Genomic DNA, 56,981 nt, shown 5'->3' on the forward strand with positions numbered 1-56,981 from the left:
GTATGTCGACGTCACGCAGTCAAGCAACGATTTCCTGCGTCTGAAACAGGAGCTGGCCAACGGCACCCTGAAACAGGAAAACGGCAAGGCAAAAGTCAAGCTGCTGCTGGAAAACGGTCAAGAATACGCACAGGAAGGTTCCCTGGAGTTCTCCGACGTCACCGTCGATGAAACCACCGGTTCCATCACCATCCGCGCGGTATTCCCTAACCCGAACGACCAGCTGCTGCCCGGCATGTTCGTGCGCGCCCGTCTGGATGAAGGCGTACGCAGCAACGCGCTGTTGGTGCCACAGCAGGGCGTGACGCGCAACCCGCGCGGTCAGGCTACCGCTTTGGTGGTCGGTGCCGACAACAAGGTTGAAATGCGTACCCTGCAGGCTGACCAGGCCATCGGCGACAAATGGCTGGTTACCGACGGTCTGAAATCTGGCGACCGCGTGATCGTCACCGGTCTGATGACGACCAAGCCAGGCATGCAGGTAAAAGCACAAGAAGTTGACACTCAGGCGCAAAAACAGCCGCAGGCTGACGCGCAGAAGTCATAAAAAGGAGCCGGTAATACATGGCTAAGTTCTTTATAGATCGCCCCATTTTCGCCTGGGTAATCGCCATCATCGTGATGTTGGCAGGGGTGCTTGCGATAATGAAACTGCCTATTGCGCAGTATCCGACTATCGCACCGCCGGCGGTGACCATCTCCGCCACCTACCCTGGCGCGGATGCCACCACGGTGCAGGACACCGTTACGCAGATTATCGAACAGAATATGAACGGTATCGATAATCTGATGTACATGTCCTCCTCCAGTGACTCCTCCGGCAGCGTGCAAATCACGCTGACGTTTGATTCCGGCACCGATCCTGACATCGCGCAGGTACAGGTTCAGAACAAACTGTCGCTGGCAACCCCGCTGTTGCCGCAGGAAGTACAGCAACAAGGTCTGAAAGTAGAGAAATCCAGCAGTAGCTTCCTGATGGTGGCCGGCTTCGTTTCCGACGATCCGAATATGACGCAGGATGACATTGCCGACTACGTGGCCTCCAACATCAAAGACCCGATCAGCCGTTCTTCCGGCGTGGGTGAAGTGCAGCTGTTCGGCGCCCAGTACGCAATGCGCGTCTGGCTGGATCCGAACAAACTGAACAACTTCCAGCTGACGACCACCGATGTCACCAGCGCCATCACTGAGCAGAACAACCAGATCGCTGCCGGTCAGCTGGGCGGCATGCCGCCGGTAGAAGGCCAGCAGCTTAACGCCTCCATCATCGCGCAGACCCGTCTGAAAACACCGGAGGAGTTTGGCAAGATTCTGCTGAAGGTGAACAGCGACGGTTCACAGGTGCGCCTGCGGGACGTGGCGCGCATCGAACGTGGTGCTGAAAGCTACGCCGTGACCGCACGCTACAACGGCAAACCGGCCGCCGGCCTGGGTATCAAACTGGCAACCGGCGCCAATGCGCTGAACACCGCCGCGGCGGTCAAAGCCGAGCTGGGCAAACTGCAGCCGTTCTTCCCGCAGGGGATGAAAGTGGTCTATCCGTACGACACCACGCCGTTCGTTAAGATTTCCATTAACGAAGTGGTGAAAACGCTGTTTGAAGCGATCGTACTGGTGTTCCTGGTCATGTACCTGTTCCTGCAAAACTTCCGCGCTACGCTGATTCCAACCATCGCGGTGCCGGTCGTCTTGCTGGGTACGTTCGCCATCCTGGCGGCGTTCGGCTTCTCGATAAACACCCTGACGATGTTCGGTATGGTGCTGGCGATAGGCCTGTTGGTGGATGACGCCATCGTGGTGGTGGAAAACGTCGAGCGAGTGATGTCCGAGGAGGGACTACCGCCGAAAGAAGCCACCAAGAAGTCGATGGGGCAGATTCAGGGCGCTCTGGTCGGTATCGCCATGGTGCTGTCTGCGGTATTTATTCCGATGGCCTTCTTCGGCGGTTCTACCGGCGCCATCTACCGTCAGTTCTCGATCACCATCGTTTCCGCAATGGCCCTGTCGGTGCTGGTGGCGATGATCCTGACGCCAGCGCTGTGCGCCACCATGCTCAAACCGATCCCGAAAGGCGATCACGGGGTGAAGACCGGCTTCTTCGGCTGGTTCAACCGCATGTTCGAAAAGAGCACGCACCACTACACCGACAGTGTCGCCAACATTCTGCGCAGCACCGGTCGTTATCTGCTGATCTACCTGCTGATCGTCGTGGGTATGGCGTTCCTGTTCCTGCGTCTGCCGTCTTCATTCCTGCCAGAGGAAGACCAGGGCATTCTGCTGACCATGGTGCAGCTGCCTGCCGGCGCGACGGAAGCACGTACGTCGAAAGTGCTGGAAGAAGTGACCGACCACTTCCTGACCAAAGAAAAAGATAACGTGGTGTCAGTGTTTACCGTTGCCGGCTTCGGCTTTAACGGTAACGGCCAGAACAACGGCCTGTCGTTTGTCAGCCTGAAAGACTGGAACGAGCGTCCAGGCAGTGAGAACAAGGTCGAGGCAATTGCCGGCCGTGCGATGGCCGCCTTCTCCAAAATCAAAGACGGGATGGTGATTCCATTCAACCTGCCGGCGATTATCGAGCTGGGCACCGCGACCGGTTTCGACTTCGAACTGATTGACCAGGGCGGTCTGGGCCACGAAAAACTGACCGAAGCGCGTAACCAGCTGCTGGGCATGGCCGCACAGCACTCGGATATGCTGGTCGGTATGCGTCCTAACGGCCTGGAAGATACGCCGCAGTTCAAACTGACCGTCGACCAGGAGAAAGCCAAGGCGCTGGGCGTCAGCCTGACCACCATCAACAGTACGCTGACCACCGCGCTGGGCGGCTCATACGTCAACGACTTCATCGACCGCGGTCGTGTGAAGAAAGTGTACGTACAGTCTGATGCGCCATACCGTATGCTGCCGGAAGATATCAATAAATGGTATGTCCGCGGCGAATCCGGCCAGATGGTGCCGTTCTCCGCCTTCTCCAGCGCCAAGTGGGAATACGGTTCACCACGTCTGGAGCGTTATAATGGCCTGCCGTCCATGGAGATCCTCGGCCAGGCAGCGCCAGGCAAGAGTACCGGTGAAGCCATGAACCTGATGGAAGAGCTGGCGTCGAAACTGCCAAGCGGCGTGGGTTATGACTGGACCGGCATGTCCTATCAGGAACGTCTGTCCGGTAACCAGGCGCCGTCACTGTACGCGATCTCGATTCTGGTGGTGTTCCTGTGTCTGGCAGCGCTGTATGAGAGCTGGTCGATTCCGTTCTCGGTCATGTTGGTTCTGCCACTCGGGGTTATCGGCGCGCTGCTGGCCGCCACGATGCGCGGCATGAACAACGACGTTTACTTCCAGGTGGGCCTGCTGACAACCATTGGGCTATCGGCGAAGAACGCGATATTAATCGTCGAATTCGCCAAAGATCTGATGGAAAAAGAAGGTAAGGGTCTGATTGAGGCGACGCTGGATGCGGTACGTATGCGTCTGCGCCCAATCCTGATGACCTCACTGGCGTTTATCCTCGGGGTGCTGCCGCTGGTTATCAGCTCCGGCGCCGGCTCCGGCGCTCAGAACGCGGTAGGTACCGGCGTAATGGGCGGGATGATTACCGCCACCGTACTGGCTATCTTCTTTGTTCCGGTCTTCTTCGTGGTGGTACGCCGCCGCTTCACCAAGAAGTCTGAAGATATCGAGCACAGCCATCCGGTTGAGCATCGTTAATCGCACTCAGTTAACACCAAGGCCGCGCAAGCGGCCTTTTTTTCGCCTGACGTTTCCTTCCCTTTTCCTTCACCTACTTTGCACTTGATCGTAATCGGCAAGCGGCGCATAATATTGTTATGATATAACATATCAAATGGAGTCTATCATGAAACCCGACATTCATCCGCAATACCGCCCGGTGGTCTTCCACGATCTGAGCGCCAACAGCTACTTCAAAATAGGGTCGACCATCAAAACCGATCGCACCGTGGAGTTCGAGGGTGAAACGCTGCCCTACGTCACCATTGACGTCTCTTCTGCCTCTCACCCGTATTACACCGGCAAGCAGAAAGAGTTCTCAAAAGAAGGCAGCACCGCCCGTTTCCAACAGCGCTTCGGCCGTTTTATCGGCAGTAAATAAGGGATCAACATGCAGGTTTTAAGTTCGTTGCGTTCGGCGAAGAATCGCCACCCGGATTGCAAAGTTGTGCGCCGCCGTGGCCGCATCTATGTGATCTGTAAGTCCAATCCGCGTTTTAAAGCGGTACAGGGACGTAAGAAAAAACGTTAACTGAAGTGCCTCGTCTGTCGTCAAAGCCCCGCTGCCGTTTGCGGGGCTTTTTTATGCCGGCAGGCTCCGGCCTCGTTTCGCACCGGGCGCGGAAAGGTTATTTCATACCGGCAACCATCACACTGACATTGTGTTTAAACGCTTTCACATAGGAAGACGCCGGCCCCCGCGCATCGGATAACGCCTCAGGATACAGCTCGCCGCCGGCCTTGGCGCCGGTGGCCGCCGCAATTTGCTTCACCAGTCGGGGATCGGCCTGATTCTCAATGAAGTAGCTGTGTACGCCCTCATGTTTGATTTGTTCGATTAAGCCGGCAACCTTGCTGGCACTGGCTTCCGATTCGGTTGAAAAACCCACTGGTGCAAGGAAGGTCACGCCATATTCCTGGCCAAAATAGCCAAAGGCATCATGGCTGGTCAGTACCTTACGCCGCTGAGGCGCAACTGTCGCAAACTCACTCTTGGCCCAGTTGTCCAACTGTTGCAGTTGCTGTACGTAGGCTTTGCCACGCTGACGAAAATAGTCGGCGTCCTGCGGGTCGGCAACCACCAGCGCATTCATCACATTGGTGGCGTACCGTATGCCATTCTTCATGCTGTTCCAGGCGTGCGGGTCGGTAACCTGCTTCCCCTCTTCCTCCATGTGGCGCGTATCGATCCCCTCTGAGGCGATAACCATCGGCCCCTGGTAGCCCGATGCGCTAACCAGCCGGTCCAGCCAACCTTCCAGCCCCAGCCCGCTGACAAACACCACGTCGGCCTGCTTCAGAGCCTTGCTGTCCCGTGGCGACGGCTGAAACGCGTGCGGGTCGCCATTCGGCCCGACCAACGACACCACGTTAACGTGCTCGCCGCCTACCTGTTTTACGATATCCGCCAGAACGGAAAAACTGGCGACGGCCTCTACGGTTTTCGCCATTGCCACCGGACTGGCCAATAACGATGCCACCAAAACGATTGATAAAGGTTTCATATTTTCTCCTTGCCATTACGCCAAACGACGTCGCACTACGGGAAATATCCCGCCGTGCGCGCCAAACAATACTGAAATGAAAAAGACAACACTGGCGCTCAACACAATCGACGGCCCGGCCGGCAGCGACGCATAATAGGAGCCGATCAGCCCGACCAGACAGGCAAACATCGCCAGTCCCATAGAAACCAGCAGCGTTTGTGGCAAGTCACGTGCCCAAAAACGCGCACTGGCGGCAGGCAGCATCATCACCCCCACCGACATCAATGTGCCGAGGATCTGAAAGCCCGCCACCAGATTAAGTACCACCAACGCCAAAAATACGCCGTGGATCAGCGCCTGCCGGCGCGGCGTGCTGACGCGCAGAAAGGTTACGTCAAAGGCCTCAATCACCAGCGCGCGGTACAGCGCCGCCAACATCAGCAGCGACAGCGTGGCGATCGCCCCCACCATGACCATTGCCTGAGCGTCGATTGCCAAAATCGAGCCGAACAGCACGTGTAACAGATCCACGCTGGAGCCACGCAGCGAAACCAGGGTGACGCCCAACGCCAGCGAACCTAGATAAAACCCGGCAAAGCTGGCATCTTCCTTTAATGGCGTACGTCGGCTAACCACGCCGGACAGCATCGCCACCGCCAGCCCGGCGACAAACCCGCCGGCCCCCATCGCCACCAGCGACATACCGGAGATCAGATAGCCGATGGCCGCCCCCGGCAGCACCGCATGCGACAACGCATCACCCACCAGGCTCATACGCCGCAGCAGCAGTAATACCCCCAACGGCGCGCTGCTCAGTGACAACGCCAGGCAGGCGACCAACGCACGGCGCATAAAACCAAACGAAGTAAAGGGATCCGTCAGCAGGTGAAGCAGCATCATGGCGCGACCGCCTGCCGATATGTCGCCGTATTGCCCGCATAGCCTTGCGTCAGCACCTCGTCTGCGGCTCCCCATCGGCAGTGCTGCGTGCTCAGCAGCAACGCCTGTGGAAAATGGTCGGCCACCATCGCCATATCATGCAGTACGGCGATCAGCGTTTTCCCCTGCCGGTGTAATTGTTCAATCACCCGCAGCAGTAGCCCGGTCGTCGCAGTATCAATGCCGGTAAAAGGCTCATCGAGCAGAATCAGCGGCGTTTGCTGTACCAGCAGGCGGGCGAACAGCGCCCGCTGCAGCTGTCCGCCCGATAACGCGTTAAGCGGCCTGTGCGCCAACGGCGACATGCCGACCGTTTCCAACGCCTCAGTAATACATTGTCGCTGCGACCGCGTAACTGCACCGAAGATGCCGCTTCGTCGCCAGCAGCCCATCGCCACCAGATCGCCCACCGTAATGGGAAACAGGCGGTCGAGCTCAAGCTGCTGCGGCAAATAGGCAACCGCCGGCGGCGGATAGGTGCTGAATTGCAGCGAGCCGCCCTGCAGCGGCAGAAGTCCGGCGATGGTTTTCAGCAGCGTGGATTTGCCGGCACCGTTAACGCCAATCACCGCCGTCAGTGAGCCTGTAGCAAAATGTCCGCTTAACGGAGGGAACAGCGACGCGCCCCCATAGCCGACGGTGAGCTGATGCAGCGCGATCATGGCAGTGATACCGCCCAGGCGATGGCCAGCCACAAGAGCGCCAGCAGCAAGACTACCGCCAGGCAACGACGAGCGGCCGAGACGGTGAACACGCTGACATTCACCTCCGGTTTCAGATTACGTTCAGGAGAGCGCGGGGACATAATGTGTTACCTCATGCGATTGTTATAATATAACATCACACACATCAGGATAACTCAAGTCATCCTGATCCGGCCCCGCACCGTGGATAAAGAGCACACAAAGAGTGCCAACGCCGTATTAGAAATGGCGTAAAATAGAAAAAGATCGGAGTAAAACGGTAAAATTTTATGCATATCACCCTGGCGTGTCCCTTGGAAACGGCGTCGGCCTCGACAGACCAATTAAAAAGCGTCATTAATGAGAAACGTACAGACCTGGCTCCCTTACTCACCAGCGAGCTGCGCTATTATTCTGAAAATGCACGTTATGTGGACGGTTCATTAGAAATACTTGATATTCAAAATTTGTCTGGTCCAGACTATTCAATGAGTTATCGTTATCAGTGGCACATTTTTAATGCGTGTCTGGATATCAATACACAAGAAACCGTCAATGGCAGTGTGAGATTCACCCAATTTCCACAGGGATTAATTTTTGATATAATCGATAACACGCCTCCGTCACCTGCCGATGAATTGTAAGTTTACGTAATAATGACAGGCCGAACGCGGCGAAATGTTTTATATTAAAAATATCCGGAATAATTGCCACAGCCACGAGGAAATCATCCCGTCGCGGGGTTAAGCCGGAGTTTCATGTCAGGCAACGGCGTTACGCTTTCAAGTATAAATGGGTTATACGGAAAGTTTATAAACTGTATCCGTTAATGACATCAATCCATCTACTCACCCAGTGCGGTCACCAGAAATTAAGATTTGCGGAGGAGATGATATGGATGAGTACTCGCCGAAACGGCATGATATTGCTCAACTCAAATTCTTGTGTGAGAATCTGTACGATGAAGGCATTGCGACGTTGGGCGACAGCCACCACGGCTGGGTCAACGATCCGACATCGGCCGTCAATCTGCAGCTGAATGAGCTGATCGAACATATTGCTTCGTTTGTGATGAGTTATAAAATAAAATACATGGACGAAAGTGACTTTTCAGAATTAGTCGAAGAGTATCTCGACGATACCTACACGTTATTTAGTAACTACGGTATTAACGATTCCGATCTGCGCCGTTGGCAAAAAACCAAACTGCGATTATTCAGAATGTTCTCAGGAGAGGTTTGCTGTACGAAAATGAAAACTTAGGGGATAATTACCCCAAACTATTTAACACTTTAAATAAGATTAGTGACCATAAGGCTATCATGACAAAAACCGACTACCTGATGCGTTTACGTAAATGCACCACTATCGATACGCTTGAAAGAGTGATTGAAAAAAACAAATATGCGCTTTCTGATGATGAGCTCGAACTGTTTTACTCGGCAGCCGACCACCGTCTGGCGGAACTCACCATGAATAAACTGTACGACAAAATTCCAACATCTGTTTGGAAATATGTAAGATAATCAGTCGTTCAACTGCGTTGAGCCGATGCCGCTATCGGCTTCAATGATAAATCCCCTTTGGCTATTTTCTTATTTTAACCATCTCGGCTCTGACATTGAAAGTTCTGCAGGATTAATTGGAAGCACTCGTCAATTAACGGTGAGCGTATTCCCTGCCTGGCGCGCATCAGTGCGACGCTGCGGCTCAGCAGCGGTTGTTGTAAATGGACCAGCGCTAATTCATCATCATGCAAATGCCTAGTATACAACTGCGGCAAAATGGCTACCGCTAATTGCGAACGCACCAGCCCATATAAGGTCTCCAGAAAATCGACCTGATAACGGGGAGCGAAATTAAGCCGATGGGTTTCCGCCAGCGCCGTCACCAACCGGCTGACGTTCCCTTTGGAAAAGAGCGCAATATCCCGGCCGATTAACTGTCGCCAGGGCACATGATGAGATTCCGCCAGGGGATCGTCGCGGTGCGCCACCACGATAAACGGGTCTTCCAGCAACGGGTGAATTTCCAGCGTCGCCGGTACCGAACGGTCAAGTGCGCCGATGCCGAAGTCAATCTGCCCGTTGTCCAACTGCGTCAATAAAGAATCATTGGTCTGATCGTGATATTCCACGCGCAAACGGGGAAAATACTGCATCAATAATTGCGGCACCGCGGGAAACAAAAGGCTGCCCACCGACGGCACCAGGCCGATACGCAGCGTACCGTCGCCCCCGTCCAGCATAATTTTCTGCATATCATCAAACGACGCCTGCGCCACATTCAGCAATCGTTCGGCATGCGGCAAAATCGCCGCCCCCAGCTCGGTTAATGTCACCGCCGACGCGGCGCGATTGACCAGCCGTCCGCCCAGCACCGATTCTATCTGTCGTAACGCACTGCTCAGAGCCGGCTGGCTGATCGCCAGGCGGTGCGCGGTATCGGTAAAATGCCGCAGCCTGGCCAACGTGACAAAATACTGAATCTGTTTCAGGGAAAGCGCGGGAAGCCGGCGCCAAGGTTCAAACATCGCAACTGTCCGCCACATTACGGGGTAAACGTTTGCTACAGCATAAACGTTTCTTATCGCGCGATAAAATAAATCATCTGTGCAAACTCCGCGCGCGCCCCTAGAGTAACAACCCTGTCATTTTTCAGGGTAATTATCATGACCGCCTCCTCCGCCAGCCTCCACGAACGTCAACGCGCCATTGCCGCCGCGCTGGGGAAGACGCCGTTCGATCTGTTGCTGACCAACGCCCGCATCGTCGATATGGCTACCGGCGAAATTCGCCCGGCCGATGTCGGCATCGTCGGCGTGCTGATTGCCAGCGTACACCCCTGCGGCGCCTTCTCCGCCGCACACGATACGCATGATTTAAACGGCGCCTATCTCAGTCCGGGGTTGATCGATACCCATGTGCACGTTGAAAGCTCCCATTTACCGCCGGCGCGCTACGCGGAAATCGTTGTCGCACAAGGCACCACCACCATCTTCTGGGACCCGCATGAGCTGGCCAACGTACTCGGCGTCGCCGGCGTACGTTACGCCATTGACGCCAGCCGCGATCTGCCGCTGCGGGTCATTTGCGCCGCACCGTCCAGCGTGCCGTCAACCCCCGGGCTGGAGATGTCCGGGGCGGATTTTGCCGGGCAGGAAATGGAAACCATGCTGGACTGGCCAGAGGTGGCCGGCGTCGCCGAAGTGATGGATATGCACGGCGTGCTCAACGGCAGCGAACGGATGATGGAGATCTTAAGCGCCGGCCTCAACAGCGGCAAACTGATTGAAGGCCATGCCCGCGGCCTGAGCGGTGCTGAGCTGCAGGCGTACCTCGCTGCCGGCGTCACCTCCGACCATGAGCTGACCTCGGCTGATGACGCACTGGAAAAACTGCGCGCCGGCCTGACGCTGGAAATTCGCGGCTCTCACCCTTATCTGCTGCCGGATATCGTCGCAGCGCTGAAAACCCTGCCGCACCTGTCGTCCCAGATCACCGTCTGCACCGATGACGTTCCGCCGGATACGCTGCTGGAAAAAGGCGGCATTATCGCCCTGCTGAATATGCTGATCGAGCACGGCCTGCCGGCGACTGACGCCCTGAGGATGGCAACGCTTAACGCCGCCATCCGCCTGCAACGCAACGATCTGGGGCTGATCGCCGCCGGGCGACGCGCCGATCTGGTGGTATTTGACACTCTGGAACAACTTTGCGCCCGCCGGGTATACGTTTCCGGGCGCTGCAGCGCCCAGCACGGCAAAATGCTGACGCCGGTGGCCGACAATCCGCAGCTCAGCGTACCGCGCGATACCCTGCGCCTGGCGCCGCCGGCGGCACAGGCGTTTGTCCTGAAGGTGCCAAACATCAGACACGGGCAGGCCACGCTGCGCCATATCAAAGGCGCGCGCTTTACCCAGTGGGGTGAAACCACGGTGGAGGTGCGTGACGGCCAGGTACAGCTGCCGGCCGGCTTCAGCCTGATCTGGGTGCAGCACCGTCACGGTCGCCATCAGGCGATACCGCAGCTGGCGCTGCTGGAAGACTGGGGAGAGCTGCGCGGCGCCATCGCCACCAGCTACTCTCACGACTCGCATAACCTGGTGGTGCTGGGGCGCGATCCGCAGGATATGGCGGTTGCGGCCAACGCGCTGATCGCCAGCGGCGGCGGCATGGCGCTCAGCCAGAACGGCGAAATACTGGCGCAGGTCGCCATGCCCATCGCCGGTATGCTGTCGGATCTGCCGCCCGCCGAGCTGGCACAGCAGTTCAAAAACCTGCGCGACCTTAGCGCCAAAATCGCCGACTGGGAACCGCCCTACCGGGTCTTCAAGGCCATCGAGGGCACCTGTCTGGCCTGTAACGCCGGGCCGCACCTGACCGATCTTGGCCTGACCGACGGCACCACGCGTCAGATTGTCGATCCGCTGGTCGCCTGCTGGGAAACGCCGGCCTGAAGATAAACATAATAATGATGATGCCTACCCGGCCGTCGTGGTTCGGGTTACAAAACAGGAGAGCCTTAAATGGCCGATAATTCAGTGAATGCTCCAGCACCGGGGAGCTGGTTACAACGACGTTTTCAACTGCACGCCCGGCGCAGTACGGTTAAAAACGAGTGCCTGGCGGGCGTCACCGGTTTTCTGGCGGCCGCCTACCTGCTGGTGGTGATCCCCGGCCTGCTGGCGGTTGGCGGCATGGATAAAGGCGCGGCAACCACCGGTACGATTTTGGTCTTTGTCGCCGGTACGCTGCTGATGGCGTTTTACGGCAACCTGCCGTTTATCGTCGGGCCGGGCATCGGCGGTTCGGTCCTGGTCGGCGTGACGCTGGCCGGCAGTGAGGGCATCAGCTGGCAGATCGGGCTGGGGATCGCCTGCTGGTCAGGTATCCTGTTTTTTGCGCTGACCCTGTTCGGGCTGCGGGAAGTGGTGACCCGTTCCGTACCGCAGTCGATAAAGCTAGGTCTGACCGCGTCGATTGGCCTGTTCGTCGCCGTGCTGGGCTTTCGTAACGCCGGGCTGGTGCTGGCCAACGCCAAATCCAACGCCCTGATGCTGGGGGATTTCACCGCGCCGGGAGCGCTGGTGGCGCTGGCCGGGCTGTTTTTAGCCATCGCCCTGCAGGCAAGAAAAATTCCCGGCGCTATCCTGTGGGCGATACTGTTCGCCACGCTGATCGGCATTCCGTTCGGCGTCACCCAGTTGCCCGCCCGTTTTATCGCCGCGCCGCACGCGCTGACGCCGGTTTGGGCGCAGGTGGATATGCTGGGGGCGCTGAATATCGCCTTCCTGCCGTTCCTGTTCGTCTTTTTCGCCTCCGAGTTCTTCTCCACCATGGGCACCACGCTGGCGGTCGGCGGCGAAGCCGGTCTGCTGGACGAACACGGCAATATGCCGCAGATCAACCGCCCCTTTATGGTGGACTCCATCGCCGCCGCGCTGGGTCCCTGGGTCGGTATTCCGGCGGCAACGGCGCTGATCGAATCTTCCGCCGCCGCTGAAGCCGGCGGTAAGACCGGGCTGACCTCGCTCGCCGCCGCCGTCATGTTCCTGCTGATGCTGCTCTTTACCCCGGTAGCGTTGATGATCCCCAAAGAGGCGACCGCCCCGGCGCTGATTTTGATCGGGTTGAATATGTTCAGCGGGCTGCGCAAGGTCGATTTAGCCAACTTTACCGACGGCCTGCCGGTGCTGATGATGGTGATGATCACGCTGATCGCCAACAGCTTCGGCACCGGAATCGCCGGCGGGCTGCTGTTTTATATCATTATCAAGGCGATCGCCGGGAAATGGCGCGAGGTGCCGGCAGGCCTGTATCTGCTGGCAATCCCGCTGGTCTACTACTTCGCTACGCTGGTCAGGCATTAATCTCAGCGGCATCGGCGCAGGCCGATGCCGTGGTTTATGGCGATAAAAGGGCCGGTAGGCCCTCTAATTCCAAGCGGGGTTATAGACTGCGCTCTAAGGCAACATAGCGCGCTTCTTTCTTCTGTTTCATACGCCAGAACAGCCACAGCATAATAAACCACGCCGGCGTGGCGATAAGCGCCTTGCGGGTATCCGGATCAAACAGCATGATGAAGATGGTAAAGGCGAAGAACAGCAGCGTCACCCAGCTCATCAACACGCCCGCCGGCATTTTAAACATCGACCGCTCATGCAGTTCGGGGGACTTTTTGCGGTATGCCAGATAGGCGATCAGGATCATCATCCAGCTGTACACCACCATAATCGCGGCCAGCGTCGAGACGATGGTAAACAGCGTCATCACGTTGGGCACCAGGAACAGCAACAGCGTGCCGCTTAACATACAAAAACAGGAGAACAGCAGGCTGCGCACCGGGATGCGCGTGGTGCGCGACAGGATGCGAAACTGCCCGTGGGCATGCTTTTCCACCGACAGGCCGTACAGCATACGCGTACTGGAATAGACGCCGCTGTTCGCCGACGACATTGCCGACGTCAACGCGACAAAATTAATCATCGCCGCCGCCGCGGGCAAACCGGCCTTGTCAAACAGCGTCACAAAAGGGCTGCTATCCGGCGAGATCCCCGGCCATGAGGTCACGCCGATAATCACAATCATCGACAGCAGATAAAAAATAATAATCCGCAGCGGCAGCGAGTTAATGGCGCGCGGCAGGATCTTCTGCGGATCTTTGGTTTCCGCGGTCATCGTCCCCAGCAGTTCAATACCGGTGCAGGAGAAGATCGCAATCTGAAAGCCCGCCAGAAAACCGGTGATGCCATGCGGCATAAACACCTGCGGATCGGTGATATGCGTCAGCGAGGCCTGCACGCCGTCCGGCGATGTCCAGCCGGAGGCAATCATCCAGCCGCCGGTCAGGATCAGCGCGATAATGGTGATAACCTTGATCAAGGCGAACCAGAACTCCGCCTCGCCAAACATTTTCACCGACAGCAGGTTAAACAGGCACAGCAGGCCAAGAGTGAATAACGCCGGGATCCAGGCCGACATTTCCGGAAACCAATACTGCATATAGCTGCCGCACACTACCACGTCGGCAATGCAGGTCACCACCCAGCTCAGCCAGTAGGTCCAGCCTAAAAAGAAGCTGGCCCGCGGGCCGAGGTAATCACCGACAAAATCGGCAAACGAGCGGTAGTCCAGCTTTGACAGCAGCACCTCCCCCATCGCCCGCATCACCATATAGGTAAAAAAACCGACCAGTACATAGATAAGCAGGATCGACGTGCCGGAGATGGCGATATTTCTGCCCGCCCCCATAAACAGGCCGGTGCCAATCGCGCCGCCAAGCGCGATCATCTGGATATGACGCTCACCGAGGCCGCGCGTCAGTTTCTGCGGGGCAGACGTCGTCCGCCCTTCAGGTTTATGGTGTGTCATGGCTATTCCTTCATCAATCTGGCAAAGCGAGATGCGGCGCGGCAGGGCGCAGCTGCAAACAGGTTGGTGATAGCGCAGTCAGCCAGGCGTATCGTCGCCGACCGCGTGATTCATTTCCGGCACCCTAGCGCTGGAAATCATAGATTGAGCCAAGGCGTAAAATTTGCGTGAGCTCGTCAAGCGCCTGCCGCACCTCATACAGCAGGTGGGGATCGGCCAGGTCGCGGGCGTGCAGCCGGTCGCGATAATGTTTTTCGACCCACTGCGTCAGGCGGTGATAGCGTTCATCATTCATCAGACTGGCGGCGTTGACGGCGGACAGTTCGGCATCGTTCAACGCCACCCGCAGGCGCAGGCACGCCGGCCCACCGCCGTTGCGCATGCTCTCACGCAGATCGAATACCGCAACTTCATCAATGGGCGAGCGTCCGTCGCGTGTCAGATCGCTGAGGTATTCCCAGACGTTGGCGCGCTGGCGACACTCTTCCGGCACCACGATCAGCATTTTTCCGTCCGGCTTGCTGAGCAACTGGCTATTGAACAGGTATGAGGCCACCGCATCCTCCAGGCTGACCCGCTCCTGCGGCACCTCGACGTTGATAAACGGCAGTTCCAGCGCGTCGGCTTTTTCGCGCAGCGCCGCCAGCACCTCTTGCTGGTTCAGAAACGCATGCTGATGATGGAACAATACGTTACGGTTACTGACCGCAATCACATCGTTATGGAATACCCCGCTGTCGATGGCCGCCGGGTTCTGCTGCGCATAGAGCGTGTATTCCGGCTTCAGTTGATGCAGCCGCGCCACCGCCTGACAAGCCTCCAGCGTTTGACGGGCCGGATACCTGACCGGTGCCGGCCCGCCGCCAAAGGCGCGCCGGCCGTAAACGAACAGCTGCAGCCCCTGCTGGTTATAGTTCTGACACAGCCGGTTATGGTTGGCCGCGCCTTCATCGCCGAAGTCGCTCTGCTGCGGCAGGGCCGCGTGATGGCAGAAGTAACGCTCATCGGCGAAGGTGGCGCGCAGAATCGCCGAGGTGACCGGCGCTTCCTGCGCACGGTGCAGTTTGTTATTCAGGTTGGCGACGGTGAAGTGCAGTTTGCCGTCCGCGCTGTCGGCCGACGGGGAAACCGTGGCGGCATTGGCGGTCCACATCGATGAGGCCGAACCGTAGGCCGACAGCAGCTGCGGCGCGTCAGCAGCGGCGCGCTGCACAATCTGCGCATCCGTCCCCTGAAAGCCCAGCGCGCGCAACGCGGCAACATTGGGCCGCGGCTGCGGCGGCAGAATGCCCTGAATATATCCCCGGTCTGCCAGCGCTTTCATTTTATGCAGCCCCTGCAGCGCCGCCTGACGGGGGTTGGACAGCCCGTCGCGGTTGTTCTGCGAGGCTTCATTACCGACGGAAAGCCCGGCATAGTGATGCGTAGGCCCGACCAGGCCGTCAAAGTTGGCTTCAGCGCCCGACATCCACTGCGTTTTTACGGTCATAAGCGTCTCTTTCCTAAGGGTTAAGTGTGAGCACGTGGAGCGGGTCCCGTTCGCCGCTTTGCAGCGCATCCAGCAACGGCTGGCCAAGCGTCTGCGCTTCTTCCGCCGCGATCAACAGCGCGCGGAAATGGGCAAACTGGTTATTAGCGACAATCACCGGCGATGTCGGATCGAGCGTCAGCTGATGCGCCGACGTACGTTGCACGCGGCGAATCGCCTTGAGCTTATCGGTTTCAGCCTCCAGCACCGGGCCGGCATCAAAAATATCGACCGACCCCTGCCAACTGAATCCCTCTTTTTCCAGGATCGCCCTGGCCGGCGTCGTTTGCGTGTGCACCTGCCCGATGGCTTGCTTGGCGCTGTCCGGCAGCAGAGAGACGTAAATCGGGTAGGACGGCATCAGTTCGGCAATGAAGGTTTTCATACCGCTGCCGCTGAGGCGGTCTGCTTCGGCAAAAGAAATAGCAAAAAAATGGTGGCCCAGCGCATCCCAGAAAGGCGAATGGCCGTTGTCATCAAGCAGCCCGCGCAGTTCGGCAAAAATATGGGAGGAGAACCAGCTTCTGAAGGCTGAAATAAACAGGAAGCGCGCCTTGGACAGCAGCAGCCCGTTACGATTTTTTTGATATTCCGGATCGAGGAACAGGGTGCAGAGTTCGCTGTGGCCGGTATGGTCATAGCTCAGATTGAGGAGTTCAAGGTCCTTATACACGCCCAGTTCTTTCGAGGCACGCACCGTACGCTGCAGGCGGAAGTTATAGAACGGCTCATCCAGCCCTACCGCAACTTCAATCGCGCTGACGCCCGCCACGCACGCGCTCTCGGTGTCTTCCAGCACGAACAGAAACCCTTGCTGAGCGCGCGGTAACTTGCCGGCGAAGGTATCGATACTGCGGCGAATGCGTGCTTCCAGCCGCGCCCTGTCATTGGGCAACGACGTCAGCCCGACGCCCGCGCGTGATGCCAGCCGCATGATGCCATTCAGATCGTCTTCCCGAACGGGTCGAAAAATAATCACTACTGCGCTCCCTAACCAAGCTGACGGAACGTGGCAACACGTCCGGCAGGAATAAAAAAAGCGGGTAAAAAGCACCAACCGCGTCTTCGTTCCCCCCTATTGCATCGCGCTCCTTTCCATGATGAATGCCCACAGTCAACCCGCCGGCGGCCCGGGTAAACGGGACGCTGCATACGTTTTTTAATGCACGCCTACCCGTTGCGCTGAGAGAAGAATTCATCGCGACTGAGAGGGAACAGGAAAAACCAGACGGTTAGCAGGTCATTACCAATACCTTTTTGGTTGCGTACCTTAATGCTGTGTCTGCTAACGAAATAAAGTCAATACGAAATAACATCAATTTATTCACTTTTTGATAACCTTCAATATTCTGAAAAATAGACATAATCTCACGACATATTCACTAAATAGCGCACAAAGTGAATAAATATGCGATGTATGTGGGCGATAGAAATGACTTTTTATTCATTTAATCATGCTGCCAGGCGGCTTAAATACAGTTATTTCCTCTGCCGGGAGATAGCATATTTTTAAAATAGTGTTAACGTTAAGCGCGTACCGTTCATTGCACTAACTTTCCACGTCTACACAACATAATTTTTGGTAAAACAGGCCTATTATGGAAAAGTTATCTTACGCTTCCGAAAGCTCCACCTCTCCTTGGGTAACCTATCTGCGCCAAATCGACCGCGTCGCGCCCCATCTGGGTGACCTGGCCCATTGGATCGAAACGCTGCGCCACCCTAAGCGCGCGCTGATCGTCGATATTCCGCTGCAAATGGATGACGGCACCATCCGCCATTTCGAGGGCTATCGCGTACAGCACAACCTGTCGCGCGGCCCGGGCAAAGGCGGCGTGCGTTATCACCCCGATGTGGATCTCAATGAAGTGATGGCGCTTTCAGCCTGGATGACCATCAAGTGCGCAGCCTTGAACCTGCCGTACGGCGGCGCCAAAGGTGGTATCCGCGTCGATCCTTTCTCCCTGTCTGAAGGGGAACTGGAGCGGCTGACCCGCCGTTATACCAGCGAGATCGGCCTGATTATCGGCCCGCAGAAAGATATTCCCGCACCGGATGTCGGCACCAACGGCAAAGTGATGGCCTGGATGATGGATACCTACTCCATGAACCACGGCACCACAATCACCGGCGTGGTGACAGGTAAACCGATCCACCTGGGCGGCTCTCTCGGCCGTGAAAAAGCCACCGGCCGCGGCGTATTTATTACCGGCTGCGAAGTCGCCAAACGTTCCGGCATTGAGATTGAAGGCGCCAAAATCGCGCTGCAGGGCTTCGGCAACGTGGGCAGCGAAGCGGCTCGCCTGTTTGAGAAAGCGGGCGCACGCATTGTGGCCGTACAGGACCACTCGGCAACGCTGTACAACGAAGCCGGCATCGATTTAACCGAGCTGACCGTCTGGCAAGCCGAAAGCAAACAGATTGCCGGCTTCCCTGGCGCGCAGGAAATTGCCAAAGAGGAGTTCTGGACGCTGCAGATGGATATTCTGATCCCGGCGGCGCTGGAAGGACAAATCACCCGCGAACGCGCGGAGAACCTCAGCTGCAAACTGGTTCTGGAAGGCGCCAACGGCCCAACCTACCCGGAAGCGGATGACGTACTGGCCGAGCGCGGGATCCTGGTAGTGCCTGACGTAATCTGTAACGCCGGCGGGGTAACGGTCAGTTACTTCGAATGGGTACAGGATATGGCCAGCTTCTTCTGGAGCGAAGAGGAAATCAACCAGCGCATGGACAAAATCATAACCGACGCTATCGCCCACGTGTGCGATAAAGCCGAAGAAAAGAACTGTTCACTGCGTACCAGCGCCTATATCGTCGCCTGCGAACGAATCCTGCTGGCCCGTAAGGACCGCGGTATTTATCCGGGCTGATCGGCAGCGCGCCGTCAGACTGCCAGCAAGGGCGCGGACCGCGCCCTTTTCATTGCCTGCCAGTCAGCCATTATTCCTGATCACGGCTTGTTGATAGGCCTCCCGCGTCTGACAACGCAGCAGATACTCCTCAAACACGGTCGGCAGAGGAATCCCGCACGTTTTTGCCCACATCAGGTTTTGGGCGACAAAGATATCGGCAATCGTGAATGTGTCCCCCGTAATCCACGATGCAATAGACTGATGTTCAAGACACTTAATGGCACTCTCCGCCTCCCGCCGGGCCACTTCTTCCACCGCAGCAACCTTGAGCGCATCGGGAAGTAATGCCACATGCTTCAACAAAGACCAGAGCGGCGGCTCCAGTTCGGTCAGTGCAAAGCTCATCCATTGCTCAACGCGGGCATTAGCGCGGAGTTCGGCAGGATATAAACACTGCCCTGCCGTCTTGGCGCACACATACTTACAGATAGCCGCGCTTTCAAAAATGAGGAATCCCTTATCGTCCAGCACCGGCACCTTATTCTGCGGATGGGGTGAACGGATTTCCGGGGTGGCAGACAGCAGATCGACGCGTACCGTCTCATAATCCAGATGTAACTCTTCAAGCGACCACAGCACGCGTAACGAGCGGCTTTTTGGGAAAGTATAAACTTTCATCCGTCATCCTTTTTTCCAGCGTTCTAATGATGAAGCAGGCTGCCCAGGGAGAAAAACACCAGCAGCATGCCTCCACCGATATTGATGTACTTTTTCAGCGTCAGGGGATCGGCTTTTCTGGCGGAGAACACCAGCGCATAGCTGACCGCAATCAGCCAGACGCTCATTACCGCAATATGTACCGAAGCCAGCAGCAAATAGTTGCCAAGCTCCCCGTGCCGCCCGGCAAACTGCGACACCACCGTCAGATAGAACATAATGGCTTTTGGGTTCAGCACGTTGAGCAACCACGCGCTCTTCAACGTGACGCTCCCCCGACCGCGATTCAGCGCCAACCGCCGTGCGGAAACGCCGCTGCGGATCAGTTGAATCCCCAGCCAGAGCAGGTACAGGTTGCCGGCTATTTTCAGCACGCCGAACGCCGCCGGCGATGCCGCCAACACGGCGGTAACGCCAAGGCCAATCAGGAGTGCATGGGTGTAGATGCCCAGCGCCGTACCGAGCAGCGTTTTGAGCAATCCCTGGCGGCCGTCCGCCAGCGCGCCGTTCATCGCCAGCGTGAAACTCGCGCCGGGAGAAAGCGCGACGGGCAACAGTGCGGGGATAAAACCAGGCAGGTTAATGTCCATAGACGAAGAATAATAGGTAACCGCTTTCGGCTTGGCAAGCGTATGGGGAACGTTGCGGGATGTGCGTTCGCGCGCCGGGAAGAACGGGAAAACCCGCGGCACCAGGCTAAAAAATAGGGGGGAAAGCAATCGGATGGCAGAAATGGTGGAGGCCCTGCCAGCTACATCCCGGCACACACGTCACCTGCTGCGGCTGCTTCCTTCCGGACCTGACCGAGTTCACAAGTTAGTGTTGCGGGAGAACCAACAGGGCCCCCATTGACGGCTTCCATACTGCGAAGCGGTGGGCATTATCGGTGATGGCATCTGAAATAGCAAGCCGACCGGGACCAACCGCTGTTTTCTTACCCAGCCGGCCTGTGGCACACTGCCAGTCCGACAGCAATACGGCGTATTTATCTCTATGGAATCCACAGACCCGACTTTCCGCCAGCGCGTCTTTCACGTCGTCGCCGCCATTCCCTGCGGCAAGGTGATTGCCTATGGCGACGTGGCCCAGTTAGCCGGCTCACCGCGGGCGGCGCGCCAGGTTGGCGGCGTTCTGAAGAAACTGCCGGCGGGCAGCACCCTGCCCTGGCACCGGGTGATCAACCGGCACGGCAAGATCTCATTGCGCGGCGAGGATTTTCAGCGGCAGCGGCAGGCGCTGCTGGCGGAAGGCATTATGTTCGATGCCGAAGGCGCGGTGGACTTTGCCCGTTTCGGCTGGCGGCCATAATAACGCTGCCTTTAGCCCGTAAGCCAAAGGCAGCGGAAAACACCATCGGGTAACGCCGTTACGGCATCGCGGTTGATGCCGCCTGTACCGGCACGTTCTGCACCGGCACCAGTTGCAGGTCGGCGCGCGTACCGTTGCGGTTGACGACTTCCTGAATCGTGTCGGTGATAAAACTCAGTTGCCCGTTAACGGTTACCGCCGCGCTCAGAATAATACGGGCATGCGGCTGAATGTCCGCCGGGTTATAAGGCACGGCAAAGGTAAACGGCGCCTGCTGGCCTTCAGTGCGGATCACCCGCTGAGCGATCACCTTGGACGGTGCGTCCGCCAGCGAGGCATCGGACAGCGTGACCGTCAGCACAGCATGCGGCGGCAAGGCAATACGCTGGGCGATATTGACCGTCCCCGTCACCGCAGGGCCGGTCACCTGCATTTGTTGTGCGGTCGCCGGGCTTCCTGCTGCCGATGTCGGGGCATCTGCGCCATTCTGGGCACAGCCGGCCAGCGTCACGGCGGCGGCCCCAGCAAGGATTTGCCAGAATTTCATCGAGCGGTCTCCTTCTTTATTATCAACAAATTGGCGGCTTACGCCGTCTTACCCCTTAAACCTAGCACAAAACTCTGAGACATTCCCATCCGCCTGCCGATTAATCAGCCAGCGGGCGTCCGCATGTTTCATACCGTAACCGTTTGACCATCGCTGCAACGCGCCGCCAGAAAGCCATCCGTCAGCGACTACCGGTAATCACTTTGCGCCCCGTTGTGTGAGGTTCATACTATGGCAACAGTAGTCGGATTTAGCCGGTTGACGGCTTACCGTGATCTTCCGCACACTACACAAAACAATTATTAGAAGGATGACCTTTTATGAGCCAGGCATTGCAAAACCTTCTTGAGCTGCTCAAGTTGGAAAAAATCGAAGAGGGCCTGTTCCGCGGGCAAAGCGAGGATCTGGGCTTACGCCAGGTGTTCGGCGGCCAGGTGGTCGGCCAGGCGCTCTATGCAGCCAAAGATACGGTACCGGCCGAGCGCAGCGTGCACTCGTTCCACAGCTACTTCCTGCGCCCGGGCGACAGCAGCAAAGCTATCGTCTACGACGTCGAAACGCTGCGCGATGGCAACAGTTTCAGCGCCCGCCGGGTCAGCGCCGTTCAGAACGGCAAACCCATTTTCTATATGACGGCCTCGTTCCAAAGCCCGGAAAGCGGCTTCGAACACCAGAACACCATGCCTGACGTGCCGCAGCCGGAAGGCCTGATGTCCGAATCAGAAATCGCGCAGCAGCTGGCGCATATGCTGCCGGAAAAGGTGCGCGATAAGTTTACCAGCCAGAAACCGCTGGAAGTGCGCCCGGTAAAATTCCATAACCCGCTGCAGGGCAAGGTGGACGAGCCGTACCGCTACGTCTGGCTGCGCGCGAACGGCGCCATGCCGGATGATGCGCGTATTCACCAGTATCTGCTGGGCTATGCCTCCGATCTGAACTTCCTGCCGACGGCGCTGCAGCCGCACGGCGTCGGCTTCCTGGAGCCGGGGATGCAGGTAGCGACCATCGACCACTCCATGTGGTTCCACCGACCGTTCCGCATGGATGACTGGCTGCTCTACGCGGTGGAAAGCACCTCGGCATCCAGCGCACGCGGTTTTGTTCGCGGGCAGTTCTATACCCGCGACGGCGTGCTGGTCGCCAGCACGGTGCAGGAAGGGGTGATGCGCCGCCATACGGCATAACGCCGGCCAAGAAAAAAGGCGATGTTGCCATCGCCTTTGTTGCTTCATCATTATTTTATTATCGATTTACTGGTTGTAGGCGCTTTCGCCGTGGCTGTTGATATCCAGCCCTTCGCGCTCCTGCTCTTCCGGCACGCGCAGCCCCACCAGCACGCCGGCAATCTTGAAGGCGATAAACGCGGCAACGCTGGACCAGATCAGCGTAATGATCACGCTGAGCAGCTGGATCCACACCTGATGCCCCATGGTGACGCCTTCCGCATAGCCGGTGCCTCCCAGTGAAGAGGCGGTGAATACCCCGGTCAGCAGACAGCCGACGATGCCGCACACGCCGTGTACGCCAAAGACGTCACAGGTATCATCCACATTCAGCCATTTCTTCAGCGTCACCACGCCCCACAGGCCGGCGGCCCCGCCGACCAGGCCGATAATCAGCGCGCCGCCAACGCCGACGGTGCCCGCCGCCGGCGTAACGGCAACCAGCCCGGCGATACAACCGGAACAGGCGCCCAGCAGCGACGGTTTGCCGCGCACCAGCCATTCGGCAAACACCCAGGAAAGGATGGCGCCGGCGGTGGCGACCACCGTGTTCAGGAAGGCTAATGCCGCAACGCCATTGGCCTCGCCGGCGGAACCGGCGTTAAAGCCGAACCAGCCGATATACAGAATCGAAGTGCCGGTAAAAACCATCGGCAGGTTGTGCGGTTTGAACGCCTCTTTGCCGAAGCCCGCGCGTTTGCCCAACAGGTAAGCGCCAATCAGGCCGGCGCTGGCGGCGTTGATATGCACCACCGTGCCGCCGGCAAAATCCAGCGCGCCATCGGCCGCCAGGAAACCGCCGCCCCATACCATATGGGCAATCGGCAGGTAGGAGATGGTGAACCAGATCGCCGCGAAGATAATCACCGCGGAAAAGCGGATACGCTCGGCAAACCCGCCCACCACCAGCGCCACGGTAATGCAGGCAAAGGAGCATTGGAATGCCACGTGCACCAGTTGGCTATAAGAGCCGGTAATGCTGTCAATGCCGATGCCTTTCAACATTGCGGTGTCGAAACCGCCGTAAAACGCATTGCCCTCGCTGAAGGCCAGGCTGTAGCCATACAGCACCCACAGCACGCACACCAGCGCAAAGGTCACCATCACCTGAGTGAGCATCGACAGCACATTCTTGCCGCGCAGCAAGCCGCCATAGAATAATGCGATACCTGGTAGAGTCATAAACAGCACCAGTGCGGTGCAAATCATCATAAAGGCGTTATCGGCCTTATCGATGGCCGCCGGAGCAGCCTGAGCCAGAGAAGGCGCCAGGGCTGCCGCACTCAGGCCCAACATGGATAAACGTTTTTTCATTATTGTCTGATCCCCATTTCAGTCGCTGAGTCGGTATTTACAGCGCGGCTTCATCGGTTTCGCCGGTACGTATGCGAATCACGCGCTGCAGTTCGGCCACAAAAATCTTGCCGTCGCCAATTTTGCCGGTGTAGGCGGCTTTGCTAATCACATCAACCACTTCGTCTAATTGATCGTCGGCAATGGCAATATCGATTTTGACTTTGGGTAAAAAGTTGACGCTGTATTCGGCGCCGCGGTACAGCTCGGCGTGCCCCTTCTGACGGCCAAACCCTTTTACTTCAGTGACGGTCAGCCCCTGAATGCCGACTGAGGATAGGGCTTCACGCACGTCCTCCAACTTGAATGGTTTGATCACCACGGTAACCAGCTTCATATTGCCCCTCCACAATTAAACCCAAACTCACCCCTGGTATAAGTCTGAATAAAGCAAAGGCTGTGCCATAAATTGTTTTAGGAGAAAACTCAGCGGATTATCCGTCTGCCGACGGCGGGAGCCTGCAGAAGCGGGCGGGGAAGAGATTGCTGGTTGTTTTTTGTGCACCACGATGGTGCGCGTCGTGTCATTGCAGTGCAAAGCAAGAAATTTACCGGCCAACGTGCCTGATTATGGTGCGTTCTCCCGGCCGCAGCCGGGAGAACGCCGTGATGGGTTTAGGCCGGTTGGCTGTCTTCGCGGGTCGCTGCCGCCAGCTCTTCGCCCGCCAGCTGCAACTGATACATCTGGTAATAACGCCCCCGCTGCGCCAGCAGCTGCTGATGGTTGCCCTGCTCCACCGCGTGGCCGCGATGCAGCACTAAAATGGCGTCGGCATCAACGATGGTCGATAAACGGTGGGCAATCACCACCAGCGTGGTGTGTTCGCGAATCGCCCGTAATGCCCGCTGAATCGCCTGTTCAGTGCCGGAATCAATATTGGCGGTCGCTTCATCCAGGATCAGAATCTGCGGCGCCTGCACCAGTACGCGCGCCATCGCCAGCAACTGCTTCTGGCCGACCGACAGATTATTGCCCTGTTCGCCCAGCCGGGTGTGAATGCCCTGCGGCAAGCCGCGCACCAGCTCCGCCAGCTGCACCGTCTCCAGCGCCTGCCACACCGCCTCTTCGCTGATATTCCGCCCCAGCGTCACGTTCGTCAGCACCGACTCGGCGATCACCACCGGATCCTGCTGCACCATGGCGATCCCCTGGCGCAGCGTACGGTGCGACAGGTTTGACAGCGGCCGGCCATCCAGACGAATTTCGCCTTCGCTCACCGGGTAGTAGCCCATCAACAGGTTAGCCAGGGTGCTCTTGCCGCTGCCGGTATGGCCGACCAGCGCCACAAAACCGCGCGACGGCACGTTGAGCTGAATATGTTGCAGTACCTTCTTGTCAGAACGGTAAGCAAAACTCAGGTTGTCGATATCGATACGGCCGCTCTGCAGCGGGCGCTCATCGGCGCCATACTGCTGCTGACTGCGATCCATCAGTTCGAAAATACGCTCGCCGGCCACCACCGCCTGCTGCAAAATCGACTGTTGCGAGGTCAGCTCAATCAGCGGCTCATTCAGCCGTCCCAGATAGTTGATAAAGGCGTACAACACCCCGACGCCGATAGAGCCCTCGGCGCTAAAGCCAAACAGCATCAGCAGGCCGCACAGCACCAGGGCAGAGAACAGGCTCAGCAGCGGCCGCAGCAAAAAACCATCCAGCCGCAGCGTCTGCATACGGGCGGTATAGTGCGACCAGCTGGCGTTGCTCATCCGCTCGCCAAAACGCACCTGCTGGCGGAACTGCTGGATCACCCCCATACCGTTGATCACTTCGTTAAAGCCGTCGTTGATATCCGCCAGATAGCTGCGCACCCGCCGTACGATCGGCGTGCTGTAATACTGATAAATCGCCATCACCAGCAATACCGCCGGGAAGATGCAGATCGCCACCAGCGCCATGCGCCAGTCGAGGCTGAACATCGCCACCAGCATGGCGCCGATCAGCGCCGCGCTTTTCAGCACGGTGGACACCACCATCACATACAGATCTTTGATCACCTCGGTGTCATTGGTGACGCGGGAGATCAGCTGGCCGACCGGCTGGGTATCGAACGCGCTGAGCGGCTGGCGCAGCGCGGCATCCATCACATCGGTGCGCAGACGCTGCACCACGCCGACCGCCGCCCGGTTAAACAGTATCGCCTGAAAATAGTGCAGCGCCGCCGCCAGCATCTCCAGCAGGATGTAAGCGCCCGCCAACCCGCAGATAATCATCAGCGGCAGCTGCCCTTTGGCGACATAGTTGTCAATAAAATAGCTGATGAGGATCGGGCCGGCCACTTCCGCCGCCGCCGCCACCCACAGCATCAGCACCGCCAGTCCCAGCGGTTTACGATACGGTGAGCCATAAGCCAGCAGCCGCTTCAGCGTCGGCCACAGCTTCTGAACTTTATTCATTGGTTAACATCTCCGCGCCGATTTCCGGCGCCTCATCCAGCGCGGCCTCCAACTGCTGATAGCGATACATATCGCGGTACCAGCCCGGCTGCGACGCCAAAACGGCGTGCAGGCCGCGCTGCGCCACGCTGCCGTGCTGCAGGACCAGAATTTCGCTGGCTTCGGTCAATGCCGAGAGCCGGTGCGCGCTGATGATCACCGTCCGGTTCTGCCCCCAGCTGCGCAGGTTATGCAAAATCTGGTGCTCGGTACGGCCATCCACCGCAGACAGCGCATCGTCGAGGATCAAAATCTCCGCATCCAGCAGCAGCGCGCGCGCAATGGAGATACGCTGTTTCTGCCCGCCGGACAGCATCACGCCGCGCTCGCCCACTTCGGTTTCATACCCCTGCGGCAGGCGCAGAATATCGTCATGCACGCTGGCCAACCGCGCCGCCAGCTCAATCTCTTCCTGCGTCGCATCCGGCTTGCCGAGCGCAATGTTGTTCGCCACGCTGTCGGAAAACAGGAACGGCGTCTGGCTCACCACCGACAGGCGGGCGCGCCAGGCGTCCAGCTTCAGCGTCGTCAGCGGCATGCCGTGGTAGCAGATCTGCCCGTCATCAATATCGAACTGGCGCTGGATCAGGGAAAGCAGCGTGGTCTTCCCGGCGCCGGTCGGGCCGCACAGGCCGAGCATCTGCCCCGGCTTCAGTCGCAGAGCGACGTCATGCAGCGCCGCGTGCTGATTCTCCGGGTAATGGAAACGGCGGATATCCACCGCCAGCTCACCGCGCCCGGCCGGCAAATCACCTTCGCCGTCCACCACCGCCGGCGCCTCATCCAGCAGGCTGCGCAGGCGGCTGTAGGCGGCGCTGCCGCGTTCGACGATATTAAACATCCACGCCAGCGCCAGCATCGGCCAAATCATCAGCCCCAAATACATCACAAAGCTGGTCAGTTGCCCCAGGGTCAGCGTCCCGTTCACCACCATCCAGCTGCCGCCGCCGATAGCCAGCAGGTTGGCGGCGCCGATGGCCAGATAGATGGTCGGATCAAAGCGCGCGTCGATGCGCGCCACATGCATATTTTTCGCGCCGGTACGCGCCGCCACCTCGGCAAACTGGTTGGACTGGTGATCCTCCAGCCCGAAGGCTTTGATCATACGGATGCTGGTCATGCTTTCCTGCGCCTGGTCGTTCAGGCTGGAAAACGCCGCCTGCGCCGACTTAAAGCGCTGGTGCAGCTGGTCGCCGTAATACTTGATCACAATCGCCATAATCGGCATCGGGATCAGCGACAGCAGCGTCAGTTGCCAGCTGATTTGGGTACTCATCACGATCAGCACCACCAGCCCCATCACCAGCGAATCCACCAGCGTCAGCACGCCTTCGCCGGCCGCGAACACCACCCGATCGACATCGTTGGTGGCTCGCGCCATCAGATCGCCGGTGCGGTGCCGCAGATAAAACGCCGGGTTTTGCCGGCTCAGCTGGCGGTAGAAGTTCTCCCGCAGCTCAACCGCCAGCTGATAAGAGGCGCCGAACAGCAGGACGCGCCAGACATAGCGCAGCAGGTACACCAGGATGGCGGTGGCGATCATCAGCCCCAGCCATGCCAACAGCACGCCGGTAGACATATGCTCTTTGGTTACGCCGTCCACAATCACGCCGACCAGCTTCGGCGGCAGCAGTTGCAGAATGGCGATAATGATCAGCAGCGCCACCGCACCCAGATAGCGGCGCCATTCGCGGCGGAAATACCAGCCGATTTGAGCAAATAATCTCACGCAGTGTTATTCCAGATATTTTGGTGTTGTTAACTCTTGTTGTGCTCGTGCGCCACGCATTACGTAACGGTTAGCCGCGTAGGATACCACCGTTTCTTGGCCGATTTGGTGAACTTTTCACTCCGGTAGCGGCAATGCGGTAGTATATTTGATTTTCTCCATGGCAAAACTCGAAGTAACGTCAATCAATCCCGGTATGCCATTCACCAGACGCTTATAAAAGCGGTCAAAGCTTTTCATATCCGCCACCTGCACCTGCATCAGGTAATCAAACTCCCCGGCCATACGATAAAACGCCAGCACTTCCGGCATCTGGGCGGTAAGGTCGACAAACTGCTGATACCACTCGCGGCTGTGCTGCTGGGTTTTCAGCATCACAAACGCCGTCAGCCCCAGCCCCAGTTTCTCATTATCCAGCAGCGCGACCCGCCCGCGAATATAGCCCTCATCCTCCAGCCGCTTGACCCGTTTCCAGCACGGCGTCGAGGTCAGATTTACCGCTTCGGCCAACGCCTGCAGCGATAAGGTGCAGTCCTGCTGCAGCATACTCAGCAATTTACGATCCGTTCTATCTAACATTCAGCCACCCTGGAGAAATATTTTCCCTCATTTGGCCGACAGACAGGAAAAATAGCAATCTTTTTCTCTGGCTATCCACGTAATGTATCTGATGCCACGATACTTGCCGACAGGACGCTGAGATGGATAACACGCTGAGAAATACCGGAATCATTATTATCCTGTTTACCCTGGTCGCCCTGACCTGGGGCACCACCTGGATGGCGATGAAGATCGCCGTCGCCACCGTTCCGCCTATTTACGCGACCGGGCTGCGTTTCCTTGCCGCGTCGCCGCTGTTGCTGCTACTGGCTTACTTTACCCGTACGCCGCTGCTGTTTCCCAAAGGCAGCCGCGGATTCCAGCTATTGGTCTGCCTGGCTTACTTCGCTATTCCCTTTACGCTCATGATTTACGGCGAGCGCTACGTCAGTTCTGCGCTGGCCTCCATCATCTTTGCCAATATGCCCGTCGTTGTGTTGATGGCTTCGGTGCTGCTGCTGGGAGAGCGCGTGAGCATCGCGCAGCTGATCGGTCTGATCGTCGGCGTGGCCAGTCTGTCCGGTATTCTGTGGCAAGAATCCACCGCCAGCGGCGAAACCCGCTGGCCCGGCGTGGTCGCCCTGCTGGGGGCGGTGCTGATCCACGCGGTGATGTACGTGCTGAGTAAAAAGCGCGGCGAAAAAATCTCGGTGCTGACCTTTAACGCGTTGCCCTGCCTGGGCGCCGGCATTCTGCTGTTTATCGTCGGCTATGTCACCGAAAAACCGGACAGCGCCGCGTTTACCAGCGCCTCACTGCTATCCGTGGCCTATCTCGGCGTGGTGGCCGGCGTCTTCGGCATCATGGCCTACTTTGCCCTACAGCAAAAAGCCACGGCGTTCCAGGCCTCTTTGGTGTTCCTGGTGTTTCCGCTGATTGCCATCGCCGTCGAGAAAGCGGTCGATCACACCACCATCAGCACCACCTCTCTCTGGCTGCTGGCGCCGCTGCTGGCCGGCATCCTGCTGACGCTCTACAGCGCCAAAAGTGCAAAACCGGTCAGCAGCCTGCGCAAACTGGAAGCGTCATCGCAACAATAAAAAAAGCCGGGTAGCGAACTACCCGGCCGGCTGCAAGGGGAACGTCCGCTATACGGGGGTATAAGGAACGTGTGGTGAACGCAGCCAATGTGCCAAATAGTGGGCCACCGCCTGGGTTTCGCAGTGGCCGATAACCGGTAACTGGGGCAATAGCGCCTTAAGCTGCGGCAGCGCATTGCCCATCACTACGCCATGTCCGACCGACGCCAGCATCTCCTTGTCATTCATCGCATCGCCGAACGCCATACACTCATCCAGCGTTACGTTCAGGTGCCCGCTCAGCAGCGCCAGCGCGCTGCCCTTGTTGCAGCCAGCCGGCAGCACCTCCAGACAGTCATAAGCGGAAAAACACAAATCGACCTGCTCGCCAAAATAGACCCGCAGTCGCCCCAGCAGCGACTGCAGCTCTTCGTGCTCGCCGACAAAACAGATTTTGCTGTTGCCAAACGCCGGCAGGCGCCGCGGGTCAGTCAGCTGATAACCGAAACCGCTCAGATGGTGCGCCTGCAGCATCGCCGGGGTTGCCGATTCGGTCAGCCAGCCTTCATCGCGAAAAACATGCATCCCGGCGGATGTCTGCCAGTGGCTGTGGATAACCGCTTCGGCAATGTCCGGCGGCAGATCGGTAGCCTGTAAACATTGACCGTGCCGATCGTAGATGCGGGTGCCGTTGCCGGTGATCAGAAAGCCCTGCAGACCCAGCTGCGCCATGATGGGTTGCGCATCAAGATAGTGGCGGCCGGTGGCAAAGGTCACGGTTATCTGCCGCGCCACCAGCTGGTTCAGCACCGCCAGCGTTTCCGGGCCGACCCGGTGCTCCGGCGTCAGCAGCGTACCATCCATATCGAAAGCAGCCAGGCGATACATAACAACCTCGATCATATGCAGAGAATGACAATGCCTGCAGTATGTGATGGTATTTACGGAAGTAATAGTGAACAATTTATCAAAACCGTTCCGGATTTATCGCCATGCGTCTGATTCATCGCCTCAGTCAGTATCAACGCCTGTACCAACAGCTGGGCAGTGAGCCGGCGGCCGTCACCATGGCGCAGCTGGCGGCGCTGTTTTACTGCAGCGAGCGCCACGCCCGCACCCTGGTGCAGCAGTTTCAGGAGCAGGGCTGGCTCAGCTGGCACTCACAGGCCGGCCGCGGCAAGCGGGCACGGCTGCACTGCCTGAAAACGCCGGACGAACTGCGCGCCGCCTTGTTACAGCAACTGCTGCAGCAGGGCGATCACCAAAACGCGCTGGAGCTGGCCCGTTTAGATCCGCAGCGCCTGCAACAGTTGCTTGCGCCGCATTTGGGCGGCCAGTGGCAGGCGGGCAGCCCCACGCTGCGCATCCCCTACTATCGTCAGCTGGAATCCCTGGATCCGCTGGCGCTCAGCGGCCGCGCCGAACAGCATCTGGCCTCAACGCTGCATGCCGGCCTGACCCGCTTTATCACCGGCAATCCACAGCCCCAGCCGGATCTGGCTCACCATTGGCAGGTTGAGGGCGACGGCCTGCGCTGGCGTTTCTTCCTGCGCAGCCAACTACGCTGGCATAACGGCGAACCCATCACCGGCCAGCAACTGCTGCAGACGTTGGAAAAGCAGCGCCGGCACCCGCGCGGCCAGGCCAGCCTGGCGAATGTCGCCGCCGTCAGCCTGCCGCACGCGCTGTGTCTGCAGTTCGATCTGCATAGCGCCGATTACTGGCTGCCCTACCGCCTGGCGGAGCTGACCTGTCTGATGACCCACCCGGACGATACCGCCATCGGCGCCGGCCCGTTCAAACTGGTATTGAATGAAACGCCGCTGGTACGTCTGGAACAGCACCCGTTCTACCACCTGCAACATCCCTATCTGGACAGCATTGAATACTGGATCACCCCAGAACTGCAGGCCGACGACAATGGCAACACCACCAGCTGTCAACATCCGGTGCGCATCACCATCGGACAGCAGGAAGATCTGGCGCTGGCGCGCCCGGTGCAGCGCAGTATGAGCCTGGGCTGGTGCTATCTGGCGCTAAACCTGCGCCGCGGCGTACTGAGCGAAGCGCAGGGGCAAAAGCTGCTGATGCTGATCCAGCGCTCAGGGCTGCTGGCCGATCTGCCGTTGCCGAACGGCGTTATCATTCCCAGCCAGGAGATGCTGCCCGGCTGGGGGATCCCGACCCATCAGGCCAGCGCCGATATCCCGCTGCCGGCCAAGCTGACGCTGCTGTACCACCCGCCGGTTGAACTGGTCACGGTCACCGAAGCGCTGCAGGCGTTGCTGGCGGAACAGGGCTGCGAACTGGAGGTGCGTTATTTCTCCGGCAAGCGCTGGCAGAGCAGCGAACAAATTGCCCAGGCCGATCTGCTGCTGGCGGATAACCTGATCGGCGAAGCGCCGGAATCGACGCTGGAAAGTTGGCTGCGGCAGGATGTATTGTGGCAGGGGATTTTACCGCCCCATCTCTGGCGGCATCAGCAACAAACGCTGCTGCGGATCCAGCAATATCCGGACGAGCAGAAGCGCATCAGCGAACTCAAAAGCTACTACCAGCAGCTGATGACCGCCGCCATCATCACCCCGCTGTTTCACTACCAATATCAGATCAGCGCGCCGCCGCGCATGCAGGGCGTGACGCTCACCGCGCATGGCTGGTTTGATTTCGGCCAGGCGTGGCTGCCGCCGCCGTTGATCTAGCCCCGCCTCTACGCTGTTTTCCACACATCTGTTACCATGACGTTTCATCTTTTTGACTCCCCGAGTGCGTATCGGCGGGCTATGGCAATGGAAGGTTTATTCTATGAAACGCGCAGTCGTTGTTTTTAGTGGCGGGCAAGACTCCACGACCTGCTTAATTCAAGCCTTACAGCAGTATGATGAAGTTCACTGCGTCACGTTCGATTACGGCCAGCGTCACCGCGCGGAAATCGATATCGCCCGCGAACTGTCGCAGTCATTGGGCGCCAAGGCGCATAAAGTGCTGGATGTCGGTCTGCTGAACGAACTGGCCATCAGCAGCCTGACGCGCGACGATATCCCGGTGCCGGCGTTTAGCGCCGAGCAGGACGGGCTGCCCAGCACCTTTGTGCCAGGGCGTAATATCCTGTTCCTGACGCTGGCGGCGATCTACGCCTACCAGGTCGAAGCCGAAGCGGTAATCACCGGCGTGTGTGAAACCGATTTTTCCGGCTACCCGGACTGCCGCGACGAGTTTGTCAAAGCGCTGAATCAGGCGGTAGTGCTTGGCATCGCCCGCGATATCCGTTTTGAAACGCCGCTGATGTGGCTGAACAAGGCTGAAACCTGGGCGCTGGCCGACTATTATCAGCAGCTGGACCTGGTGCGTCAGCACACGCTGACCTGCTATAACGGCATCAAGGGCGACGGCTGCGGCGAATGCGCCGCCTGTCACCTGCGCGGCAACGGACTGCAGCAGTATCAGGATAACCGTACGGCGGTGATGGCCGAGCTGAAGCGTAAAACCGGCCTGGCCTGAGCAATAGCGACGGGCGGCGCCGCTGCCGCCCTCTTTCGCGTTTACAACGTCTGCAGTTTTTCCCGCAGCTCACCTTCTATCGGCAACGCACGCTGAGTGGTCAAATCCACGCAGACAAACGTCACCAGCGCGTCCGCCACCTGGGCGCCATCGGCATCCCGGGTAATTGTCTGGCTCAACACGCCGCTCTTGCCGTTCAACTGTTCCAGCCGGCCTTCTACGCACAGCTTATCGCCCAATACCGCCGGCGTACGGTAATTAATATTGATATTCACCACGATGAACGCGATATTGTTGGCCACCATCCAGCGGAACTCTTCACGGTGATCCAGCCAGTTCCAGCGCGCCTCCTCCAGAAATTCCAGATAACGGGCGTTATTAACGTGCTGATAAACATCGATGTGAAAGCCGCGAACGTTGATATAGGTTTGCATAGTGAGAATGTGCTCCAGCCTGGTAATCGCCAAACGGGACGGGCACCTTATCGACCCCTGCCGTTATTATTATAGGTCGCGCCAACTGGTACGACCTGTAAAATGTAGCAGAGGAAAACGGCCGCCGAGCTTTTTTGCCTTGCGACCGCGATCGGGATCACATTCTCAACCGCTCCCGATTTCTCTCCAACAGCGCCAGACCGATGCCCGGCACCTCCTGCAGCTGCTCAATATCGGTAAACGGCCCGTTTTGCTCACGATAACGGACGATCGCCTCGGCCTTCTTCAGGCCAACGCCGTTCAGCGTATCGGCAAGCTGCTCCGCGCTGGCCTGATTGATACTGACCGTCGCCTCCTGCCCGGCAGCCGTATTGGTCGCAGCCTGCGGCTGGGCGCGCGCCGCCGCCGAGGTCTGAACCACACCCGGTTTCTCGGCCGCGGTTGCCGTCAGTGAAGGGATAAAACACAGCGCAGCGCTCAGCAGCGCGCCGGCGAGGGCTTGATGGCGCGCAAGCGCCAGCTTTAAGGTTAATGACATAGCTGTATCCTCCTTGTGTTGTACAGCCCGCCCACCTTGCGGCAAACCCCAAACGACGGCAAACGGCAAACCGCAGATATGGAAAAGGCCGCGAAAGCGGCCTTTGTCAGTTACATCAGTTTGCAAAGAAATGCGGGACTTATTGCGGCTGTTGCTCCGCTGCGCCCATTTTGATCTTGGCATCCTTACGCAGATTCGCCAGCAGGGAATCGAAGGTTACGCCGACCGAACCTTCCTGCATTTTATCGCCGAAGGTCTTCATTTCCTCCGCCGACAGCGAACCAGGCTTGACCGTATCCAGCGCGATCAGCACCACGTTGTCCTGGCGGTCCTGCGACATGCCGTACACCGGCTTGCCCTGCTGCGGATGCGGCAGCGCAAAGACGCTCTCTTCCAGCGGTGCACCCTGCCCGGAACGGGTCATCTTTTGCGCCGCGCCAAAGCTCAGACCGGCCGCTTTCAACGCCTCGTCGCCTTTACCCTGTTTCAGCTCGGTCAACAGTTTCTCGCCCTGCAGTTTGGCCGCCTGCTGTGCCTTGTTGCGCTTCACCAGCTCGGCAACGCGCTCTTTCACCTTGTCAAACGGCTCAACGCCTTCCGCTTTATGGCCGGTGACGCGCACCACGAAGGCGCGGTCGCCCTCAACGGTGATCACATCGGAGTTGCTGCCCGGCGTGCCATTCTCGCCAATCAGCGAACCGTCGAAGACCGCCTGCACGACAGGTTTGAAGTTCAGCTCTGCCGGGATGTTATCGCGGGTAAACCAACCGGTTTGCGCCGCTTTAACGCCCGCCGCTTCTTCCGCCGAGGCCAGCGATTCGTTATCGTTGGTCGCCGCTTCACTCACTTTCTGCTGCAGCGCAAAGTAGGCATCCAGCGCTTTTTCCTGCTTTACCTTGGCGGCGATTGCATCACGCACTTCGCTCAGCGGCTTCAGCTTCTCCGCTTCGATATCGTTCAGACGCACAATCAGGTAGCCCACGGATGACTTCACCACGCCGGAAATCTGGCCTTTTTCGGTCAGGTTGGCCTGCTTCAGTTCGTCTGCTGTGGTATCCGGCTCCAGCCAGCCCAGCTCGCCACCGTTGCGCTTGGAGATGATATCGGTGGACTTCTCTTCCGCCAGCTTGGCGAAGTCTGCGCCTTTGTTCAATTCATCCAGCACCGCTTTGGCTTCCGCCTCGGTCTTCAGCTGGATAACGCTGTAGTTCTTGCGTTCCGGCTGGCCGAAGCTGCTTTTGTGCTGCTCGTAATAGCCGCTGATATCCGCATCGCTGACCGTGACCTTGCTTTGCATCGCCGCCGCGTCCATCGGGATATAGCTCACCTGCACCTGTTCAGGGGCAATAAAGCTGTTTTTGTTCTGGTCATAATAGGCTTTAAGCTCGTCATCGCTCGCGCTCTGCGTGGCCTGCAGCGCTTTGAGATCGATGGTCGCCAGGCGTATATCACGCTCTTGCAGCATCAGCGCCGCCATTGCGTCAGACTCGGCCGGCAGCACAAAGCCGGAGTGGCCGAACGCCTGAATAACCTGCTGGTTCACCAGCTGCTGGCGCATGGACTGCGCATAGTTGTCCGCGCTGTAGCCCATACGGGTAATCAAATCGAGATACTTGGCGTTATCAAACTGACCGTTAGTCTGGAAGTAAGGCGCTTTGCGGATAGCGTCCTTGACCTGGTCGTCGCTGATGCTCAGGCCCAGTTTTTTCGCATACTGGTCCAGCAGCATGTTATCGATCAGCTGAGACAGCGTCTGACGACGCAGCTGCTGCATGTAGCCTTCATTACCGGCCAGCGCCGAGAACTGCTCGCCCAGCTGCTGCTGCATGCGGCTACGTTCGCTCTGGAAAGCCTGTTCCAGCTTAGCGCGTTCGATCACCTCACCGTTGACTTTCGCTGCATAATCGCCGGAACCGCCGATCAGGTAGTTACCTACCCCGGTCAAAACAAATGACAGGATGATCAGGGCCAGGATAATTTTGAGCACGACGTGGTTAGCAGCCGCGCGTAAACTGTCCATCATAGTGTGACAACACTCCGCTGTGATGTGGATTGACAACCCTTGTGGCAGGCTTCCCTGCGACAAAAATAAAAAAAAGCGCATCAGTTCGATGCGCCTTGTATCTTACCTTACCAGCTCCGTTGCGTCAGGTGATTGTTTTAACACAACCCCCGATGACGGCAACCGGCCAGACGCGGCAATCAGTTTACCGCGTCTTTCAGCGCTTTACCTGCGCGGAAGGCCGGCACTTTGGCAGCAGCAATCTTGATCTCTTTACCTGTCTGCGGGTTACGGCCGGTACGGGCTGAACGCTCACGCACGGTAAAAGAACCGAAACCAACCAGAGCAACGTCATCCCCTTCCTTCAAGGAATCGGTAACGGATGCGATAATCGCATCTAAAGCACGTCCAGCTGCCGCTTTGGAAATATCAGCACCTGCGGCAATTTTGTCGATCAGTTGTGACTTATTCACTCTATCATCCCCTCTAGAATTCTCTCGTCGCACCGAAAAATCCCTACGGTATGCGACAGCGCAGCTGTTATATCAATCCCGTCGAAACTTGGCAAGCCGCCAGCGGTAGCGCGGCTAACGCCAATCGACAGTGATCTAACTTAGCGGGACAAAAAAACGCTGGCAAGTCCGAATTGACCTGCCAGCATAAGTTTTATCAATGTATTTTGCGATACGTCACTATTTCGCCGCTACCGGCTGGGCGCCGAAGGCCGGATTCTGCAGGGCAATCTCCAACACTTCATCGATTTTCTGCACCGGATGAATTTCCAGATCGGCGATGACGTTATCCGGGATCTCTTCCAAATCACGTTTGTTTTCGTAAGGAATCAATACCGTTTTGATGCCGCCGCGATGCGCCGCCAGCAGCTTCTCTTTCAGCCCGCCAATCGGCAGCACCTGGCCGCGCAGCGTGATCTCACCGGTCATCGCCACATCGGCGCGCACCGGGTTGCCGGTCAGGCAGGAGACCAGCGCGGTGCACATGGCGGTACCGGCGCTTGGGCCATCCTTCGGCGTCGCGCCTTCCGGCACGTGCACGTGGATATCGCGTTTTTCATAGAAATCGGCGTTGATGCCCAGCTTCTCGGCACGGGCGCGCACCACGGTCAGCGCAGCCTGAATCGATTCCTGCATCACTTCACCCAGAGAACCGGTGTAAGTCAGCTTGCCTTTGCCTGGCACGCAGGCGGTTTCAATGGTCAGCAGATCGCCGCCCACTTCCGTCCACGCCAGACCGGTTACCTGGCCCACGCGGTTTTCGGTATCCGCACGGCCATAGTCCACGCGCTGCACGCCGAGGTAGTCTTTCAGGTTGTCGCCGTTGATTTCAATATGCTTGAGCTTCTTGTCCATCAACAGGGCTTTGACCGCCTTACGGCACAGCTTGGAGATTTCACGCTCCAGGCTACGCACCCCGGCTTCACGGGTGTAGTAACGGATGATGCCGATAATGGCGCTGTCATCCACCGTCAGCTCGTTCTTTTTCAGCGCGTTGCGCTCGATCTGCTTCGGCAGCAGGTGCTGCTTGGCGATGTTGAGCTTTTCGTCTTCGGTATAGCCGGACAGACGGATCACTTCCATACGGTCCAGCAGCGGCGCCGGAATATTCATCGAGTTAGAGGTGGCGACGAACATCACGTCGGACAGATCGTAATCCACTTCCAGATAGTGATCGTTAAACGCCACGTTCTGTTCCGGATCCAGCACTTCCAGCAGTGCCGACGCCGGATCGCCGCGCATGTCGGACGACATCTTGTCGATCTCGTCAAGCAGGAACAGCGGGTTTTTCACCCCGACCTTGGCCATTTTCTGGATCAGTTTGCCCGGCATGGAGCCGATATAGGTGCGGCGGTGGCCGCGGATTTCCGCTTCATCACGCACGCCGCCCAGCGCCATACGCACATACTGACGGCCGGTCGCCTTGGCAATTGACTGCCCCAGCGAGGTTTTACCCACCCCCGGCGGCCCCACCAGACACAGGATCGGCCCTTTGATTTTGCTGACGCGACTTTGCACCGCAAGATACTCGAGGATGCGGTCTTTCACCCGCTCCAGGCCGTAGTGGTCGGTATCGAGCACCTCCTGCGCCTTGACCAGGTCTTTTTTCACCTTACTGCGCGCAGTCCACGGCACCTGCAGCATCCAGTCGATATAGCCGCGCACCACGGTGGCTTCGGCCGACATCGGCGACATCATTTTCAGCTTCTGCAGTTCCGCTTCGGTTTTCTCACGCGCCTCTTTCGGCATTTTCGACGCGTCGATCTTGCGCTTCAGCGCTTCATATTCGTCCGGCGCATCGTCCATTTCGCCCAGCTCTTTCTGAATGGCCTTCATCTGCTCATTCAGGTAGTACTCGCGCTGGCTCTTTTCCATCTGTTTCTTGACGCGATTGCGGATGCGTTTCTCTACCTGCAGCAGGTCGATTTCCGACTCCATCATCGCCATCAGATATTCGAGGCGTTCGGAAACGTCAGACATTTCCAGCACTGATTGCTTATCGCCAAGTTTCAACGGCATATGCGCGGCAATAGTGTCCGCCAGGCGCGCCGCGTCGTCGATGCTGTTCAGCGAAGTCAGCACCTCCGGCGGGATTTTTTTGTTCAGTTTGATATAGCCTTCAAACTGATTGATTGCGGTGCGTACCAGCACTTCCTGCTCGCGCTCGTCGATGGCCGGCGAGTCAAGATATTCCGCCTGTGCGGCAAAGTGTTCGCCGCTGTCGGACAGCGTGGTGATGCGTGCGCGCTGCAGGCCTTCCACCAGCACTTTTACCGTGCCGTCCGGCAGTTTCAGCATCTGCAGAATGGACGCTACGGTACCGACGGAAAACAGGTCGTTAATGCCAGGTTCATCCGTTGAGGCCTCTTTCTGTGCCACCAGCATGATCTTTTTATCGTGATCCATTGCGGCTTCGAGGCACCGAATCGATTTTTCCCGGCCAACAAATAACGGGATCACCATGTGCGGATAAACCACCACGTCGCGCAACGGCAGGACAGGGATTTCAATGCGTTCGGAACGCTCAGGGTTCATAGAGCTCTCTCTTAGTTTAATTTCCGCCAGGATTGAGGGGGAATCTCATGAGACGCAGGCAATCAACGTTTCATAAAACCATTTATTGAGTATATGGGGATAAATCTCTGACATTCAACGTCCAGAATGCAGGAAAAAAAAATGGGAGATAAAATCCCCCATTTTACGATTAACCTGATGGTTTAACTGGCGAATTATTCGCCGGATGCCTGCGCTTCCGGTTTGCCGTAAATCAGCAGCGGTTTGGACTGGCCGTCAATCACCGATTCGTCAATCACCACTTTGTCGACGCTTTCCAGCGACGGCAGATCGTACATGGTATCCAGCAGCGCGCCTTCTACGATAGAACGCAGGCCGCGGGCGCCGGTTTTACGCGCCATGGCTTTCTTGGCGATGGTATTCAGCGCTTCATCGCGGAACTCCAGCTCGACGCCTTCCAGATTGAACAACGCCTGATACTGCTTGGTCAGGGCGTTTTTCGGCTCTTTCAGGATCTGAATCAGCGCTTCTTCGCTCAGCTCGCTCAGCGTCGCCACCACCGGCAGACGGCCGATGAACTCAGGGATCAGACCGAACTTGATCAGATCTTCCGGCTCCGCCTGCAGCAGCAGTTCGCCTTCGGTTGCCTTTTCAGACTCGCCCTTCACCGTCGCACCGAAGCCAATACCGGAACCGGTGTTGACCCGCTGGCCAATCACCTTATCCAGGCCGGCGAACGCGCCGCCGCAGATAAACAGGATCTTGGAGGTATCGACCTGCAGGAACTCCTGCTGCGGATGCTTGCGGCCGCCCTGCGGCGGCACGGCGGCGACGGTGCCTTCGATCAGCTTCAGCAGCGCCTGCTGCACGCCCTCGCCCGACACGTCGCGGGTAATCGACGGGTTGTCAGACTTGCGGGAAATTTTATCGATTTCATCGATATAGACGATGCCGCGCTGCGCTTTTTGCACGTCGTAGTCACATTTCTGCAACAGCTTCTGGATAATATTCTCCACGTCCTCGCCCACGTAACCGGCTTCGGTCAGCGTGGTGGCGTCGGCCATGGTGAACGGCACATCCAGGAAGCGCGCCAGCGTTTCCGCCAGCAGCGTTTTGCCGCTGCCGGTCGGGCCGATCAGCAGGATGTTGCTTTTGCCCAGCTCGATACCGTTGCTGGTATCGCCATTGCGCAGACGCTTGTAGTGGTTATACACCGCAACCGCCAGCACTTTCTTCGCCTGCTCCTGCCCGATAACGTAATCATCCAGGTGGTTGCGGATCTCGTGCGGCGTCGGCAGCGCACTGCGCTCACGATGCGGGGCAACTTCTTTAATCTCTTCGCGAATAATGTCGTTACACAGGTCAACACATTCATCGCAGATATACACTGACGGACCGGCAATCAGCTTACGCACTTCATGCTGGCTTTTGCCGCAGAAAGAGCAGTACAGCAGCTTTCCTGAACCGTCTTTGCGCTTATCTGTCATCAGTAAACCTCTTCTTTTGTCTTTGTCCCGCAGGAAAATCATGGCGGCAGTGCGCCCAAACAAATACCGGGGAACGCCGATAATGCTGTTCAGAGCGGAATTATCCGCTCTGATTACTATAGTCTATCGGCTCGCACTTAACGCTCGCCTACCGCGTAGCCTTAGCTGCGGTGCGTCAGAATGCCGTCGACCAGACCGTATTCTACCGATTCTTCCGCGGTCATAAAGCGATCGCGCTCGGTATCACGCTCGATCTGCTCCAGTGATTGGCCGGTATGCTTGGCCATCAGTTCATTCATCCGCGACTTCACGTTCAGAATTTCACGCGCGTGGATTTCAATATCCGTCGCCTGCCCCTGGAAACCACCCAGCGGCTGGTGAATCATCACCCGGGAGTTCGGCAGGCAGAAACGCTTGCCTTTGGTGCCCGCAGTCAGCAGGAACGACCCCATCGAGCAGGCCTGCCCCATACAGATCGTGCTGACATCCGGCTTGATAAACTGCATGGTGTCATAGATTGACATGCCGGCAGTGATCACGCCACCCGGTGAGTTGATGTACAGGAAAATGTCTTTTTCCGGGCTTTCCGCTTCCAGGAACAGCATCTGCGCCACGATCAGGTTGGCCATATGGTCTTCAACCTGGCCGGTCAGGAAAATAATGCGCTCTTTCAGCAGGCGGGAATAGATGTCGTAAGAACGCTCCCCGCGTGAAGTCTGCTCCACCACCATCGGCACCAGTGCCATGTTAGGTGCAAATTGATCTCGTTCGCCACTGTATGACATTACCGTCTCCTAATAGAAATTGCCTTGGCGCCATTGTTTGCTGATTCTACTTGAGAACAGCCACGCTGACCATGCTCAACCATTCAACCGCGCCACATGACCTGACGGTCGTTATCATCCCACGCTCGGCAAACAACCCTCTGAGTACTTCAGTTGGGGGGCAACGGCGGGAATTTCAAGCCCGGTGCGCCATTTTCCCTGCCGATCTCTGCGGCAACGCCACATCACCATCATGCCTGCAAATACCGCAGGCAACAGGATAAATATAGTGCATATTATTGCGCTTAACCTGAGATTAATCAGCAACGTGGCAAAAAGAAAAGCCCGTAACCAAAGTTACGGGCTTTTTCAGATAACGGCCGGGCATGTCGCCATCGCCCGGCTCAGACATTACGCCTGTTGAGTCTGGTTCATCAGCTCGCTGAAAGTGGTCGCTTTTTCAGTCACTTTCGCGTTAGACAGCAGGGTTTCCACCGCTTGCTCTTCCAGAGCCACGTTACGCATGTTGTTCATCAGCTCTTTGTTTTTGCTGTAGAACTCGATAACTTCGCTTGGATCTTCGTAAGCGGAAGCCATCTCATCGATCAGCGCTTTCACGCGGTCTTCGTCAGCTTTCAGCTCGTTGGTGCTGATCACTTCGCCCAGCAGCAGGCCGACGACAACGCGACGCTTAGCCTGTTCTTCGAACAGTTCACGCGGCAGTTCCAGCGCTTGCTGCTCGTTGCCGCCGAAACGCTGTGCAGCCTGACGGCGCAGCACGTCGATTTCGCCGTCGATCAGTGCAGCAGGCACGTCGATGTCGTTAGCGTTGACCAGGCCGTCGATAACCTGAGTCTTGACGCGGTTACGCACGGCGCCTTTCAGCTCGCGCTCCATGTTTTTACGCACTTCCGCGCGCAGACCGTCAACAGAACCATCCGCCACGCCGAAACGCTGGATGAATTCTTCGGTCAGCTCAGGCAGCTCGCGCTCTTCCACTTTCTTCAGCACGATGGCGAACTTGGCGGCTTTACCCTTCAGGTTCTCAGCGTGGTAGTCTTCCGGGAAGTTAACGTCGATGGTGAACTCTTCACCGGCCTTGTGACCCACCAGACCTTCTTCGAAGCCCGGGATCATGCGGCCCTGGCCCATCGCCAGAACGAAGTCTGCCGCTTTGCCGCCTTCAAACTCTTCACCGTCGATAGAACCAGAGAAATCAACGGTCACGCGGTCTTCAGCTTCAACGGCGCGATCGGTGTCTTTCCAGGTCGCCTGCTGCTTACGCAGGGTGTCGAGCATGGTGTCAACATCAGCGTCGTTGACTTCAACCACTGGTTTTTCAACTTCGATGTTTTCCAGGCCTTTCAGCTCAACTTCCGGATACACTTCGAATTCAACGGTGTAGCTGAAATCTTCGCCTTCCTTGTACTCGCCCGGCACGTAGTTTGGCGCGCCAGCCGGGTTAATTTTTTCTTTGATGATCGCGTCAACGAAGTTGCGCTGCATCAGATCGCCCAGCACGTCTTGACGAACAGAGGCGCCATAACGCTGCTCAACGATGTTCATCGGCACTTTGCCCTTGCGGAAACCGTCGATACGCACGCTTTTCGCTGCGTTGATCAGCTCTTTTTTCACCGCCTGCGCGATAACATCAGCAGGTACGGTGATAGAAAGACGGCGCCCAAGGCCTTGAGTGGTTTCTACTGAAACTTGCATCTTGTTACCTCAAAAAAATCACAGTGCTCGGTCGACTCCGTTCCAAGAACCAGGACGGCTGCATTACAGAACCGAGTTCCCTGATGCCGAGAGCGTCCCGAAACCATTCCGGAAAAATAAGACGCGACATTATAGCGGCGCATGCGAGGCGAGTCGAGGAAAGCCGGGCGGCTGTAACGCGTTAAAATTCACACTTTTGCTGATTTTTGGCAAAAAAACGCGCCTGCCGACCGCTTTGACCGCGCTGCAGGCAATAAACCGCGTCGTCGTCAAAAACAGAAACGGCCCGCAGGCCGTTTCAAAATTCGTCTGTAGTAATACCCTAAATCGCGGCTAAAGTTCCACTGCCGCGTCAGCTTTTATACGTCCGGCCAGGGTTCCGGCGTCGCGCCGCGACAAGGCGGCGAAGCGAGTACGGTATCCTGCAGCCCTTCCCACTCTTTCAGGGTGTAGGTATGCAGCGCCAGCGCGTGCACGCCGTTGGCCAGCTCATCCGCCAACACGCCGTAGATTGAACGGTGACGCGTCAGAAAGCGTTCGCCGACGAAGCGATCGCTAACCAATACCACCTTAAAGTGGCTTTCTGAACCCGCCGGAACGTTGTGACGATAACTTTCATCAACCACTTCCAGATACGCGGGCTCAAACGCCGCCCTTAACTTTGCTTCTATTTGCTCGCGAATCATAGGATCTCCTTACAACACCGGCAGAGGACATGCCATCTATTTCAATATTAGCCGCTTTTCCTCCGGGAGAATACGCAGCGTGTAAATTTCTCAGTTCTGTGGCGAAAAAACCACCGCAATATCCTGGCTCTTGGGGTTTATCTTATTGAGAGCAACAAAAAAGCATGTTTTTATCACTCACAGTAAAAAAATTGCCATCCAGCAACGTTGGAACACTTCCCCCGGCCGACGGCGATGCTATCATGTCGGCCAGATGATTGTTGGCAATACCATTCCGACTCAGACGAAAACGAGAGCGCTAACATGTTAAAAAAACTTTGTCTTCCTTTATTAGGCGCGCTGCTGCTGGCCGGCTGCGCCAGCAGCGGCAATACCCTTAACGTCACGCCGAAGATCGTGCTGCCAACTCAGGATCCGACGCTGCAGGGCGTAACCATCAGCATCAACGGCGCCGATCAGCGTAAGGATCAGGCTCTGGCCAAAGTTAACCGCGATAGCCGTCTGGTCACCCTGACGCCATCGCGCGATCTGCGTTTCCTGCTGCAGGAAGTGCTGGAGAAGCAAATGGGCGCGCGCGGCTATATGATCGGCCCGAATGCACCGGTTGACCTGCAGATCGTGATGAACAATCTGTATGCCGACGTCACCGAAGGCAACCTGCGCTACAGCATCACCACCAAGGCCGATATCTCGATTATCGCCGTGGCGAAAAACGGCAACAAGCAGGTGAAGAACTATCGTTCGACCTATAACGTTCAGGGTGCCTTTAACGCAACCAACGATAAAATCACCAACGCGGTCAATACCGTGCTCGGCGACGTGATCGCTGATATGGCACAGGACACCAGCGTCAACGACTTTATCAAGCAGAACGCGCGTTAATCTGACGCCTTGTGTCGCCCGGCATGCCGGGCGACACAGACAGGGAACTCATGTCTAAACAGTACTTTGCGATTTTCACCCAGCGTAACTCGCTGATCCTGCTGCTGCTGGGGTTCGCCTCCGGCCTGCCGCTGGCGCTGACCTCCGGCACGCTGCAAGCCTGGATGACCGTCGAGAATATCGATCTGAAAACCATCGGTATCTTTTCGCTGGTCGGCCAGGCTTATGTCTTCAAATTCCTCTGGTCGCCGTTTATGGACCGCTACACGCCGCCGTTCCTCGGCCGGCGTCGCGGCTGGCTGCTGATCAGTCAGCTGCTGCTGGTGGCGGCGATCGTGGCGATGGGCTTTATGAACCCGGCGCAACATCTGTGGTGGCTGGCCGCGCTGGCGGTGCTGGTGGCGTTCTGCTCCGCCTCGCAGGATATCGTGTTCGACGCCTACAAAACCGATCTGCTGACGGCGGAAGAACGCGGCGCCGGCGCGGCGATTTCCGTGTTGGGCTATCGTCTGGCGATGCTGGTGTCCGGCGGACTGGCGCTGTGGCTGGCGGATCGCTACTTCGGCTGGCAGGCCACCTATTGGCTGATGGCCGGGCTGATGCTGCTCGGTATTGCCGCAACGCTGCTGGCGCCGGAACCCGACGACAGCGTTCCCGCGCCGCGCACCATGGAGCAGGCGGTCATCGCCCCGCTGCGCGACTTCTTCGCCCGTAACAACGCCTGGCTGATCCTGCTGCTGATCGTGATGTACAAAATGGGCGACGCCTTTGCCGGCAGCCTGAGCACCACCTTCCTGATCCGTGGCGTCGGCTTTGACGCCGGTGAGGTCGGGCTGGTCAACAAAACGCTCGGGCTGTTCGCCACCATCGTCGGCGCACTGTTTGGCGGCGTGCTGATGCAGCGCCTCACCCTGTTCCGCGCGCTGATGCTGTTCGGTATGCTGCAGGCGGTGTCGAACCTCGGCTACTGGATCCTGGCGGTGACCGACAAAAACATCATCAGCATGGGCAGCGCCATCTTCCTGGAGAACCTGTGCGGCGGCATGGGCACCGCCGCCTTTGTCGCGCTGCTGATGACGCTGTGCAACAAATCCTTCTCGGCGACCCAGTTCGCCCTGCTGTCGGCGCTCTCCGCCGTGGGCCGGGTCTACGTCGGGCCGATCGCCGGCTGGTTCGTCGAAGCGCACGGCTGGCCGCTGTTTTACCTGTTCTCTATCGCCGCGGCGATTCCCGGCCTGATCCTGCTGGCCGTCTGCCGCCGGACGCTGGAATACACGCAGAACACCGACGACTTTATGCCGCGCACCGAATTCCAACGGGCTTACCGCTGGGCGCTGCGTCTGCTGGGCGTAGGCTGCAGCCTGCTGGCGCTGTGGCTGCTGCTGCTCATCAGTAACGCATTGGACTGGAGCTCGCTGCCGCAGTTGGCCGACGCCGCGTTGCAGACCGGAGCGGCCCTGAGCCTGACAGGCATCGTCACGGGCAGCCTGCTGGATTACCTGGCGCTGCGCCGCACGCGCCTGACGTAAAGCCCCCGCAGACCGGCGCTGACGCCGGTCTGCGGAATGCATTGGTTAAATAATTTTATTTCTGTGTAAAAATATAATTGCCATCTGAATTATTTTTTTCACCCTCAGAAAAAGATTATAAATAAAATTAAATTCACCTGTAATAAACAAATATTTTACATTAAATATACTTTTGTGCCCCATTTAAAAAAATCCCCTCTGAGCACTAAATCATCATACCTTTGTTTTTCCATAAGATAGCGTTCCCCCGGCACGATTCAGCATGCCAACGCATTGTTGCCATTGGGAAATTGTCACGCAACGTTACATCTGTGACAACGTTAACAGAAAGTGTCAACGAGGCGCTGACACAAGCCTAAGCATGTTTACAGTACTGCAACCTTCCCGTAAAATGCCCGCACACATGAAACGACAATAGAGCCTTTGTAATTGAGGTCGTTAGATGAGACTTAAGAAATACAATAAAAGTATTGGGATGTTGTCATTATTCGCATCCACTGTAATGCTCAGTGGGTGCGATATGGTATTGATGAATCCCAAAGGAGCAATAGGTGTTGAACAACGGACACTGATAATCACCGCTATCGCATTAATGCTGATCGTGGTGATTCCAGTCATCATCATGGCGTTCGGTTTTGCCTGGAAGTATCGCGCTTCCAACAAGGATGCCAAGTACAGTCCTAACTGGTCACACTCCAACAAGATTGAAGCGGTCGTCTGGACCATTCCAATCATCATCATCGCCATCCTTGGCACCATTACCTGGAAAACGACGCACGAACTGGATCCATTCAAGCCGATTGTCACCGACAAGAAGCCGATGACCATTGAAGTGGTGTCGCTGGACTGGAAATGGCTGTTTATCTACCCAGAGCAGGGTATTGCGACGGTGAATGAATTGGCCTTCCCGAAAGATGTTCCAGTCGAATTCAAGATCACCTCTAACTCGGTAATGAACTCGTTCTTTATTCCTCAGTTAGGTGGACAGATTTATGCGATGGCCGGCATGCAGACCAAACTGCATCTGATCGGCAACGAAGCGGGGCAATACGCAGGTATTTCCAGCAGCTTCAGCGGTCGCGGGTTCTCCGGTATGAAGTTCAACGCTATTGTCACCCCAACCGAAGGCGACTTCGATCAGTGGGTTAACAAGGTGAAAGCTTCTTCCAAGAACCTCAATACCACCGACGACTTTAACAAACTGGCAGAGCCGAGTGAAAACAACCCGGTTGAGTACTTCTCCAGTGTCAAACCTAATTTGTTCAAAGAAACAATTGGCAAATTCATGGGCGACATGCACATGCACAAAGGCGCTGAAGCAAACGCGCACGAAGGCATGGACATGAGCCAGGGTATGGACATGGGTGAACATGCTCACGCCGGAGCCGAGGAATAATCTGATGTTGGGAAAATTAACGCTTGATGCGGTTCCTTACCACGAACCGATCATCATGGTCACCGTTGCTGCAATTGTTGTTGGCGGCCTGGCACTGCTGGCGCTGCTGACATATTTGGGCAAGTGGAAATGGTTGTGGAGCGAATGGCTGACCTCCGTCGACCATAAAAAAATTGGTATTATGTACATCATCGTGGCGATGGTCATGCTGCTGCGCGGCTTTGCCGACGCCATCATGATGCGTAGCCAGCAGGCGCTTGCGTCTGCCGGCGAGGCCGGCTTCCTGCCGCCGCACCACTATGACCAAATCTTTACCGCCCACGGCGTAATCATGATCTTCTTCATGGCGATGCCTTTCGTGGTCGGTCTGATGAACGTGGTTGTACCGCTGCAAATCGGTGCGCGCGACGTTGCCTTCCCGTTCCTGAACTCCCTGAGCTTCTGGTTCTTCGTGGTGGGCGTCGTACTGATCAACATCTCTCTGGGGGTTGGGGAGTTCGCGCAGACCGGTTGGCTGGCGTATCCGCCGCTGTCCGGCAAGGAGTACAGTCCTGGCGTCGGGGTCGATTACTGGATCTGGAGTCTGCAGATTTCCGGTATCGGTACCCTGTTGACCGGTGTGAACTTCTTCGCAACCATTCTGAAGATGCGCGCCCCTGGCATGCCTCTGATGAAAATGCCGGTATTCACCTGGGCGGCGCTGTGTACTAACGTCCTGATTATCGTTTCTTTCCCAATTCTGACCGTCACCATCACGCTGCTGACCCTGGATCGCTATCTGGGCACCCATTTCTTCACCAATGATATGGGCGGCAACATGATGATGTACATCAACCTGATTTGGGCCTGGGGTCACCCAGAAGTGTACATCCTGGTTCTGCCGGTGTTCGGTGTGTTCTCCGAAGTTACCGCGACCTTCTCGAAGAAACGTCTGTTCGGCTATACCTCTCTGGTATGGGCAACCATCGCGATTACCGTTCTGTCGTTCATCGTATGGCTGCACCACTTCTTTACCATGGGGTCCGGCGCGAACGTCAACGCCTTCTTCGGTATCGCCACCATGATTATTTCCATCCCGACCGGGGTGAAAATCTTCAACTGGCTGTTCACCATGTACCAGGGTCGTATCCAGTTCAACTCTGCCATGCTGTGGACCATCGGCTTCATCATCACCTTCTCCATCGGTGGTATGACCGGCGTTCTGCTGGCGGTGCCGGGCGCGAACTTCGTGCTGCACAACAGCCTGTTCCTGATTGCGCACTTCCACAACGTCATCATCGGCGGCGTGGTGTTCGGCTGCTTCGCCGGCCTGACTTACTGGTTCCCGAAATCCTTCGGCTTCACGCTGAACGAAACCTGGGGCAAACGCGCGTTCTGGTTCTGGATCATCGGTTTCTTCGTGGCCTTCATGCCGCTGTACGCGCTGGGCTTTATGGGTATGACTCGTCGTATCAGCCAGAACATCAACCCTGAGTTCCATCCGCTGCTGATGGTTGCTGCGGGCGGTGCTGCGCTGATTGCCTGCGGTATCCTGTGCCAGCTGATTCAGATCTTCGTCAGTATCCGTGACCGCGATCAGAACCGCGACCTGACCGGTGACCCGTGGGGCGGCCGTACTCTGGAGTGGGCAACATCTTCTCCACCGCCGTTCTATAACTTCGCCACCATGCCGGAAATTCACGACCGTGATGCATTCTGGGACATGAAAGAAAAAGGTGAAGCGTATAAGAAACCGGCTAAGTACGAACCGATTCATATGCCTAAGAACACCGGCGCCGGCGTTATCATCGGCTTCTTCAGCCTGATCTTCGGTTTCGCCATGATCTGGGAAATCTGGTGGATGGCTCTGGCCGGCTTCATCGGCATGATCGTAGTCTGGATCGCCAAGAGCTTCGACCAAGATGTTGACTACTATGTGCAGGTTGACGAAATCGAGCGCATTGAGAACCAACACTATGAACAAATCAGCAAAGCAGGCGTGAAACATGTCAACTGATACTCTGACTAACCACAACGCAGCCCATGCAGAGCATGGGCACCACGACGCAGGAGAGACCAAAGTCTTCGGATTTTGGATCTACCTGATGAGCGACTGTATTTTGTTTGCGAGCTTGTTCGCGACTTATGCAGTACTGGTGAACGGGACCGCTGGCGGTCCCTCTGGCAAAGACATCTTCGATCTGAAGTTTGTTCTGGTTGAGACGTTCCTGCTGCTGTTCAGCTCCATCACCTACGGGATGGCGATGATCGGCATGAACAAAGGCAAAGTCGGCAGCGTCAACACCTGGCTGTTCCTGACCTTCCTGTTCGGCCTCGGCTTCGTGGCGATGGAAATCTATGAATTCCATCACCTGATCGCCGAAGGCTTCGGCCCGGATCACAGTGCGTTCCTGTCCAGCTTCTTCGCGCTGGTCGGTACTCACGGTCTGCACGTGTCCGCCGGTCTGGTCTGGATCATCATCATGATGATTCAGGTGAGCAAGCATGGCCTGACGTCAACCAACAAAACCCGTCTGATGTGCCTGAGCCTGTTCTGGCACTTCCTGGATGTGGTATGGATTTGCGTATTTACCGTTGTTTATCTGCTGGGGGTTATGTAATGAGCCATTCATCCCATGAGACCTCTCACGGCGGCGCAAGCCACGGCAGCGTCAAGTCATACCTGATCGGCTTCATCCTGTCAGTCATCCTGACGGTAATTCCATTTATGATGGTGATGAACGGCACTGCCTCTCATTCCACCATCCTGGCGGTTGTGGTCGGCATGGCGGTTATTCAGGTGATTGTTCACCTGATTTACTTCCTGCACATGAACACTTCATCGGAAGAGCGCTGGAACCTGGTGGCATTACTGTTCACCGCTATGATCATCGGTATCGTTGTTGTGGGTTCACTGTGGATTATGTACAACCTCAACCTCAATATGATGGTCGATTAAGAGCCGAGCCGTAAGTAATGATGAAGCAATACCTGCAAGTAACTAAACCAGGAATTATTTTCGGTAATTTAATTTCTGTCGTTGGGGGATTCCTGTTGGCTTCCAAAGGAAGCATCGACTATCCCCTGTTTCTCGCCACCCTGGTGGGTGTCTCGTTGGTTGTCGCCTCGGGCTGTGTGTTTAACAACTACATTGACCGTGACATCGACAAGAAAATGGAGAGAACGAAGAACCGGGTGCTGGTAAAAGGCCTGATCGCGCCGAATGTCACCCTGGTTTATGCTACCGCGCTGGGTATTGCTGGCTTCGCCTTGCTGTATACCGCAGCCAACCCGCTGGCCATGTGGCTGGCGGTGATGGGCTTCGTGGTTTATGTCGGCGTTTATAGCCTGTATATGAAGCGCCATTCTGTCTATGGCACGCTGATTGGCAGCCTGTCAGGCGCCGCGCCGCCGGTTATCGGCTATTGCGCGGTGACCAACGAGTTCGATATGGGCGCGTTGATCCTGCTGGCTATCTTCAGCCTGTGGCAGATGCCGCACTCCTATGCGATTGCCATCTTCCGCTTCAAAGATTATCAGGCAGCCAATATTCCCGTGCTGCCGGTAGTCAAAGGCATTTCCGTCGCCAAGAACCACATTACGGTCTACATTCTGGCGTTTATGATCGCCACCCTGATGCTGACCCTGAGCGGCTACGCCGGGTACAAGTACCTGGTGGTCGCGGCAGCGGTCAGCGTGTGGTGGCTGGGCATGGCGTTACGCGGTTATAAAACCGAGAATGACAGCATCTGGGCACGCAAACTGTTTGTGTTCTCGATTGTTGCCATCACCTCGCTCAGCGTGATGATGTCGATCGATTTTAGCGCCTCGGCGTCGCCGGAAACGTTGTTAACTTACGTCTGGTAACTCGCTCTTCGTCAATGGGCCGCTAACGCGGCCCATTTTATTTTCACGCTCTCAGCCCGACCGGCATCCGGGAAATACTGTAATATCTGCTAAATAACATTACGTTTACCCTCCCCTGCCCTTCACACTAAAATACATGCGCTCCCAAAAGTTATCCCATCAGGCTCTGACGGCCAGAACCTGATGGGATAGTTTTTACTGAGGTTCGAAGTTTGCATGAACGATAATACGATGACCCCGGTGGAACGCCGGGCGACCTGGGGTCTGGGCACGGTATTCTCACTGCGCATGCTCGGCATGTTTATGGTGCTGCCGGTGCTGACCACCTACGGCATGGCGCTGAACGGCGCCAGCGAAACGCTGATCGGCATCGCCATCGGCATTTACGGCCTGGCGCAGGCGATTTTTCAAATTCCCTTCGGGCTTATCTCCGACCGCATCGGCCGTAAGCCGCTGATCGTCGGCGGGCTGCTGGTGTTCGCCCTCGGCAGCGTTATCGCTGCGGCCAGCGACTCGATCTGGGGCATTATCCTCGGCCGCGCGCTGCAAGGCTCCGGCGCTATCGCCGCCGCGGTGATGGCGCTGCTGTCCGATCTGACCCGCGAGCAGAACCGCACCAAAGCCATGGCGTTTATCGGCATCAGCTTCGGTATCACCTTCGCCATCGCCATGGTATTGGGGCCGGTGATTACCCATGCGCTGGGACTGCATGCGCTGTTCTGGATGATCGCCGCGCTGGCGCTGTGCGGTATCGTCATTACCTTACTGGTGGTGCCTTCGGCCGACCGCCACGTGCTGAACCGCGAGTCCAGCATGGTGCGCGGCAGCTTCAGCAAAGTGCTGAGCAACCCGCGCCTGCTGAAGCTCAATATCGGCATCATGTGTCTGCACATTCTGCTGATGTCGAGCTTCGTCGCCCTGCCGCTGGCGATGGAGAAAGCCGGGCTGGCTGCCAGCAGCCACTGGATCGTGTATCTGGTGACCATGCTGGTGTCGTTTGTGTCGGTAGTACCATTTATCATTTACGCCGAGAAGAAACGGCGCATGAAGCAGGTGTTTATGGGCTGCGTAGCGGTGCTGTTCGCCGCCGAACTGGTGCTGCTGATTTCCGGCCAGCATCTGTGGGGGATTATCGCCGGCGTGCAGCTGTTCTTTATGGCGTTTAATGTGATGGAGGCGATTCTGCCTTCGCTGATCAGTAAAGAGTCGCCGGCCGGCTATAAGGGCACGGCGATGGGCGTATACTCCACCAGCCAGTTTATCGGCGTTGCCATCGGCGGCAGCCTCGGCGGCTGGCTCTACGGTTTGCACGGCGCCGGGCTGGTGTTTATCGCCGGCGCGGTGATTGCTGCCGGCTGGTTTATCATCAGCAGCACCATGCAGGAACCGCCGTACGTCAGCAGCCTGCGTATCACGCTGTCGGAGCTGGCAGCCAAAGATACGTCGCTGGCAAGCCGGCTGCAGGCCCAGCCCGGGGTGGCGGAGGCCATCGTCGTGCCGGAAGAGCGCAGCGCCTATGTAAAAGTCGATACCAAACAGACCAACCGCGGACAGTTGGAAACGCTGGTCAATACGCTATAAATAAAAACGCCGGGCAAGCCCGGCGTTTTTATGCACATCAGTACGATCAGTCGCGGAAGTTTTTAAACTGGAACGGCTGTCCCAGATTACCACCACGCACCAGCGCCATCACGCTTTGCAGGTCGTCACGGGATTTCCCGGTCACGCGCACTTCGTCACCCTGAATCTGCGCCTGCACCTTCAGCTTGCTGTCTTTAATCAGCTTGACGATTTTCTTCGCCAGTTGCGTTTCAATCCCCTGCTTCAGCTTGGCGTCAACGCTGTAGGTTTTGCCGCTGTGCTCAAACTCTTCCGGGATCTCCAGCGCCGCCCCCTCAATACCGCGCTTAGCCAATTTTTCACGCAAAATATCAAGCAGCTGCTGAACCTGAAAATCAGATTCGCTGGAAACTTTGATCGTTTCATTTTTTTCGTTCAGCTCAAAGCTGGCCGGCACGTTGCGGAAATCCCAGCGGGTGCCCAGATCGCGCGAGGCGTTCTCCACGGCGTTGCGCACTTCTTGCATATCTATTTCGGAAACAATGTCGAAAGATGGCATACTTCTTCCTCCTGAATGAGAGCCCGAACTGTCAGGCAATTTCGATGGCGTGCATGATACCCGCTTTGCCGATTAAGGCAAAACTCCGATGTCACGGCAACGCAAACGTCCACGCGCAGGAAAGTCTACAATTTATGGAGTCAGGCCAGCAGTTCGCAAAGCGCGCTCAAGCGCTTTACATTGGCCTGCCTCCCCGGCAACACGATAACGGATAACGGCAATATCCCGTTCCCCCCAAGGAGGATGGATGAAAATAACTGTTCTTGGTTGCGGCGCCCTCGGGCAGCTGTGGCTCTCCCGGCTGTATCAGCAGGGCCATGATGTACAAGGATGGTTACGCGTACCTCAGCCGTTTTGCACCGTCGATATTATTGAAACCGATGGCTCCCGCTTCAGTCAGAGCCTGCCCAGCAACGACGCCGAACATTTGCGCAGCAGCGACCTGCTGCTGGTGACGCTCAAAGCTTGGCAAGTCTCCGATGCGGTGGCGGCCCTGCTGCCGAAGCTCAGCCCCGCCTGCGCCATCTTGCTGCTGCACAACGGTATGGGTACGCAGGATGAACTGCCGGCCAACACGCAGCCAATCCTGCAAGGCACCACCACCCACGCCGCGCGTCACGACGGCCATACCATTATTCACGTTGCCGACGGCACCACCCATATCGGCCCGACGTCTCCGGCTGCGGAGGCGCTCAGCCACCTGGCGGAGGTTCTGCATCAGGCGCTGCCGGACGTCGCCTGGCACAATACGATTACCGCCGCGCTGTGGCGTAAACTGGCGGTTAACTGCGTGATCAATCCGCTGACCGCGCTGTATGACTGCCGCAACGGCGAGCTGCGCCATTATCCTGAGCAAATCACGCTGATCTGCAGCGAAGTAGCCGGCGTGATGGCGATGGAGGGACACCACACCACCTGCGAGGGGCTGCAGCAGTATGTGATGCAGGTGATAGAAAGCACGGCGGATAATGTCTCCTCCATGCTGCAGGATATTCACGCCCAGCGGCACACCGAGATCGACTATATTACCGGTTATCTGCTGCGGCGCGCCCGCAGCCACGGCATGATGCTGCCGGAAAACGCCCGGCTGTTTGATTTGGTTAAGCGAAAGGAAAATGAGTATGAACGTATCGGTGTTGGTCTGCCTGGCGCCTGGAAGTGAAGAAACCGAAGCGGTCACCGCCATCGATTTACTGGCGCGCGCCGGGATTAAGGTCACCACCGCCAGCGTGGCCGGCGACGGCAGTCTGACCATCGTCTGTTCCCGCGGCGTTAAACTGCTGGCGGATGCGGCGCTGGTTGAGATCGTCGATGAACCGTTTGACGCTATCGTGTTGCCCGGCGGCCTGCAGGGCGCCGAATGCTTCCGCGACAGCCCGCTGCTGGTGGAAAAAGTGCGTCAGATGCATCTGCAGGGGAAAATCGTCGCCGCCATCTGCGCCGCGCCGGCGCTGGTGCTGCAACACCACGATCTGTTCCCGGTCGGTAACATGACCGGCTTCCCCGGTTTGAAACAACATATCCCGCAGGATAAGTGGATGGAGCGCCGGGTGGTATATGACGCGCGCGTCAATCTGCTGACCAGCCAGGGGCCGGGTACCGCCATGGAATTCAGCCTGAAGCTGATCGATCTGCTGTTGGGGAAAGCCAAAGCGGCGGAGGTCGCAGCGCAGCTGGTATTGATCCCAGGCATGTACGACTTCAGTGACTGAACACTTACTTACGCAATCACTAACGACTCTGAGACTTGGCTGACACAGGGAATCCCCGATAGATTTCGCGTCTCAGCTAGGCGGCAACGGCGCAAATCCCCGGGAGCTGACATCAGTCAGTGACCGGGGTGCGCGCCGGCAGCCAACAACGCTGAGGCACGAAAGATGAAGGGGGATCCCCGATAGATTTCACGTCTCAGCTAGGCGGCAACGGCGCAAATCCCCGGGAGCTGACATCAGTCAGTGACCGGGGTGCGCGCCGGCAGCCAACAACGCTGAGGCGCGAAAGATGAAGGGGATTAAGGGCGATACACTTTAATATTGGTATACCCCTGCTCCAGCAGATACAGCGCCTGCAGACGGCTCATCACGCCGCGTTCACAATACAGCAGGTAGGTTTTGCTCTGATCCAGATCGCCGAACTGGGTGCCCAGCTTGTAGAACGGCAGCGGTTTCACCTCAACCTGCTCCAACTGCAGCGGCTTTTCGTCCTGCTCGTCCACCGAGCGGATATCCAGAATCACCTGATCGGCATTGAATGCCGCCACGGTTTCCACTTCCGTGACCTGCTCCTGGGTTTCGCTGGCGATGGTGCGGATATCCACGTTGCGCGCTTCGCGCACGACCCGCTCGAGGATCTCGAAATCGAAGTTGCCTTCTTCTTCTTCGATCTTCGCCTTCACCGCTTTTACCGTCGGGCTCTTGGAGATCACCCCGCAATATTCCGGCATGGTTTTGGCAAAATCTTCGGTGCCGATCTGCCGCGCCACGTTGATGATGTGCTCTTTATCGTGGGAAATCAGCGGACGCAGGATCAGCGTATCCGACGCGTTGTCGATCAGACGCAGGTTGGTCAGCGTCTGGCTGGATACCTGCCCCAAGGCTTCGCCGGTGACCAGCGCCTGCACGCCATAGCGCTCCGCCACTTTGGAGGCGGCGCGTACCATCATACGCTTGAGCACCACGCCCATCTGGCCGTCGTCGACTTTTTCCAGAATTTCGCCCACCACCGGCTCAAAATCGATCGCCACAAAACGCACCTTGTGCGAGCTGCCGAAGCGGTTCCACAGATAATGCGCCACCTGCTTGACGCCGATCTCATGCGCGGCGCCGCCCAGGTTGAAGAAGCAGTAGTGCACCCGGCAGCCGCGACGCATCAGCATATAGCTGGAAACGCCGGAGTCAAAACCGCCGGAGATCAGCGACATCACGTCTTCCTGGGTACCGATCGGGTAGCCGCCGATACCTTCGCGGCGCGCTTTCACCATCATCAGTTTGTCATCTTCAATCTCAAGATTGACGGTCACCTGCGGATGGTTCAGTTTGACCCGCGCGCTCTCGATATGCTGATTCAGGCCGCCGCCGACGTAGCGTTCCACGTCCTGCGAACTGAAGTCCTGCTTGCCGCGGCGCTTCACGCGCACGCAGAAGGTCTTGCCTTCCAGCCGTTCGCGATAGGTTTCCAGCGTCTGCTCGAAGATATGGTGGATATCGCTGTAGGCGCGGTCTTCCACTTCCAGAATATGGTGGATGCCGGGGATGCGCGTCAGCGCGTCGGCGATCGCCGGACGCTGGTTTTCATCTTTGGCGCGGACTTCAATAAAGTCCCAGTGCCGGACCACCGCCAGGTTTTCATCATACTGCTTCAGGACATTACGAATGTTGGTGGTAAGAATCTTTATGAAGCGCAAGCGCACAGATTGACTCTTGATGGTGATTTCCGGGAACAATTTAATGATAAACTTCATGGCGGTCTTTATGGTCAGATAAAATTAACGGGGCGCAGTATATCACTTTCTGATGAAGCTCTGCGCACA

Annotated in this window: 53 protein-coding genes and 1 other RNA gene (1 of these 54 cut by a window edge); 25 read left to right on the forward strand and 29 right to left on the reverse strand. The window is 57.3% G+C overall.

What is annotated here, in order from left to right; all coding sequences use genetic code 11:
• The 4 genes from sdeX to ykgO all read left to right on the forward strand — a co-directional run.
• A protein-coding gene (gene sdeX / locus FO014_RS04625; protein WP_160028047.1) for a multidrug efflux RND transporter periplasmic adaptor subunit SdeX crosses the window boundary here: on the forward strand, positions 1-547 show its end. It extends 638 nt beyond the left edge of the window; 547 of the gene's 1,185 nt are visible here — the last part of the coding sequence; its start codon lies beyond the left edge, outside the window; its stop codon occupies positions 545-547.
• Between the two features lie 17 nt (positions 548-564).
• A complete protein-coding gene (gene sdeY / locus FO014_RS04630; RefSeq protein WP_160028049.1) occupies positions 565-3,711 on the forward strand; it encodes a multidrug efflux RND transporter permease subunit SdeY in 3,147 nt (1,048 codons plus the stop codon).
• A gap of 148 nt (positions 3,712-3,859) precedes the next feature.
• A complete protein-coding gene (locus FO014_RS04635; protein WP_015671227.1) occupies positions 3,860-4,114 on the forward strand; it encodes a type B 50S ribosomal protein L31 in 255 nt (84 codons plus the stop codon).
• A gap of 9 nt (positions 4,115-4,123) precedes the next feature.
• Positions 4,124-4,264 (forward strand): type B 50S ribosomal protein L36, encoded by a 141-nt coding sequence (gene ykgO, locus FO014_RS04640; protein WP_004940304.1) that lies wholly within the window; start codon positions 4,124-4,126, stop codon positions 4,262-4,264.
• A gap of 97 nt (positions 4,265-4,361) precedes the next feature.
• Here the strand turns inward: ykgO and FO014_RS04645 are convergent, their stop codons facing one another.
• The 4 genes from FO014_RS04645 to FO014_RS23750 are packed head-to-tail and all read right to left on the reverse strand — an operon-like array spanning position 4,362 to position 6,963.
• A complete protein-coding gene (locus tag FO014_RS04645; RefSeq protein WP_160028051.1) occupies positions 4,362-5,237 on the reverse strand; it encodes a metal ABC transporter substrate-binding protein in 876 nt (291 codons plus the stop codon).
• 15 nt (positions 5,238-5,252) lie between these two features.
• On the reverse strand, positions 5,253-6,119 hold the full coding sequence (locus FO014_RS04650) for a metal ABC transporter permease (RefSeq protein WP_160028053.1): 867 nt from the start codon (positions 6,117-6,119) through the stop codon (positions 5,253-5,255).
• A complete protein-coding gene (locus FO014_RS04655) occupies positions 6,116-6,820 on the reverse strand; it encodes a metal ABC transporter ATP-binding protein (RefSeq protein ID WP_160031352.1) in 705 nt (234 codons plus the stop codon). The genes FO014_RS04650 and FO014_RS04655 overlap by 4 nt, the downstream gene beginning before the upstream one ends.
• The gene (locus tag FO014_RS23750) at positions 6,817-6,963 is read right to left on the reverse strand and encodes a hypothetical protein (RefSeq protein WP_201282916.1); all 147 of its coding nucleotides are present in this window, start codon (positions 6,961-6,963) and stop codon (positions 6,817-6,819) included. Before FO014_RS23750 ends, FO014_RS04655 begins: the two co-directional genes overlap by 4 nt.
• A gap of 168 nt (positions 6,964-7,131) precedes the next feature.
• Between FO014_RS23750 and FO014_RS04660 the strand changes: the two genes are divergently transcribed.
• The 3 genes from FO014_RS04660 to FO014_RS04670 all read left to right on the forward strand — a co-directional run bounded on the left by FO014_RS04660 (position 7,132) and on the right by FO014_RS04670 (position 8,367).
• Positions 7,132-7,485: a hypothetical protein gene (locus tag FO014_RS04660; protein WP_160028055.1), complete on the forward strand. Its 354-nt coding sequence runs from the start codon at positions 7,132-7,134 to the stop codon at positions 7,483-7,485.
• Between the two features lie 250 nt (positions 7,486-7,735).
• A complete protein-coding gene (gene tomB, locus FO014_RS04665) occupies positions 7,736-8,104 on the forward strand; it encodes an Hha toxicity modulator TomB (protein ID WP_105230044.1) in 369 nt (122 codons plus the stop codon).
• 59 nt (positions 8,105-8,163) lie between these two features.
• Positions 8,164-8,367, forward strand: coding sequence for an HHA domain-containing protein (locus FO014_RS04670; RefSeq protein ID WP_015671220.1), 204 nt, complete (start codon positions 8,164-8,166; stop codon positions 8,365-8,367).
• Positions 8,368-8,441: 74 nt separating this feature from the next.
• Here the strand turns inward: FO014_RS04670 and FO014_RS04675 are convergent, their stop codons facing one another.
• Positions 8,442-9,374: a LysR family transcriptional regulator gene (locus FO014_RS04675; RefSeq protein ID WP_160028057.1), complete on the reverse strand. Its 933-nt coding sequence runs from the start codon at positions 9,372-9,374 to the stop codon at positions 8,442-8,444.
• A 138-nt stretch (positions 9,375-9,512) separates the two neighbouring features.
• On the opposite strand from FO014_RS04675, the gene FO014_RS04680 reads away from it, so the two are divergent.
• Positions 9,513-11,300 (forward strand): adenine deaminase, encoded by a 1,788-nt coding sequence (locus FO014_RS04680; RefSeq protein WP_160028059.1) that lies wholly within the window; start codon positions 9,513-9,515, stop codon positions 11,298-11,300.
• Between the two features lie 69 nt (positions 11,301-11,369).
• Positions 11,370-12,713, forward strand: a complete 1,344-nt coding sequence (locus tag FO014_RS04685) for an NCS2 family permease (RefSeq protein WP_160028061.1) — start codon at positions 11,370-11,372, stop codon at positions 12,711-12,713.
• Positions 12,714-12,792: 79 nt separating this feature from the next.
• On the opposite strand, the gene FO014_RS04690 is transcribed toward FO014_RS04685, so the two are convergent.
• The 3 genes from FO014_RS04690 to astA all read right to left on the reverse strand — a co-directional run bounded on the left by FO014_RS04690 (position 12,793) and on the right by astA (position 16,718).
• The gene (locus tag FO014_RS04690; protein ID WP_160028063.1) at positions 12,793-14,214 is read right to left on the reverse strand and encodes an amino acid permease; all 1,422 of its coding nucleotides are present in this window, start codon (positions 14,212-14,214) and stop codon (positions 12,793-12,795) included.
• A 124-nt stretch (positions 14,215-14,338) separates the two neighbouring features.
• Entirely contained in the window at positions 14,339-15,682 is a 1,344-nt protein-coding gene (astB, locus tag FO014_RS04695; protein WP_160031353.1) for an N-succinylarginine dihydrolase, read from the reverse strand.
• A 34-nt stretch (positions 15,683-15,716) separates the two neighbouring features.
• Positions 15,717-16,718 carry an arginine N-succinyltransferase gene (gene astA, locus FO014_RS04700; RefSeq protein ID WP_246168120.1) on the reverse strand — a complete coding sequence of 334 codons (1,002 nt, stop codon included), beginning with the start codon at positions 16,716-16,718 and terminating at the stop codon, positions 15,717-15,719.
• A 622-nt stretch (positions 16,719-17,340) separates the two neighbouring features.
• Between astA and FO014_RS04705 the strand changes: the two genes are divergently transcribed.
• Positions 17,341-18,615 (forward strand): Glu/Leu/Phe/Val family dehydrogenase, encoded by a 1,275-nt coding sequence (locus FO014_RS04705; protein WP_160028067.1) that lies wholly within the window; start codon positions 17,341-17,343, stop codon positions 18,613-18,615.
• Positions 18,616-18,678: 63 nt separating this feature from the next.
• On the opposite strand, the gene FO014_RS04710 is transcribed toward FO014_RS04705, so the two are convergent.
• The 3 genes from FO014_RS04710 to ffs all read right to left on the reverse strand — a co-directional run bounded on the left by FO014_RS04710 (position 18,679) and on the right by ffs (position 20,153).
• Positions 18,679-19,275 (reverse strand): glutathione S-transferase family protein, encoded by a 597-nt coding sequence (locus tag FO014_RS04710; RefSeq protein ID WP_160028069.1) that lies wholly within the window; start codon positions 19,273-19,275, stop codon positions 18,679-18,681.
• Between the two features lie 23 nt (positions 19,276-19,298).
• Positions 19,299-19,904, reverse strand: coding sequence for a LysE family translocator (locus tag FO014_RS04715; RefSeq protein WP_160028071.1), 606 nt, complete (start codon positions 19,902-19,904; stop codon positions 19,299-19,301).
• A gap of 152 nt (positions 19,905-20,056) precedes the next feature.
• Positions 20,057-20,153: signal recognition particle sRNA small type (gene ffs / locus FO014_RS04720), an RNA gene on the reverse strand.
• Positions 20,154-20,307: 154 nt separating this feature from the next.
• On the opposite strand from ffs, the gene FO014_RS04725 reads away from it, so the two are divergent.
• Positions 20,308-20,622 (forward strand): MGMT family protein, encoded by a 315-nt coding sequence (locus FO014_RS04725; RefSeq protein ID WP_160028073.1) that lies wholly within the window; start codon positions 20,308-20,310, stop codon positions 20,620-20,622.
• Between the two features lie 58 nt (positions 20,623-20,680).
• Here FO014_RS04725 and FO014_RS04730 read toward each other — a convergent pair whose 3' ends face one another.
• A complete protein-coding gene (locus FO014_RS04730; RefSeq protein WP_160028075.1) occupies positions 20,681-21,169 on the reverse strand; it encodes a YbaY family lipoprotein in 489 nt (162 codons plus the stop codon).
• 320 nt (positions 21,170-21,489) lie between these two features.
• Between FO014_RS04730 and tesB the strand changes: the two genes are divergently transcribed.
• Positions 21,490-22,353, forward strand: a complete 864-nt coding sequence (gene tesB / locus FO014_RS04735; RefSeq protein WP_105230031.1) for an acyl-CoA thioesterase II — start codon at positions 21,490-21,492, stop codon at positions 22,351-22,353.
• A gap of 66 nt (positions 22,354-22,419) precedes the next feature.
• On the opposite strand, the gene amtB is transcribed toward tesB, so the two are convergent.
• The 5 genes from amtB to FO014_RS04760 form a co-directional block, all read right to left on the reverse strand.
• On the reverse strand, positions 22,420-23,706 hold the full coding sequence (gene amtB, locus FO014_RS04740; protein ID WP_160028077.1) for an ammonium transporter AmtB: 1,287 nt from the start codon (positions 23,704-23,706) through the stop codon (positions 22,420-22,422).
• A gap of 37 nt (positions 23,707-23,743) precedes the next feature.
• Entirely contained in the window at positions 23,744-24,082 is a 339-nt protein-coding gene (gene glnK, locus FO014_RS04745) for a P-II family nitrogen regulator (protein WP_004949337.1), read from the reverse strand.
• Positions 24,083-24,360: 278 nt separating this feature from the next.
• Positions 24,361-26,139 carry a SmdB family multidrug efflux ABC transporter permease/ATP-binding protein gene (locus tag FO014_RS04750; protein WP_160028079.1) on the reverse strand — a complete coding sequence of 593 codons (1,779 nt, stop codon included), beginning with the start codon at positions 26,137-26,139 and terminating at the stop codon, positions 24,361-24,363.
• On the reverse strand, positions 26,132-27,907 hold the full coding sequence (locus FO014_RS04755) for a SmdA family multidrug ABC transporter permease/ATP-binding protein (protein WP_160028081.1): 1,776 nt from the start codon (positions 27,905-27,907) through the stop codon (positions 26,132-26,134). The genes FO014_RS04750 and FO014_RS04755 overlap by 8 nt, the downstream gene beginning before the upstream one ends.
• 117 nt (positions 27,908-28,024) lie before the next feature.
• Positions 28,025-28,486 (reverse strand): Lrp/AsnC family transcriptional regulator, encoded by a 462-nt coding sequence (locus tag FO014_RS04760; protein WP_105230027.1) that lies wholly within the window; start codon positions 28,484-28,486, stop codon positions 28,025-28,027.
• A gap of 122 nt (positions 28,487-28,608) precedes the next feature.
• On the opposite strand from FO014_RS04760, the gene FO014_RS04765 reads away from it, so the two are divergent.
• Entirely contained in the window at positions 28,609-29,547 is a 939-nt protein-coding gene (locus tag FO014_RS04765) for a DMT family transporter (RefSeq protein WP_160028083.1), read from the forward strand.
• Positions 29,548-29,595: 48 nt separating this feature from the next.
• Here the strand turns inward: FO014_RS04765 and cof are convergent, their stop codons facing one another.
• On the reverse strand, positions 29,596-30,414 hold the full coding sequence (cof, locus tag FO014_RS04770) for an HMP-PP phosphatase (RefSeq protein WP_105230025.1): 819 nt from the start codon (positions 30,412-30,414) through the stop codon (positions 29,596-29,598).
• A 104-nt stretch (positions 30,415-30,518) separates the two neighbouring features.
• Between cof and FO014_RS04775 the strand changes: the two genes are divergently transcribed.
• Both FO014_RS04775 and queC read left to right on the forward strand, forming a co-directional pair.
• Complete coding sequence (locus tag FO014_RS04775; RefSeq protein WP_160028085.1) at positions 30,519-32,228, forward strand: SgrR family transcriptional regulator; 1,710 nt, start codon at positions 30,519-30,521, stop codon at positions 32,226-32,228.
• A 103-nt stretch (positions 32,229-32,331) separates the two neighbouring features.
• On the forward strand, positions 32,332-33,027 hold the full coding sequence (gene queC / locus FO014_RS04780) for a 7-cyano-7-deazaguanine synthase QueC (RefSeq protein ID WP_160028087.1): 696 nt from the start codon (positions 32,332-32,334) through the stop codon (positions 33,025-33,027).
• Positions 33,028-33,068: 41 nt separating this feature from the next.
• Here queC and FO014_RS04785 read toward each other — a convergent pair whose 3' ends face one another.
• From FO014_RS04785 to bolA, 9 genes are all read right to left on the reverse strand, one after another.
• Positions 33,069-33,461: an acyl-CoA thioesterase gene (locus FO014_RS04785; RefSeq protein WP_105230022.1), complete on the reverse strand. Its 393-nt coding sequence runs from the start codon at positions 33,459-33,461 to the stop codon at positions 33,069-33,071.
• Positions 33,462-33,618: 157 nt separating this feature from the next.
• A complete protein-coding gene (locus FO014_RS04790; RefSeq protein ID WP_160028089.1) occupies positions 33,619-33,999 on the reverse strand; it encodes a ComEA family DNA-binding protein in 381 nt (126 codons plus the stop codon).
• A gap of 139 nt (positions 34,000-34,138) precedes the next feature.
• Positions 34,139-36,022 (reverse strand): peptidylprolyl isomerase, encoded by a 1,884-nt coding sequence (ppiD, locus tag FO014_RS04795; protein ID WP_160028091.1) that lies wholly within the window; start codon positions 36,020-36,022, stop codon positions 34,139-34,141.
• Positions 36,023-36,201: 179 nt separating this feature from the next.
• A complete protein-coding gene (gene hupB / locus FO014_RS04800) occupies positions 36,202-36,474 on the reverse strand; it encodes a nucleoid-associated protein HU-beta (RefSeq protein ID WP_004954599.1) in 273 nt (90 codons plus the stop codon).
• A gap of 219 nt (positions 36,475-36,693) precedes the next feature.
• Positions 36,694-39,048 (reverse strand): endopeptidase La, encoded by a 2,355-nt coding sequence (gene lon / locus FO014_RS04805; protein ID WP_160028093.1) that lies wholly within the window; start codon positions 39,046-39,048, stop codon positions 36,694-36,696.
• A 194-nt stretch (positions 39,049-39,242) separates the two neighbouring features.
• Positions 39,243-40,514, reverse strand: a complete 1,272-nt coding sequence (gene clpX / locus FO014_RS04810; protein ID WP_160028095.1) for an ATP-dependent protease ATP-binding subunit ClpX — start codon at positions 40,512-40,514, stop codon at positions 39,243-39,245.
• A 161-nt stretch (positions 40,515-40,675) separates the two neighbouring features.
• The gene (clpP, locus tag FO014_RS04815) at positions 40,676-41,299 is read right to left on the reverse strand and encodes an ATP-dependent Clp endopeptidase proteolytic subunit ClpP (protein WP_105230017.1); all 624 of its coding nucleotides are present in this window, start codon (positions 41,297-41,299) and stop codon (positions 40,676-40,678) included.
• A gap of 390 nt (positions 41,300-41,689) precedes the next feature.
• Positions 41,690-42,994, reverse strand: a complete 1,305-nt coding sequence (gene tig / locus FO014_RS04820) for a trigger factor (RefSeq protein WP_105230016.1) — start codon at positions 42,992-42,994, stop codon at positions 41,690-41,692.
• A 359-nt stretch (positions 42,995-43,353) separates the two neighbouring features.
• Positions 43,354-43,680, reverse strand: coding sequence for a transcriptional regulator BolA (bolA, locus tag FO014_RS04825; protein WP_105230015.1), 327 nt, complete (start codon positions 43,678-43,680; stop codon positions 43,354-43,356).
• 303 nt (positions 43,681-43,983) lie between these two features.
• Here bolA and FO014_RS04830 point away from each other — a divergent pair, with 303 nt between their 5' ends.
• The 8 genes from FO014_RS04830 to FO014_RS04865 all read left to right on the forward strand — a co-directional run bounded on the left by FO014_RS04830 (position 43,984) and on the right by FO014_RS04865 (position 52,914).
• Positions 43,984-44,562, forward strand: a complete 579-nt coding sequence (locus tag FO014_RS04830; RefSeq protein ID WP_105230014.1) for a lipoprotein — start codon at positions 43,984-43,986, stop codon at positions 44,560-44,562.
• A 50-nt stretch (positions 44,563-44,612) separates the two neighbouring features.
• Positions 44,613-46,091, forward strand: a complete 1,479-nt coding sequence (ampG, locus tag FO014_RS04835; protein ID WP_160028097.1) for a muropeptide MFS transporter AmpG — start codon at positions 44,613-44,615, stop codon at positions 46,089-46,091.
• A 442-nt stretch (positions 46,092-46,533) separates the two neighbouring features.
• Positions 46,534-47,487, forward strand: coding sequence for a cytochrome o ubiquinol oxidase subunit II (cyoA, locus tag FO014_RS04840; RefSeq protein ID WP_105230012.1), 954 nt, complete (start codon positions 46,534-46,536; stop codon positions 47,485-47,487).
• 4 nt (positions 47,488-47,491) lie between these two features.
• On the forward strand, positions 47,492-49,483 hold the full coding sequence (gene cyoB, locus FO014_RS04845) for a cytochrome o ubiquinol oxidase subunit I (protein ID WP_160028099.1): 1,992 nt from the start codon (positions 47,492-47,494) through the stop codon (positions 49,481-49,483).
• Positions 49,473-50,087: a cytochrome o ubiquinol oxidase subunit III gene (locus tag FO014_RS04850; RefSeq protein ID WP_004954628.1), complete on the forward strand. Its 615-nt coding sequence runs from the start codon at positions 49,473-49,475 to the stop codon at positions 50,085-50,087. Before cyoB ends, FO014_RS04850 begins: the two co-directional genes overlap by 11 nt.
• Positions 50,087-50,425 (forward strand): cytochrome o ubiquinol oxidase subunit IV, encoded by a 339-nt coding sequence (locus FO014_RS04855; protein ID WP_105230010.1) that lies wholly within the window; start codon positions 50,087-50,089, stop codon positions 50,423-50,425. The genes FO014_RS04850 and FO014_RS04855 overlap by 1 nt, the downstream gene beginning before the upstream one ends.
• Before the next feature lie 17 nt (positions 50,426-50,442).
• On the forward strand, positions 50,443-51,333 hold the full coding sequence (cyoE, locus tag FO014_RS04860; RefSeq protein ID WP_015671183.1) for a heme o synthase: 891 nt from the start codon (positions 50,443-50,445) through the stop codon (positions 51,331-51,333).
• 216 nt (positions 51,334-51,549) lie between these two features.
• Entirely contained in the window at positions 51,550-52,914 is a 1,365-nt protein-coding gene (locus FO014_RS04865; RefSeq protein ID WP_160028101.1) for an MFS transporter, read from the forward strand.
• Positions 52,915-52,960: 46 nt separating this feature from the next.
• Here FO014_RS04865 and FO014_RS04870 read toward each other — a convergent pair whose 3' ends face one another.
• Complete coding sequence (locus tag FO014_RS04870; RefSeq protein ID WP_160028103.1) at positions 52,961-53,452, reverse strand: YajQ family cyclic di-GMP-binding protein; 492 nt, start codon at positions 53,450-53,452, stop codon at positions 52,961-52,963.
• 247 nt (positions 53,453-53,699) lie between these two features.
• Here FO014_RS04870 and panE point away from each other — a divergent pair, with 247 nt between their 5' ends.
• Positions 53,700-54,614 (forward strand): 2-dehydropantoate 2-reductase, encoded by a 915-nt coding sequence (gene panE, locus FO014_RS04875; RefSeq protein WP_160028105.1) that lies wholly within the window; start codon positions 53,700-53,702, stop codon positions 54,612-54,614.
• Positions 54,574-55,164, forward strand: a complete 591-nt coding sequence (gene yajL / locus FO014_RS04880) for a protein deglycase YajL (RefSeq protein WP_160028107.1) — start codon at positions 54,574-54,576, stop codon at positions 55,162-55,164. Before panE ends, yajL begins: the two co-directional genes overlap by 41 nt.
• Positions 55,165-55,463: 299 nt before the next feature.
• On the opposite strand, the gene thiI is transcribed toward yajL, so the two are convergent.
• The gene (gene thiI, locus FO014_RS04885) at positions 55,464-56,912 is read right to left on the reverse strand and encodes a tRNA uracil 4-sulfurtransferase ThiI (RefSeq protein ID WP_160028109.1); all 1,449 of its coding nucleotides are present in this window, start codon (positions 56,910-56,912) and stop codon (positions 55,464-55,466) included.
• Positions 56,913-56,981: the final 69 nt, after the last annotated feature.

The sequence above is a fragment of the Serratia rhizosphaerae genome (assembly GCF_009817885.1).
Taxonomy (GTDB): domain Bacteria; phylum Pseudomonadota; class Gammaproteobacteria; order Enterobacterales; family Enterobacteriaceae; genus Serratia_B; species Serratia_B rhizosphaerae.

Excerpts from the sequence above, each read along its gene's own strand:
- FO014_RS04750 (WP_160028079.1), bottom strand. The coding sequence starts at position 26,139 with ATGAATAAAGTTCAGAAGCTGTGGCCGACGCTGAAGCGGCTGCTGGCT.
- FO014_RS04670 (WP_015671220.1), top strand. The coding sequence starts at position 8,164 with ATGACAAAAACCGACTACCTGATGCGTTTACGTAAATGCACCACTATC.
- cyoE (WP_015671183.1), top strand. The coding sequence starts at position 50,443 with ATGATGAAGCAATACCTGCAAGTAACTAAACCAGGAATTATTTTCGGT.
- FO014_RS04790 (WP_160028089.1), bottom strand. The coding sequence starts at position 33,999 with ATGTCATTAACCTTAAAGCTGGCGCTTGCGCGCCATCAAGCCCTCGCC.
- FO014_RS04830 (WP_105230014.1), top strand. The coding sequence starts at position 43,984 with ATGTTAAAAAAACTTTGTCTTCCTTTATTAGGCGCGCTGCTGCTGGCC.
- FO014_RS04650 (WP_160028053.1), bottom strand. The coding sequence starts at position 6,119 with ATGATGCTGCTTCACCTGCTGACGGATCCCTTTACTTCGTTTGGTTTT.
- tesB (WP_105230031.1), top strand. The coding sequence starts at position 21,490 with ATGAGCCAGGCATTGCAAAACCTTCTTGAGCTGCTCAAGTTGGAAAAA.
- FO014_RS04715 (WP_160028071.1), bottom strand. The coding sequence starts at position 19,904 with ATGGACATTAACCTGCCTGGTTTTATCCCCGCACTGTTGCCCGTCGCG.
- tomB (WP_105230044.1), top strand. The coding sequence starts at position 7,736 with ATGGATGAGTACTCGCCGAAACGGCATGATATTGCTCAACTCAAATTC.
- cyoB (WP_160028099.1), top strand. The coding sequence starts at position 47,492 with ATGTTGGGAAAATTAACGCTTGATGCGGTTCCTTACCACGAACCGATC.
- FO014_RS04730 (WP_160028075.1), bottom strand. The coding sequence starts at position 21,169 with ATGAAATTCTGGCAAATCCTTGCTGGGGCCGCCGCCGTGACGCTGGCC.
- cof (WP_105230025.1), bottom strand. The coding sequence starts at position 30,414 with ATGTATCGCCTGGCTGCTTTCGATATGGATGGTACGCTGCTGACGCCG.
- FO014_RS04645 (WP_160028051.1), bottom strand. The coding sequence starts at position 5,237 with ATGAAACCTTTATCAATCGTTTTGGTGGCATCGTTATTGGCCAGTCCG.
- clpX (WP_160028095.1), bottom strand. The coding sequence starts at position 40,514 with ATGACAGATAAGCGCAAAGACGGTTCAGGAAAGCTGCTGTACTGCTCT.
- FO014_RS04725 (WP_160028073.1), top strand. The coding sequence starts at position 20,308 with ATGGAATCCACAGACCCGACTTTCCGCCAGCGCGTCTTTCACGTCGTC.
- FO014_RS04785 (WP_105230022.1), bottom strand. The coding sequence starts at position 33,461 with ATGCAAACCTATATCAACGTTCGCGGCTTTCACATCGATGTTTATCAG.
- FO014_RS04865 (WP_160028101.1), top strand. The coding sequence starts at position 51,550 with ATGAACGATAATACGATGACCCCGGTGGAACGCCGGGCGACCTGGGGT.
- panE (WP_160028105.1), top strand. The coding sequence starts at position 53,700 with ATGAAAATAACTGTTCTTGGTTGCGGCGCCCTCGGGCAGCTGTGGCTC.
- FO014_RS04675 (WP_160028057.1), bottom strand. The coding sequence starts at position 9,374 with ATGTTTGAACCTTGGCGCCGGCTTCCCGCGCTTTCCCTGAAACAGATT.
- FO014_RS04655 (WP_160031352.1), bottom strand. The coding sequence starts at position 6,820 with ATGATCGCGCTGCATCAGCTCACCGTCGGCTATGGGGGCGCGTCGCTG.
- yajL (WP_160028107.1), top strand. The coding sequence starts at position 54,574 with ATGAACGTATCGGTGTTGGTCTGCCTGGCGCCTGGAAGTGAAGAAACC.
- bolA (WP_105230015.1), bottom strand. The coding sequence starts at position 43,680 with ATGATTCGCGAGCAAATAGAAGCAAAGTTAAGGGCGGCGTTTGAGCCC.
- lon (WP_160028093.1), bottom strand. The coding sequence starts at position 39,048 with ATGAACCCTGAGCGTTCCGAACGCATTGAAATCCCTGTCCTGCCGTTG.
- FO014_RS04705 (WP_160028067.1), top strand. The coding sequence starts at position 17,341 with ATGGAAAAGTTATCTTACGCTTCCGAAAGCTCCACCTCTCCTTGGGTA.
- cyoA (WP_105230012.1), top strand. The coding sequence starts at position 46,534 with ATGAGACTTAAGAAATACAATAAAAGTATTGGGATGTTGTCATTATTC.
- FO014_RS23750 (WP_201282916.1), bottom strand. The coding sequence starts at position 6,963 with ATGTCCCCGCGCTCTCCTGAACGTAATCTGAAACCGGAGGTGAATGTC.
- ykgO (WP_004940304.1), top strand. The coding sequence starts at position 4,124 with ATGCAGGTTTTAAGTTCGTTGCGTTCGGCGAAGAATCGCCACCCGGAT.
- FO014_RS04685 (WP_160028061.1), top strand. The coding sequence starts at position 11,370 with ATGGCCGATAATTCAGTGAATGCTCCAGCACCGGGGAGCTGGTTACAA.
- clpP (WP_105230017.1), bottom strand. The coding sequence starts at position 41,299 with ATGTCATACAGTGGCGAACGAGATCAATTTGCACCTAACATGGCACTG.
- ampG (WP_160028097.1), top strand. The coding sequence starts at position 44,613 with ATGTCTAAACAGTACTTTGCGATTTTCACCCAGCGTAACTCGCTGATC.
- FO014_RS04850 (WP_004954628.1), top strand. The coding sequence starts at position 49,473 with ATGTCAACTGATACTCTGACTAACCACAACGCAGCCCATGCAGAGCAT.
- FO014_RS04765 (WP_160028083.1), top strand. The coding sequence starts at position 28,609 with ATGGATAACACGCTGAGAAATACCGGAATCATTATTATCCTGTTTACC.
- queC (WP_160028087.1), top strand. The coding sequence starts at position 32,332 with ATGAAACGCGCAGTCGTTGTTTTTAGTGGCGGGCAAGACTCCACGACC.
- FO014_RS04660 (WP_160028055.1), top strand. The coding sequence starts at position 7,132 with ATGCATATCACCCTGGCGTGTCCCTTGGAAACGGCGTCGGCCTCGACA.
- FO014_RS04775 (WP_160028085.1), top strand. The coding sequence starts at position 30,519 with ATGCGTCTGATTCATCGCCTCAGTCAGTATCAACGCCTGTACCAACAG.
- FO014_RS04870 (WP_160028103.1), bottom strand. The coding sequence starts at position 53,452 with ATGCCATCTTTCGACATTGTTTCCGAAATAGATATGCAAGAAGTGCGC.
- ppiD (WP_160028091.1), bottom strand. The coding sequence starts at position 36,022 with ATGATGGACAGTTTACGCGCGGCTGCTAACCACGTCGTGCTCAAAATT.
- FO014_RS04760 (WP_105230027.1), bottom strand. The coding sequence starts at position 28,486 with ATGTTAGATAGAACGGATCGTAAATTGCTGAGTATGCTGCAGCAGGAC.
- thiI (WP_160028109.1), bottom strand. The coding sequence starts at position 56,912 with ATGAAGTTTATCATTAAATTGTTCCCGGAAATCACCATCAAGAGTCAA.
- glnK (WP_004949337.1), bottom strand. The coding sequence starts at position 24,082 with ATGAAGCTGGTTACCGTGGTGATCAAACCATTCAAGTTGGAGGACGTG.
- FO014_RS04690 (WP_160028063.1), bottom strand. The coding sequence starts at position 14,214 with ATGACACACCATAAACCTGAAGGGCGGACGACGTCTGCCCCGCAGAAA.
- FO014_RS04680 (WP_160028059.1), top strand. The coding sequence starts at position 9,513 with ATGACCGCCTCCTCCGCCAGCCTCCACGAACGTCAACGCGCCATTGCC.
- tig (WP_105230016.1), bottom strand. The coding sequence starts at position 42,994 with ATGCAAGTTTCAGTAGAAACCACTCAAGGCCTTGGGCGCCGTCTTTCT.
- FO014_RS04710 (WP_160028069.1), bottom strand. The coding sequence starts at position 19,275 with ATGAAAGTTTATACTTTCCCAAAAAGCCGCTCGTTACGCGTGCTGTGG.
- sdeY (WP_160028049.1), top strand. The coding sequence starts at position 565 with ATGGCTAAGTTCTTTATAGATCGCCCCATTTTCGCCTGGGTAATCGCC.
- astB (WP_160031353.1), bottom strand. The coding sequence starts at position 15,682 with ATGTCGGGCGCTGAAGCCAACTTTGACGGCCTGGTCGGGCCTACGCAT.
- FO014_RS04855 (WP_105230010.1), top strand. The coding sequence starts at position 50,087 with ATGAGCCATTCATCCCATGAGACCTCTCACGGCGGCGCAAGCCACGGC.
- FO014_RS04635 (WP_015671227.1), top strand. The coding sequence starts at position 3,860 with ATGAAACCCGACATTCATCCGCAATACCGCCCGGTGGTCTTCCACGAT.
- amtB (WP_160028077.1), bottom strand. The coding sequence starts at position 23,706 with ATGAAAAAACGTTTATCCATGTTGGGCCTGAGTGCGGCAGCCCTGGCG.